Here is a 55953-nt window from a genome sequence, read left to right as displayed (position 1 = left end):
ACCAGCATCGTGGTCAACCGGCGTACCGGCAAAGTGTCCTATGTGGCCGGTGGCCTGCGTACGCCGAACGGCATCGGTTGGGGCCCGGACGGCGAACTCTTCGCCACCGACAACCAGGGCGGCTGGCTGCCCTCGTCGAAGCTCGTCCACATCAAGCAGGACCGCTTCTTCAACCACTACACCAACCAGGACGGCCCGTTCGACGCCAACCCGGTCACCAAGCCAGTGCTGTGGCTGCCGCAGAACGACATCGCCAACTCGCCGAGCACGCCGGTGCTGCTGAAGAACGGGCCGTTCCGCGGGCAGCTGCTCATCGGTGACGTGACGTACGGCGGGTTGCAGCGGGCGTACTTGGAAAAGGTGGCTGGCGAGTACCAAGGCGCCGTCTTCCGGCACACGCAAGGGCTGGAGGCCGGTGTCAACCGGGTCACCATCGGCCCTGACGGCGCCGTCTACGTCGGTGGTCTGGGCGCCGAAGGCAACTGGGGCCAGGCCGGAAAGCTGCGCCACGGGCTGCAGAAGCTGACGCCGAGCGGTGCCAACGCGTTCGACATGAAGTCGATGAGCGCCACCCGGAACGGCTTCACGATCGAGTACACCCAGCCGCTGTCCACCGCCACCATCCAGAACATCGCGCAGAGCTACCGGATCGCGCAGTGGCGGTACGCGGCGACCCCCGCGTACGGCGGGCCGAAGGTCGACGAGGAGACCCTGAAGGTCACCGCGGCCAAGGTCTCCGCGGACCGCAAGACCGTCACGCTGACGGTCGACGGTCTCCAGCGCGACCGCGTCGTGTACCTGCGCTCACCGCGCCCGTTCGCCGCCGCGAACGGCGAGGAGCTGTGGAGCACCGAGGCTTGGTACACCCTCAACAACATCCCCGGGCCGCAGCCGGACCAGATTTTCTACGAGGCCGAGGAGGGCAACCGCGAGGGCAGCGCCCGGCTCGCGACCGACCACCGCGGCTACTCCGGGGTCGGCTTCGTCGCCGGTTACGGCGCGCTGAATGCCTCCACCACCGTCCACGTCGACGTTTCACAAGCCGGCGAGTACGAGGTCGGGCTCCGCTACAGCAACGGACCCAACCCGTTCCAGGGCAACAAGACGGTCAGCATCCACGTCAACGGCCGCAAGGTACGGCAGACCGTCCTGCCGACCACGGTCACCTGGGACGAGTGGGCGACCAAGACCGAACGGCTCACGCTGCGCCGCGGCGTCAACGCGATCCAGTACCGGGTGGACGCCACCGACACCGGCCACGTCAACCTCGACCTCGTCACCGTACGCCGGCCGGGTCAGCGGATCGTCCTCTTCGACGGCGCCGACCTCACAGAGTGGCAGCACACCGACGGCCGCACCGCCAGCTGGGCCAGGATCGCCGGCGGCGCGATGGAGGTCCGCAACGGCGACCTGCGCACCAAGCAGGCGTTCGGCGACTTCCGGCTACACGTCGAGTTCAAGGTGCCGCTGCTCCCGCCCGACGTCACCGGCCAGAACCGCGGCAACAGCGGCGTCTACCTCCAGGAGCGGTACGAGATCCAGGTTCTCGACTCGTACGGCGACCCGACACGGGACAACAACGAGGCCGGCGCGATTTACCAGCAGAAGGCACCCGACGTCAACGCCGCGACACCGCCGGAGACCTGGCAAACGTACGACATCGAATACCGCGCCGCCCGCTACGACACCGCCGGCAACAAGATCGAGAACGCCCGGGTGAGCGTGGTCTGGAACGGCGTACGCGTCCACGACAACGTCGCCATCACCGGGCCGACCGGCGGAAACATCCCCGAAGGACCAGCGACCGGATCCATCCGCCTCCAGGACCACCAGAACCCTGTCCAGTACCGCAACATCTGGGTCCAACCGCTGAGCTGACCGCCATGGGCGGGGCCGGCATCCACATCGGTGCGGATGCCGGCCCCGGCACCTGACGTCCTGACAGCCGGCTCAGGATTTCTGCAGCGGCCGGAACGCGGCCCGCACCTCGGTGGAGAAGAGTTCCGGCTCCTCCCAGGCGGGGAAGTGGCCGCCGCTGCCGACCTCGTTGAAGTACATGAGGTTGGGGTAGACCGTCTCCACCCAGCTGCGCGGGGCAGCCCAGATCTCGCCGGGGAACGTCGTGAAGCCGACCGGAACCGAGACCGCCGGCGGAGCCTGGCCGGCCGCTCGGGCTATGGCCCGTCCGAATTCCCAGTACCACCGGGCGGCCGAGGCGCCGGTGCCGGTCAGCCAGTACAGCGTGATGTTGTCGAGGAGGTTGTCCCGGGTGAGGTTGCCGGCGGGCTCGCCGTCGACGAACGCGCGGGAGATCTTGTAGTAGCTGTCCGTGTCGTGGTCGAGCATCCAGGCCGCCAGCCCGACTGGTGAATCCAGTAGCGAGTAGCCGATTGTCTGCGGCCGGGTGGACTGTTCCAGGAAGTAGCCGAAGCCGTCCGTCGTGAACGCGTTGAGCGCGTCAAGCGCCGCGCGTTCCTGCTGGGAGTTCGCCGGCAGTTGGTCCTTGAGACCGATCGCTCCGGCGAGCAGGTTGATGTGGATGCCGACCAGCCCTTCGGGTGCTTGGCGGCCCATCGCGTCCGTGACGGAGGCGCCCACGTCGCCGCCTTGGGCGACGTAGCGGGTGTAGTCGAGGCGGTCCATCAGCTGCGCCCACGCGCGTGCGATGCGGCCGGAGTCCCAGCCGAGCTCGGTCGGCTCGCCCGAGAAACCGTAGCCGGGCAAGGACGGCAGCACCAGGTGGAATGCGTCCTCGGGAGTGCCGCCGTGCGCGGTCGGGTCGGTGAGCGGGCCGACGACCCCGAGCAGCTCGGCGACCGAGCCTGGCCAGCCGTGCGTCATGACCAGCGGCAGGGCGTTCTCGTGCTGCGACCGCACGTGGATGAAGTGGATCTCGACTCCGTCGATGCCGGTCGTGTACTGCGGAAGGGCGTTCAGCTTCGCCTCGAACGCGCGCCAGTCGTGTTTGGTCGTCCAGTAGCGGGCCAGCTGCTGGACCGTCGCCAGCTGCACGCCCTGGGAGCGATCGGTGACCAGCTCTCGGGTGGGCCAGCGCGTGGCCGCGATCCGGCTACGCATCTCGGCGATCGCTTCTTCCGGCATGTCGAGCCGGAAGGGACGGATTTCGTGGTCGTTGGACATGTGCACCACCTGCCGGGTCGGGTCGACCGGCGCCCGGGGGCGCCGGCAGGGGCACCACCCAGTCTCGCACCGACCCGGCGACGGGCGGGCCGAAAACCGCCGACTCAGCCTTGACGAGTCCTTGACGCCCGGCCGTCATGTTTGGTCGTAGAGGGCACTCACCCGGCAAGGAGGATTGATGAGGACAAAGACCTGGACACGGGCGGGAGTGTGTGCGGCATCCACCGCGCTGCTCCTGGCCGCGACCACGGCACCGGCCAGCGCGGCGGGAATCGCTACCGGGCAGACCTTGGGCGTCGGCGACAGCCGGTGCACCGACCATGTCCAGTCGGACAACGGGGCGAGGCTGACCGGATTCTTCGCCAACGGCACCGGTGAATGGACGGTGCTGCGGTCCAGCGCCGTGGGTGGTCCGGAGACCGTCGTCTTCAGGGCCCCGCGGGTGCGCGGAGCGGGGCACAGACGCCCATCGACAAGACCATCGCACCCACCACGTCCGGCACCTTTTTCTACCGGGCGTGCGTGCTCGCCAACAAGATCATGAAGGTCAGCGTCTTCAGCGTCACCCACTACCAGATCTTGCTCACCTCGACCAGTTCCAACGCGGTGACCGATATCGGCCCGGAGACGGCGGCGCTGTCGCTGAACGCCTCGGCCTGCGGCGACCGTACCCCGTGTCATCCGGCGACACGATTCGGCTGGTGGGCACCGGAAGCGGCCGGACCGGCTGGATCATCTCCGTGACCGGTTCCACCAACAACTACGAGGGAAACTGGGCGGTCCTGTACACCGCCACCGACGGTGGCATCGATCAAACCTTCGTCCTGGATCCGGAGATCACCGAAGTGACCGCCTGCGCGGGCGGCGGCGTCACCACGGACAGGGACACGGTGTCGTTCGAACTGTCCATCGTCAGCTAACCGTTCGACCCAGACAGTGGCAGGCGTCCACTCTGGACACCTGCCACTGGTTCACCGGCTTGAGGTCAGGTTCAGGATCAAGTTCTGAGCTACCGCGATGTCCGTCGCGGTCCGTGCCGTCGCTCCCGCGGCCTCACCCTGCGTGGTCCACAATCGACCCCGGCGGACGGTGCCCACGGGTTCGCGTCGCGGGGCCGCATAGATCTTGGTGACTTGTTGTTGCTGGGACGACGATAAGTCACCAAGATCTACGCGTGCTGCCGTGCAAATGCGGCATATCGGCCGGCACCCACCCGACCGGCCTCACCCTCACCGCGAGACGTCTCTGGTCGCGATGTGATCGTGGCGAGCAATTGCCCCTCCAGGGGCAAAGATTCGCCACGGACGGCCCCGAGCGGCCACGCGTCGCCGGGCGGCGCAACGAGGGCGGGTGTAGCGATCACCGCGGCGACGCGGATCCCGCGCAGCGCGGGCTCAGAGCGGGCTCGGAGCGGACCGCGACCATCCCCACCCCGTCGATCAAGGACCTTCGCGCGGATCAAGGGCAAACGGCCGTGGGTTGGAGGCGGCTCCAGGCGGCCCACCGTCTCCCCGGGCGTCGCCCGGCCGTTGTCCTTGCGTCTTGTGCCGCGGAGCTGGCAGCGCTGGTCGGGGGTTTCGGCGAGCGCTTGCGAGCCGCCGACCTGCGCGGTGCCCGCGGGAGCATGCGGCCCGCAGGTGACGCGGACCGGGGCATATCTGCCTGGACAAACCCAAGACCCCGCCTTTACCCCAAACGTTTCACCTCAGCATCCGTCCGCCCAGCTCCGTACCGGGTGTCCGCCCTCCGTACTCCCCCGCCGGCGCTTTGCGTACCGCTCACGGATGTGTGCCCCGTCCGGTCTTTCCTACCGTTTTCGTTGTCAGGTCCGCACTAATAGAGGGGCAACACGATGACGGACACCACGACGACGAGGATCTTCCGGCGGAATCCACACGCCAATCCGGAGGGATCCGCTTTCCTCCTGACGCTGCTCGAACGGTACGTGGACAACGTGCCCGAGCGCACCCGACCGGAGCTTCAACTCGCCCGTGAGATCGACGCCCGTCCAGACGGACGGCGGACGGCCGAGGAAGCGGTCCGGAACTGGCGCGCGTTGCCGATGGAGACGAAGGTCGCGGCCATCGGCGCGGCCGCGGCCGCCGCTGACAACTCGCTCCGGATGACCGAGGAGGCGCTGGCCGCCCGCGCGGCCCAGGCGTTCCGCCCGCGCGGCGTGCACGACCCGAACGGGTTCACGGCTCGGGCCGCGACGATCGGCCGCACCCCGGTGGGTGCGCGGCCGTTCACGATGCCCGAAAGTGAGGCTCCTCGTCCGGGCGACACCAAGGCGTCGACGGACTCCATCACCGGCAAGACCGAGGTGTCACCGGACCCCGGCGGCGCGGGGACGCTGCTGGGTCGTTCGCCGGCCACGATGACGCTGGGCCCGGACCGCACGCCGGCCACGCGTACCGCGGAGAAGCCCGCCGCGGCGGCGCCCGCCGGCGCGGCGCCGATCTACACCGTCAGCTACGTCGGCCTGTACTGCGCCGAGGAGAGCACCTGGGACGGCGGCAGCAACAGTGACGAGCCGTACGTCAACTTCAACATGTACGACGACAGCAACCACTCGTGGGCCAAGCGCACCGCGGTCTACAGTGACGTCGACCGCAAGGAGATCCGGGGGCCCAACCCGAACCCGTTGGTTGTCTTCGGTCCGGCGTACCTCCCGACCGAACGCACGTACATCTCGGCCCTGGTCACCGAGCACGACTTCGGCAACCCGGAGAAGATCAAGCAGATGTGGCACGACGCGGCCACCATCGGCCAGTGCGTGGCCAAGTTCTACGGTGTCGACGTCGACCAGGCGGTGGTCGACAGCGCCGCGAACCTGCTGGACGCGCTCTTCAACATGGGCGACGACATCATCGGGTGGGACACCGGGATCCTGTGGCCGGAAGGCTTCGAGTGGTACCTCAGCTTCCCGCTGAACTACTACAAGGGGATCTGGTACGACTTCTTCCTCTTCCACACCGACAACGACTCCGAGTTCTACACCTTCTACCGCATCGACCGCTACTGATCCGGCCGGGAGGCCCTGCGCCGTCACCGGCGCAGGGCCTCCCGCAACTGCCGCCGCGACCGGACCGGCAACTTGCGGTACACGCGGGCCAGGTGACTCTCCACGGTGCGAACCGACAGGACGAGCCGTTCGGCGATCTCGCGGTCGGTCAGGCCGCTGGCGGCGAGGCCCGCGATCTCGCTCTCTCGCGCCGTGAGGGACCCCGTGCCGGTCGCAGCCCGTACCGCGCGGACGGGGTTCCCCATCGCCTCCGCCGCCCGCACCACGCCCAGCGCATGCCGGGGCATGTTCAGCCGCTCCAGGCGGTCCACGTGCTCGATCAGCGACGTACCGTCGTCCGGATCCGACGCCACGGCGAGCGTCGCCTGGGCGGCGGCGACCAGCCGTGGCGCGTCGACGTGCTCGACCGCGGCCCGCAGGCGGGCGGCGACCTCGGCCGCCCCCGCGGGGCCCCGGATGCCGGCCTCGTGGACCAGATACCCGACCTCCACCAGCCAGCACCCCGCGCGTCGGGCGGCGGCGCCGGCCTCGGCCATGAGGTCGATCGCCCGTCGCCGTTCGCCGCGCGCCGCCGCGATGCCCGCCGCCGCCCACGGCGACAGCCCGGGCACGATGGCCATGGCGTCTGGCGGGGTCGAACGCAACACGTCCTCGGCCTCGTCGACGCGGCCCGCCTCCGCCAGGCACAGGACCAGCCACGTCGCCGCCTCGGACCGGAACAGCCCTTCGCCGCCCGCCTGCTGCACCAGGGCCACTCGCAGGCATTTGATCGCTCCCGGGAGGTCGCCGGCCACCCGGCGGGCGTAGCCGTCGAACAGCGGCCAGGCGGTCGGCTCCAGCCCGGCCAGGTCACGGTCCGAAGGGGTTGGCCAGCGGCCGGACTGGGGGTGGGTGGCAGGCACGTCCGGCGCGGGGGTGCGCCAGATCTGTGCCAGTCCCACCGCCGCGAGCGCCATCCCCCGCACGTATGGCAGGCCGGCCGGATCCTCCACGCAGGCGGCGGCGACCTCGCCGGCGGCGCGCAGCGCGTCCGCCGTCCGGCCGACGAGCGACAGCGCCGCCGCGCGGGCCAGGCCGGCTCGCAGCAGCGCCCGCCGCCCGGCGGTGCCGTCGGCGAGTACGGAGTCGGCGGCCTCCAGCGCCGCCGACGTCTGGCCGCCGAACAGATGGACGAGGGCTTTCAACGAACCGATGTCCGCCCGAGCGGCGGGATCGTGGGTACTCGCCAGAAGCCTCGTCAACTCGTCCTGGCCACCGGCCGGATCGCGTTCGGCCCATACCCGGTGACCGGCGAGCGCGATGGCGATCTGCGTCTCGTCGTCGACGCTGGAGGCATCCGCCGCGGCCTTCTCCAGGACCGCCCGCGCCTCGTCCGGCCGTCCCAGCTCGACCAGGGCCGACGCGCTGGCCACGCACGCCAGCGCCGACGGCTGGCGGCGGGCCGCTTCCTCAGACAGTCGCAAGGACAGGGCCGGATCGGAGTGCAGGACCAGGTCCGCGGCGTCGAGCAGGTGACCACCGTCGATCGCCGTGCCGGCGTCGAGCTGCCACAGCGCGGTGAGGACGACCTCCCCGGGATGGACCGGCTCGGACGGCCGGGCCGCCAGCAGGGCCGCGGCGACCCGCCGCCGCCGAGCCGGGGATAGCCGCCGGCGCACCGCCGCACCGAGCATGGGATGGGCGAAACGCAGCGACAGCCGGCCGGCCTGGCCACCGTCGGCGGCCTCGGCCCGCAGCAGCCCGCGGTCTTCGAGCCGCACCACCACATCGGGCGCGACGATGCGTTCCAGCACCTCCACGGCCAGCGGTGCGCCCAGCGCGACGGCGCTGAGCGCGTCGCGGGCCGCCGCGTCGAGGTGATTCAACTGGCGGTCCAGCAGCTCCGCCAGCGTGGGCGGCACCACCAGCGGCGCCTGCCACCACCAGAGCCCGGACCGCTCCCGCAGCGCCCGGTCGAGCAGCCCGGCCCGAACCAGCTCGGTCAGGTAGAACGCGTTGCCCCTCGTCCACTGATGCAGCATCTGCGCGGTGGGGGCCGCCACGTCGCCACCGACCAGCGCCGCGACGAGCCGCCCGGTGTCCGCATCGTCGAACGGGTCCAAGTCGACGCGGTCGAGGTAACCGTCCTTCCACAGCGTCCGGACCGCATCGGGCTGTGCTGCCCCGGCACATATCGTCAGCACCAGCTGAGCCTCGCCGGCCAGTCCCAGCAGGACCGCTGCCGACGGCCCGTCGAGCAGATGAGCGTCGTCGACGACGAGGACCAGGCGCCGGCTCCCCGCACGCGCCCGCAGCGCCTCCCGGACAGCCGGAAGGACGACGGTGACGTCGGCGCACGACGACGCGGGCATGAGCGCGGCGAGCGCAGCGAACGGCACCTGCCGACCGGCATCCGTGGCGGTCAGCCACACCACACACGTCCGGCGCGGATCGAGGCGAGCGGCCAGCTCGCGAGCCACCGACGTCTTGCCAACTCCCTCATGCCCGACCAGAGCCACCCCAACGCCCCTGGCCAGGGCAGATAAGGCGAGGTTCAGCTCGGACACCCGGCCGACCAACCCAGCACGCGGCGGCAGAAAGGTCATCACGCCCCCCAATCGATAACCCTGGCAACGGTCACACGAGGCACTCGCCGATGTCGCCGATACGTCGAGGACCGGACAGGCGAGCCGCGACGCGGCATGCTTACCTGGTGATCGATCACGTGGTACTCGGCGTTGGTGACATCGCCACCAGTCGCGCTTTCTACGAGCAAGCCCTCGCCCCGCTCGGCGTCGAGGTCGTTCTCGACCTACCGGGCTACATCGGGTTCGGCGACGGCGGCAGGCCGTGGTTCTTCGTGGCGACCCGTACGCCAACCGAGCGCGTCCACGTTGCGTTCTCCACCCAGAGCCGGGCTGTGGTGGACGAGTTTCATGCGGCGGCCCTGGCCGCCGGCGGGCAGGACAACGGCGCGCCCGGGCCACGCCCGATCTATCACTCGCACTACTACGGTGCGTTCGTCTACGACCCGGACGGCAACAACATCGAGGCGGTCTGCCACCAGCCAGTCAGCGGGGCGGAGTAGTAACGCCAGTCGTCAAGATCGCATCTTGAGCACGCGGCCACTTGTGCGGCCCTGGTATGGCTGGGATCGTAAGGAACCATGACAGCGCAGGTGGTCCATCACGAGCGACTTGCCTGGGACGCAGCGCGAGCCTTCATATGTGCCACCGAATCCGACCAGGTCTTCGGCTGGCTGCGCGAGCAGGTGGAGCGCCACTTCGATCGGCGGCTGGCCGAGGCGCTATATGAGTCACGGCACCGGTTGTGGGCCAGGCACCGGTTGGACGTCGTCGATGTCGAGCGTGGACGCTGGCGGGCGAAGCTGGAAGACCTCGTGATCGCCGACCGCTCGCGGGCTCTGCCGTTGCAGCAACTGATCGCCGAGACCTCCGCCCGGCTTGCCCAAGCCACAGACATCCGGGCCCACGGTCAGCCGCGCCGAGCCGACGGCCCGCACACCATCGACCTCGACCGTCCTTCCGACCGGCTCTGGTAGGTTAGGCTAACCTAACCAGAATTGGTCGGAAGGACAGTGACATGGCGAGGACTCAACGGCAAGGTCCGAGTCAGCACGTGCTCGCGGTGGAGACAACCGAATGGCTGACACCGCATCTGGTACGGGTAGTCGCCTCGGGTGAGTCGCTCGCCGACTTCTCCGACAACGGATACACGGACGCGTACGTCAAGTTGCTGTTCGTGGACCCCGAGCTCGGCGTAGAGCCACCGTACGATCTCGCCGCCCTGCGTGCCGCCCAGCCGTCACACCTGCAGCCCGTCCTGCGCACCTACACGCTCCGCTGGGTGGATAGCGCCGCGCGACGCCTGGCGATCGACTTCGTCACGCACGGCGACACCGGCGTCGCCGCTGTCTGGGCCATGAAGGCCGCGCCCGGAGACCGGCTCGTGGTGTCGGGACCCGGCGGGGCGTACGCGCCAGACCCGGCGGTCGGCTGGCATGTGTTCGCCGGAGACCTGTCCGCGCTGCCCGCGATCGCCGCCTCCCTGGACGCTTTGCCCGGGCACGCGAACGGTGTCGCACACATCGAGATCTCGGATCCGGCCGACATCCTCGACCTGAAGTGTCCCGAGCAGGTGGCGCTGAACTGGTTGGTCAACACCGACCACGGCGACACCGCCTTCCTGGCCCGCGCGGTGGCAAACGGGCACTGGCCCTCGGCCCCCGCCACACCGGGCGCGGTGCAGGTCTTCGCCCACGGCGAGCGCGAGTCCGTCAAGGCCGTCCGCAAGGTGCTGCACGCCAGGGGCATCCCACGCGAGGCCATCTCGATCTCCGGCTACTGGGCCCGTGGCCGGACCGAAGACGCGTTCCAAGCCGAAAAGCGTGAGCCCATCGGCCGCATCGACTGAAGCGACGACATCGCCGGCACTTCGGCCAGGAGGCTCAGTCAGTTCAGTCAGTGCGGTCAAGTTTTGTGTGGAGTTGGTGGGCGTCGGGGTGTTGGAGTTCGGTGAGGATGGTGAGGGCTTGGTGCCAGATGGTTTGGGCGGTGTGGTGGTTTCCGGTGGCGTGGTGGGTGTCGCCGAGGTGGGTAAGGGCGTCGGCTTCGTTGTACCGGTCGCCGATCTTCCGGTACAGGTCGACGGCGTGTTGGCCGCAGGTGATGGCCCGCTCGTAGTTGCCGAGGTGGTGGTGGGCGTATCCGAGGCTGTCCCAGGTGCCGGCCTCCTCGACCAGGTGGTCGCCGCAGTTCTGCAGGAGCGTCAAGGCGTGTTCACAGTGGATGAGGGTTTGGTGGTGGTCGCCGAGTTGGGCGTGGTACCAGCCGACCGAGTTGAGGGCGTTGGCCTGTCCGGTCTGGTTGCCGGTGGCCCGGTAGAGGTCGAGGGCTTGACGGGCGTGGTCCAGTGCCTGCCGGCGGCGGTGTTGACGGGCGTGTAGCCAGGCGATGCCCAAAAGGGTGTGTGCCTGGCTGGTGTGGTCGTGAAGCTCGGTGAACAGGTCCAGGGCCTGATCGAAGTGGATATGCGCATCGTGGTACTGGCCGAGCCGGGCGTGAGCGTTGGCCAGGCTGCGGTGGATGTGCGCTTGTCCAGAACGCTCTGCCTGGCGGCGGGCAGCGTCCAGGGCATGGCGGTGGGTAGTGACCCAGGCACGCCAGTGCCCCTGCCGATAGAAGAACTCGTCAAGCGTCAGCGCCAGCTGCCACGTATGGGCCTCGAACCCGACCTTTCCAGCATGAGCGATCGCCGCGACCAGGACAGCATGCTCGGCAGTGAACCAGGCCAACGCTTGTCCATGGTTGGCGAGGCTCTCCGCGATGACACCCGGCTGGGGCGGGCTCACCGGGACAGGCTCACGGTGCGGACGCATCAAATGGTGGGCCGCGTGCGCGGTGTGCAGATAGTGGTCCAACAACCGATGCGTCGCGGTACGCCGTTCGGTGTCACCGTCGTGCAGATGAGCCAACTCCGCGGCGTACAACCGGAGCAGGTCATGGAAGGTGAACCGGCCCGGGATGTGTTCGGTAACCAGGTGCGCTCGGGCCAGTTCGGCTACCAGCGGGCGTACCTGTTCGGGTGGTGTGCCGGCGAGGCTCGCGGCGGCGGGTGGCGCGATGTCCGGGCCGGGGTGCAGGCCGAGGAGCCGGAACAGCCGCGCCGCGCCGGGCGTGAGCGTCTGGTAGGACCAGGAGAAGACGGTGCGTACCTGGGTGGCGTGGTCGCCACCGTCGAACGCGTCCAGGTCGGCTCCGGGGCTGTGTGGTTCGCTGGTCAGCGCCGCCAGGGCGAAGCCGGGATGGGACGCCGCGCGTGCCGCCACGATGGCGAGCGCGAGCGGGAGCCGCGCACATCGGTCGATGATGTCCTCCACCGCGTCGGGTTCGGCGGCGACCCGTGCCGCACCGAGACGGCGGATCAGCAGTTCGCGTGCCTCATCCGTGGACAGCAGGTCCAACGGCAACGGGTTGGCGCCTTCGATGGCGACCAGGCTGGTGAGCTGGTTGCGGCTGGCTATCACGACGGTGCAGCCCGGCTCGCCCGGTAGCAGCGGTCGTACCTGATCCGGATCGCGGACGTTGTCCAACACGATCAACAACCGTCGACCGGCGAGGATGCCGCGGTACAAATCAACCTGATCCTGCAGAGTCGCCGGGATCTGCGCCGCAGGCACCCGCAACATCTGCAACAGAACCGGCAACGCCTCCGCCGGCTCGGTCGGCGGCCCGACCGGGTCGAAACCACGAAGGTTCAGGTACACCTGCCCGTCAGGGAAGCGACCACGGACCCGCCGCGCCCAATGCACCGCCAGCGTTGTCTTACCTACCCCGGCGGTGCCGGACAGGACGAGGATGGTCGGCACGGTGGCGCCTGGTTCGGTCATGTCGAGAAGCGCGTCGAGCCGGGCGAGCTGCACGTGACGGCCGGTGAACCCGGACGTATCCAGCGGCAGGGACATGGGGCTCGTCAAGGGGAGTGGTGCTTCGTAGCGCAGTGTTTCGTGGTGTAGCCGCTCTATGTCGGGTCCGGGCTCGACGCCGAGCTCGTCGGCGAGTCTTTTCCGTAAGTCCCGAAACGCTTCCAGGGCGTCGCCGCGCCGGCCCGTGGCGGTGAGCGATTGCATCAGCATCGCGACCAGCGATTCCCGGAGTGGGTGTCGGGCGACCAATGTGTACAGTTCGGCCGCAGCGTCGTATTGGCGGCCCAGCGACATCTCCAGGGTCAGGCACTCCTGTAGGACGGCCAGCCGGCGGTCCTGCATCGCCCGAGCCGCGGCTTCTGCGCGGCGGCCGCGAATTCCGGCCAGGGGTTCGCCCCGCCACAGCGACAGTGCCTGCCGGAGTCCGGCAGCGGCGGTGTCCGGTCGTGTCGCCGCGTCTTGGCGGGCCGAGGCGACCAGCCGATCGAAGGTGTGCGCGTCGATGCTGTCGTAGTCTGCTTGGAGCAGGTAGCCGGCGCGTTGGGTCGAGATGAGGCTCGCGCAGGCGCCCTCGTCGAGGAGGATCTGCCGGAGCCGGCTGACCAGGTCCTGGATCTGATGTCGGGCGGTCGCCGGCGGGTTCGGCCACACGGCGTCCACGAGGTGTTCGATGGTGACGGCATGGCCGGCGTTGAGCAGCAGCGCCACCAGGGTTCGCTCCATCCGTGGCCCGCCCAGGGGCACCCGGCGACCGCCTGCACGTACTTCGAGGGGGCCGAGGATGCCGAACCAGATCGATGTCACCGCCCACCGCCCTGCTCCGTTGCCCGAGAGTGTAGATCGATGTGATCCGCCAAGAACAGGTTGAGAACGGATCGAGAACGGCGGTGCCTAGCTTGCGACGATGAGGACGTGTCTGATTCTGAATGCGTCGATCGGTGGTGGCCACACATCCACCGCCACGGCTCTTGCCGGGCTGCTTCGTGGTGCAGGGGTTGAGGTGGTGGTGGCCGATCCGCTGTCTACCACCGGCCTGGCCGGGTTGCCTGGCTTGTATGCCCGGCTGGCGCGGTCGCGGTTTCCGGTGCTGTGGGCGGTGTATTACTACGTGCGCCGGTTGGCGCCGGTACGCAAGCTGAATGGCCGGCTCCTGCGCCGGCACCTGCTGCCCGCGCTCGCCTCGCTGGGAATCGCGAACTTCGACATCGTGATAGTCACGCACCACATGTACTGCCACTGTCTGAAGGCGCTACGCAGTTATGGCCGGCCGGTCGTCGTGCTGGTTACCGACCTGTTCGGTGGGCCGGCCCAGTGGTTCGAGCCGGGCGCCGACCGGTACGTGGTGCCGTCTGTCCACATGCGAGCCGCGGCGCTGCGGCGCGGGCGCGGCGCCGGGGAGGTGATCGTGCGGCGGTTGCCGACCCGGACGAACGAGCGCCTGCGCAAGCCGCTGGCGGGCGTCGAGGTCATCGGGTACGTCGACGACCTGCCCGCCCGGCTGGCGGAGTACGACGTCGTGGTCACCAAACCGGGCTCGGTGACCATCCAGGAGTTGGTGGATGGTGGGGTGCCGTTCGTGCTGCTGCGCGGCATCCCCGGCATCGAGCGCGGCAACGCCCGCGCCGTTTCGCGGATCCTCGGCCTGCCCGTGGTGCGCACGGCCCGGGGTGCCCGCCGGGTCGTCGCCCGGGCGGCACCGCCCGACGCGCTCGACCTCGAGATGCCAGGCGAACGGGTGTCGCTGGACGACCTCACCCGCTGCTGGCCCAGGATGCTCCGCGACCTGGATGACCGCGAAGGGCAGCGGCATCTCGAAGCGGCCGGCGCCGGCGGGACCGGCCTTGACCCGGTCGGTGGCCTGCAGGCCGCCGCCGCCCAGCGACTCGTACGCCAGCCGGATCGCGTGGCCGCGACGGTTGTTCAGACCCACCAGGTGCGGCAGATGGTCGGGGCGGGCCGCCACGAAGGCGAGGATCGAGACCAGGGCCTGTCCATGCCAGACGGTCCACATTCGACGCTCGGCCGGGAGCGGCGCCGGCCAGGTGACGCTCGCCGTCCGGACCACCGACAGGGCGTACAGCCGGAGCAGGCGCCAATGCACGGCCTGCCGGACACCCTCGACCCACATCACATGTCGGACGGTACAGGCATCTGGGCTGAGGGTCCCCACGTCAGGCCGAACGCTTCCGTGGGCGCCAACGCCTCCCCGCGCGAGTACTCCCGGTCAAACTCCGCCTCGCCCAAGGAGAGGGCGGCGAGGGACCGGGCCTTCGACAGCTCCACCGCGTCGTCCGGATCGGGTACCTGGCCGATGGTGGCGTAGGCGCTGTCGGTGAACCCGACCATCCGCGCGGCACGGCGGGGATCGCCCTCGGCCGAAGCCAGCGCGGCGGCGGCGATTCCCAGATACGGGACGAAGGAGCGGTAGCCCTGCCGGAACACCCGTTCGCGGCCGGCCGCGAACAGCTCGCGGGCGCGATCGAGGTTGCCGAGGTGCAACTCGGTGAACGCCAGGTTGTGGTACTCGGAGTTCACCGTCTCCGCCTGCCCGAGGGACTCGTTCAGCTCGATGCTGGCCAGATAGAGGTCGCGGGCCCTGGCATAGTCACCGGAGATCCGCGCCGCCGCGGCGAGAACGTGCCGCGGACGCTCCTCCAGCCGCCGGTCGCCGGAAAGCACGGCCACGTCAAGCGCCATCCGGGCCAGAACCTCCGCCCGAGGCAGGTCGTCGCCGCGGAGGGCGACACGCGCCATCGCGTACAGCCCTTCGACCTCGCCGGCCGGCTCACCGGCCTTGCGGGCCCGCTCCACCTCCGCCTCCGCTATGCGCAGCACGCCGGCGTTGTCGCCGCGCCGGAACGTGGCGCGTACCTCGTCCTCGAAGCTCATCCCGCCATCCTCCCCACCGGCCCGCCCAAGAACCAGGCCAGGAATAGTATGACCATGCGTTCCATCCACGATCTGGAGCCGCAACTAGCGGCGAACCGTCGATATTGGACCGGTTGGGCCGGTGTGGGCGGCGCCGACGAGCCGGACGCCGACGTGCCGATCTACCGCACCGATATCCCGCACTCTCTCCTCAACGGCGTTCTCCGGATCCGCAACCAGTCGCTGGACCAGGCCGTCGAGACGGCGAAGCAGCGGCTCGCCGGCTCGGTCTGGCGATGGTGGGTCGGCGCCGACAGTGACGCCGGCACCGCCGACGGGCTGCTCGCCCTCGGCGCCACCCAGTTCGCCGATCTGCCGATCATGGCGGTGGACGTCACCAAGCTGGCCCCTTCGACAACCCGGCCGAGCTGAAGATCCAGCCGATCGCCGGCCGCGCCGAGATGACCGAGTACGTCGACGCGTACGCCGGACCGCTCGGCATCGAAGGCGACCTCAGCCGGGTCGTGGACCGGGAGATGGGCTTCGCCTACCCGGACGTGACCCGTCTCGCCGGCATCGTCGACGGCCGGATGGTCGGCACCTGCACACTGTCGCTCGGCACCGACGTGGCCGCGCTCTACTGCATCGCCACCGACCCCGGTTTCCGCCGGCGCGGCATAGCCACCGCCCTCACCCTCGACGCTCTGCGCATCGCCCGCTTGACCGGACGGCGCATCGCCACCCTCCAGTCGAGCAGCGAGGGCGCGCTGGTGTACCGCCGCATCGGGTTCGAGACCGTCGGCCGGTACCAGCGCTTCGCGTTCCCCGCTTGACAGGGTCGGGCCGCCGGGTCGGGTCCGGCGGCCCCGCTGGGAAGGCGGCGTTGTCGTTTGTCCGGGCAGATGTGCCCCGGCCCGCGTCACCTGCGGACCGCACGCTCCCGCGGGCACCGCGCAGGTCGGCGGCTCGCAAGCGCTCGCCGAAACCCCCGACCAGCGCTGCCAGCCCCGCCGCACAAGACCCAAGGACAACAGCCGAGCCCCGCCCGGGGACGGTGGTATGCGCCGCCGTCTTCGCTCCGCTTCCGTTCCAGAGACTAGCTTTACGCCCCATACCTGAGAGGCATATTTATGACTGTGAGGTATGGGGCCCAGAAACCAGCCTGCCCTGTGACGGCGTCACGGGCTGTGAGGTCCATCTATTAGATCTTTCCGTGGTCCCACCCCATCGCCGCGCAGGCATCGCAATCACGAGCTACCGCGGCTGGGAAAGGCGCTCCGCGAGGGTCTGGCGCAGATCGTCGGGCAGTCCGGGGATCTGGACCAGCTCGGGCAGTAGCGCCGGCTCGGTCAGGTACGCCCGAAACGCCTGGGCGATCGTCACCCCGTGCGCAGGACGGTCCTCCACGGTCACCGGATCGCCGGCCCACACCTCGCCCTGCTCCAGCACCCGCAGGTACGCGCCCGGACGGTTCGCCCTGGCGAAGGTCTTCACCCACCGCGGCTCGCCCATCTTGCGCTGGAACGTGACGCACGGGATGCGGCCGAACGTCGGCTGGAGGACCAACCGTGGACCGATGCGCCACCGCTCGCCAATGACGGCGCCGTTGACGTCGATCCCCTCGGTCGTGAGGTTCTCGCCGAAGAGTCCGTTGGCCAGCCGGCGACTCAGCCGCGCCTGCCACCAGTCGTAGTCCTCCCGCGCGTACGCGTAGACGGCCTGATCGTCGCCGCCGTGGTGGTCGATGTCGAAGATCTGGTCACCGACCAGGCCGCTGCCCAGCCCGGTCGTCTTGGGCCCCGGCGCGCGCACGGTCACCAGATGATCAACCGGCTGCTTGTTGATGCCTGTGACACCGACGCCCTTGGCCGGGTTGGGCTCCGGCACCGCCAGGTTGACCGAAACAATCCTGCCCACGCCCGGCAACCTAACCGCCCTGAACACAGCACGCCACGCAATTTCCCCGCCCGGCATGGACCAAGCGCGCGCTTGGTCGCTTGGAAAAGTGATATCACTTTGATAGTGTCGAGACATCATCGCGGTGAAGGAGCCTCACATGACGGAACACCTCGACCTGCCCACCCCACGGGTACGCGAGCGCATCGCCCGGGGCGTCTCGGGCTGGCCGGTCCTCGCCCTGTCCATCCTGGTGATCCTCCTTAGCGTCATCACCTTCATCATCGGCGTGCAGCAGGACGACTCCACAGCCGTGGTGAGCCTCATCGTCCTCAGCCTCCTGTTTGGACTGGCCGCCCTGATCGCCTCGGCTGGTCTGACCCCCGTCGCACCCGGCGAAGCCCGCGTCCTTCAGCTCCTCGGCCGCTACACCGGAACCGTCCGCACCGACGGACTCCGCTGGGTCAACCCGCTCACCGCCAGGCGCAAGGTCTCCACCCGCATCCGCAACCACGAGACCGACGTACTCAAGGTCAACGATGCCGACGGCAACCCCATCGAGATCGCCGCGGTCGTCGTCTGGCAGGTCGAGGACACCGCCCGCGCCGTCTTCGAGGTCGACGACTTCATCGAGTTCGTCGCCATCCAGACCGAGACCGCCGTACGGCACATCGCCAACAGCTACTCCTACGACTCGCACGACACCGCCCAGATGTCCCTGCGCGACAACGCCGACGAGATCACCGCCCGGCTGTCGGAAGAGATCGGTGTGCGTGTCGCCGCCGCCGGAGTGAAGATCATCGAATCCCGGTTGACCCGCCTCGCCTACTCACCCGAGATCGCCCACGCCATGCTCCGCAGGCAGCAGGCGAACGCCATTGTCGCGGCCCGTACCCGCATCGTCGACGGCGCGGTGGGCATGGTGGAAATGGCACTGGTCCGCCTCGCCGAGAACCACGTCGTCGACCTCGACGAGGAACGTAAGGCCGCGATGGTCAGCAACCTGCTGGTGGTCCTGTGCGGCGACCGGGACGCCCAGCCCGTGGTCAACGCGGGCACCCTCTACTCCTAGGCACATGGCTACCGAGCGAAAGAAGCTCCTCTTCCGGCTCGATCCCGCCGTGCACGACGCACTCGCGCGCTGGGCCGCAGACGAACTTCGCAGCACAAACGCCCAGATCGAGTACCTGCTGCGCAAGGCCCTCGCCGACGCCGGCCGCCTGCCCGGCGGAGTCGGCCGGATGCGCGGACCCGGCAGACCCCCACCACACCCGGTCCGGAAGAAGAGTGACATGGAAGTACCCGACAGCCTCCCCCAGCGCATCTTCCTGCTGGCCTACAACCCCGACAAAGGCAAGGTCGGCATGGGCACCAACCTCGGCGCCATGCTCCGCGCCGCTGCCCTCGCCGACCTCTACCTCAACGGCAAACTCACCGACGAACGTGGGCGCGCCGCCATCAAGGTCCGGCACCCCTGCCACGATCCCGTCCTCGAAGCGCTCCTCGAAGAGATCGCCGGCTCCAAGCCACGCAAATGGCAGTCCTGGGTCGACCGCCGTCAGCGCGCCGCCGTCCGCGCGGTACGCCAGCAGCTCGGTGACGGCGGCTGGGCCCGCCTCCAACCCCACCGAATCCTCGGGCTGTTCCCCACGACCAAGGTGACCATCCGCGACCCCCGCGTCCGCAAGGAACTCCTCGGCCGGGTCAACGGCGCCCTGAAGAAACCCATTGGCAGAACCGACCCCGCCGACGCCGCACTCGTGGCCATCGTTGCCGCCGGAAACCTCAATCTCGTCCTCGACCGTAGGACCAAACGCGCCAACAAACGTCGCATCCGGGAACTCACCGAGCTCAGCGGACCGATCGGCCCCGCCCTGCGCAAATCGATCCGGGACGCTGCCAGCGCGGGCGCGGCCGGTTAGCTGTCTGGTCGGCGGGCCCGCCACAGTGCCGCCGCCGCGCCCACGAGCAGCAGCGCGACCCCGATGAACGCCTCGGTGCCGCCGTGGGGTGCGACGTGCCCGGCGTGGGCCAGCAGGGTCGCCGTCATCGCAGGTCGAAGGTGGTTGCGACGGCTGGGGCCTCGGCGAGGTGGATGGTATGGGTGGTCGCGATGTGCAGCCAGGCGTTGCCGGTCCGCAGCGTCGTGACGGCCTTCGCAAGACCCCAGAACGCGACCTGCATGAACCATGCGAGGGACAACGCGGCCCGCGCGGGCGAATCCCACGCGAGGAACGCCTCGGTGATGTTGAGGGCGCCGTACGCGAGGGCGGACAGGACCGATCCGGTCACCCACGACCGGGCCAGGACCGACAGCCGCGGGGTCAGCAGTGACTGGGTTGTGATCATGATGGGCAGGAACGACCCGAGGGTGAACAGCACGAGGGTCAGCGCGTGCCCGGTGACGGAGGTCGAGTAGTACTCCGGGGTGGCGACGAAGAGGATCGGCGGGAGCCCGACGAGGATGAAGAACGGCACCCATACTTTCGGCCGGTCGAACCGCAGCAGCATGCTGTCCGGGCGGTAGCCCAGCCGGTAACGGAAGAACCAGTACGGCAGCACCGCGAGGGTTACGAAGTTGAAGATCGCCCAGGTGAGGGTGGTCGCCGGGGTCTGCTGGTCCCAGACGGCCTGCGCGCCGGGGGCGAGCCCGACGAACGCGATGTGCGTGCGGATGTCGAACACGCTGCCGACCGCCAGGACCGCCGCCATCCAGGCCAGCAGGCCGGCGGTCTCCTTGCCGGGGTTGCGGAAGTCGGGGGCGTTGCGGTGGTCGAGCGGTGCGCGGCGCCGCGCGAGGAGGAACAGGAACGCCATGCCGACTATGCCGCCGGCGATGCCGGAGAAGTACCCGCTCGGCTCTTGGTCGCTGAGCGGCAGCACGGACCGGTCGGTCGTGAAGATGTAGACGGTGCCGGCCGCCCAGGCGGCGAGGAACAGCAGCAGCCAGCGGTTGGTGAACAGGTCGCGGACGGCGGTCGGTGCCGTCGTCGGTGCGGCGGTGGTCGTCATGGCGGGACTCCCGAGAAGGTCGGACAGAATAGAGAACGGTGCTCTCGTTAAGAGCATCGTTCTCTGTTCTCGACCTGTCAAGAACAGTGTTCTCGTTTTGTGGGATCATGGCGGGATGACGACCGCCTCCACCGGCCTGCGGGCCCGCCGCCGACAGGAGCTGCTCGCCGCCATCCGCACCGCTGCCCTCGGCGAACTGCGCCGCTCCGGCGCCGCCGGCCTGTCCCTGCGCGCCGTCGCCCGCGACGTCGGGATCGCCGTTTCCGCCCTCTACCGCTACTTCCCGAGCCGCGACGAGCTGCTGACCGACCTCATCGTCGCCGCGTTCGACGAGCACGCCGACGCCGTCGAAGCCGGCGGCGCGCACGATGACGTCGGGGAGGCGCTGCGTGGGGTCTGGCACGCGTACCGGGCCTGGGCGGTGGCCCACCCAGCCGAGTTCGGGCTCGCCTACGGCACACCCGTCCCCGGCTACGTCGCGCCGCCGGAAGACACCGTGCGCGCCGGCAGCCGCATCGGCCGGTTCGCCCTCGGACTGCTCGCCCGCGCCTACGCCGAAGGCCGCCTCGACCCCGACACGCTGCACCGGCGCGCCGCCCGCCTGTCACCGGGCACCGCCGAACAGCTCGAGACCTGGTCCAACCGACATGGACAGCAGGTGCCGACGGAGGTCCTCGCCGTCTGGCTCGACCTGTTCGTGCGCCTGCACGGTCTGGTGTCCATGGAGGTGTTCGGCCTGCTGCGCCCGATCACCCCGGACACCGCCCCTACACCGCCGAAGTCGTCGACACCGAGCTCGCCGCTCTGCTCGGACCCCGGCCTTAGGTCAGGAGCGTGCGGGCGGCCTCAGCGATTCCACCGGGGACATGCCGTAACGATCGAGCAGGTAGCCGGCGGAACCGGTGGGTGCGAACTCGGGTACGCCCAGGATCTTCATCCGTACCGGGTGGTGCTGCACGACGGCCTCGGCCACCGCGCCGCCGAGCGCGCCGGCCGCGGTGGCCTCCTCGGCGGTGACGATGCCCGGGTCTCCCCGGCAGCGGCGACGACCGCGTCGACGTCGAGGGGTTTGACGGTGGGCATGGAGATCACCCGGGCGCTGATCCCGTCCGCGGCCAGTTGCTCGGCGGCGACCAGCGCCCGCCAGAGGACGGTGCCGTTGCTGATGATTGTCACGTCGTCGCCGGCGCGTACGGTGATCGCCTTGCCGGGCTGGAAGGTGTAGTCGTCGGCGTAGATCTGCGGCACGCTCATCCGGCTGACCCGGATGAACACCGGACCCTCGGTGGCCGCCGCCCACCGCATGGCCGCGGCGGTCTCGATCGGATCGGCGGGCACGACAACCACGATGTTGTCGATGGCGCGCAGCCAGGCGATGTCCTCAATGGAGTGGTGGGTGGGGCCGAGCTCCCCGTACGCCATGCCGGGGCTCATGCCGCACAGCTTCACGTTGCGGTCGGAGTAGGCGACGTCCGCCTTGATCTGCTCCATGGCCCGCGCGGTGAGAAAGCAGGAGGCCGCGGAGACGAACGGGATGCGGCCGCCGTTGGCCAGGCCGGCGGCGACGCCGACCATGTCCTGTTCGGCGATGCCTACGTTGATCAACCGGTCGGGAAAGGCTTTCTTGAACGCCTCGAGCTTGCTGGACCCGACGGAGTCGTTGACCACTCCGACGATCCGGTGGTCGGCGCCGGCGAGTTCGACCAGGGTGTCGACGTAGGCGTTGCGGCAGTCGAAGCGCGGCCGGTCGGACAGCGAGTGCTCCGCCGCCGAGAGGGTCCGAGTCATGCAGTTGCTCCCAGTTCGTTCAGCGCCCGTTGCAGTTCGTCCGGGTTGGGCACGCGGTGGTGCCACACCGCGTTGTTGCTCATGAAGGAGATCGGGTGGCCTTTGTGGGTGTGGGCGATGACGAAGGTCGGTTTGCCCGGACGGAACGGGATCGACGAGAGCACGTCGAGTAGCTCGCCGTGGTCGTGCCCGTTGACTTCGACGACCGCGAAGCCGAACGCCGCGGCCTTCTGGTCCAGTGCCTCCAGGTCGTTGGTCTCGCGGACGGTCGCGCCCTGCTGAAGCCGGTTGCGGTCGACGATGACGGTGAGCCGGTCGAGTTCGTGGTGGGAGGCCGCCATCATCGCCTCCCAGTTGCTGCCTTCCTGCAGTTCGCCGTCGCCGACCAGCACGTACGTCCGGCGCCGCGAGACGTCCAGCTTGGCGGACAGGGCATGCCCGACCGCGATCGGCAGGCCGTGCCCCAGTGGGCCGGTGCTGGCCTCGACGCCGGGGACCTTGCGCCGGTTGGGGTGTCCGTTGAGCGCCGACAGCGGTTTGAGGAACGTGGCGAGCTCCGCGACGGGAAGGAACCCGAAGGCGGCGAGGGTCGTGTAGAGGATGCCGGCCACGTGCCCCTTGGAGAGGATGAAGCGGTCCCGTTCCGGGTCGTCCACAGTGTCTGGTGTGACGTTGAGAACCGCACCGTACAAGGTGGCGAGGATGTCGATGGCGGACAGGTCACCGCCGATGTGGCCGGCGCCCGCGTAGTGCACGAGCTTCAGGTCCTGGATGCGGATCTGCCGCGCCGCCTCGGCGATGTGCACGACCTGGTCGGCCCGGCTGGCAAGCGGGCTCAGCCGGCCGAAGACGGGCAGCGTGACGTGTTCGGCGGCCAGCGCGGTCACGCGTCCACCTCCGCGTCGTCCACCATGGACGTCAGCAGGGCTCGCTGTACCAGGCGCCGCGCGGCGAGGGCATCGTGGTCGGCCTGGGCGGCCGCGAGCGCCTTTTCGTCCAATGTGTCCAGCGCCCGGTGGAGCGCCTTGAGGAAGCGGATCGCGTCCTTCGCGGCGGTCACGCTGTCTTCCCGGAACGGGAACTGGTCGAGCTGCCACACGCCGTCCCAGTTGTTGCGGCGCAGGGTGTGGAAGAACTCGAACGTCTCCACCAGGTGCACCGAGCCGACCACCATGTCGTCGTCCCAGCCGCGGAAGTTGTCGTTGACGTCGATGGCGAACAGCCGGCCGGCGTCGATACACAGTTGGGCGGCGTCGGCAGGGGTTTCCTGCCCGTACAGCGAATGGCCGAAGTCGAGCAGGACGCCGAGGTTGTCCACCCCGACCTGCTGGATCGCCAGCAGGGTGCGGGCGGCGTTGGGGAAGATGATCCGGTTGCGGGGTTCGCGTGGCTTGTACTCGATGACGAACCGGATGTCGGGGTGGGCCGAGGTGAGCTCGCGGAGCCCGGCGATGGCGCTCTGCCAGATGTCCCGGTAGTTGACCTGGAACGGGTAGTCCCAGCCGTCCTGGCCGAACCAGAGTTTGACGTAGTCGCAGCCGAGCTGCTTGGCCAGTTCGGTGGCGTCGTTGAGCAGCCGCAGCGCGTGCGCCCGTACGGCCGGGTCGGGGTTGGTGATGGAGCCCTTGACGAAGTCGCGGTTGTAGATCTCCGGGGTGATCGCCACGGCGCGCAGCCCGTTGCGTTCCAGCGCCGCCCGGACGTCGTCGAGCGTGCCGTCGAAGCCGGCGAACGGCCAGTTGAGGTCGACGACGGCCAGGTCGCCGACGGCGCCGGCGCGGTCGATCTGTTCGAGGAGGCCGACGGGCGGCCCGTAGCCTTCGGTGGCATAGCGGTCCTTGTAGGTGGCGAAGTGCCAGATGCCAGCGCCGAAGACCGGCGGGTTACTCATGATTCGGACTCCATTCTGGTACGGGTCGGGCGGGTCAGCCTTTGGTGGCGCCGGCGGTGAGGCCGCCGACGATCCACCGTTGCAGTACGACGTAGGCGAGCAGGATCGGCACGACGGCGATGAGGATGCCGGCGGCCAGACCCGTGTTGTTGTTGGCGAACTGGCCCTGGAAGTTGAGCAGTCCGACCGGGATGGTCTTGTTGGCGTCGGAGTTGAGGACGATGAGGGCGAAGAGGAACTCGTTCCACGTGGCGACGGCGTCGAGGATCGCGACGGTGACGAGAGCCGGTAGCGACAGCGGCAGGATGAGGGTCCAGAAGATCCGCCACGCACCGGCTCCATCGATCTTCGCGGCTTCGATCAGCTCGTCGGGCAACTGCCGGAAGAACGACTGCAACACCAGCACCTCGAACGGGATGCCGAAGGCCAGGTACGGCCCGACGAGCCCGAGCAGGCTGTCGGTGGCGCCCATGCCGCGCAGCATGATGAACACCGGCACGATCGTGATGTAGATCGGGATCGTCAGGCCGAGAAAGACGCCGAACATGATGGTGCGGCGGAAGCGGATCCGCAGCTTCGCCAGCGCGTACGCCAGCATGGCGGAGAGCAGGACGCCGACCGGCACCTTCAGCGCCAGCAGGATCGCGCTGTTGCGGTACGTCGTGGCGAAGTTGCCGACCCGCCACGCCTCGCTGAAGTTGGCCCAGGTGAAGTGCTCGGGCCAGGCCAGCGGCCCGGTGCCGATGAAGTCGGACAGCGGCCGGAGGCTGGTGACGACCAGCAGGGCCAGCGGCGAGATCCAGACGAGCGCGCCGGCGGCCAGCACGACGGTGGTGCCGATTCCCCCTTTGCGGAGCCCGCTCACGAGTCGCGCTCCTTGGTTTGGGACAGCACGTACGGGATGCCGGCGGCGACGGCCACGAGGGTGATGACGACGGCGATCGCGGTGCCGTAGCCGGCGTGGTAGTACTGGAAGACGTTGAAGTACATCCACGTCCCCATGACCTGCGTCGCTGTGCCCGGCCCGCCGTAGGTGGTGGCGTAGATGAGGTCGAAGACCTTGAACGAGTCGATCAGCGACAGCGCCAGCACGATGTAGTGGGCCGGCCGCAGGTTGGGCATGGTGATGTGCCAGAACCGCTGCGACCGGGTGGCCCCGTCCGCGGTGGCGGCCTCGTACTGCTCCCGCGGGATCGCCTGCAGGGCGGCCAGGTAGAGCAGCATGGGAAACCCGGTGCGCAGCCAGATCGCCGGCACCATCACCGCGGCCAGCGCGGTCGAGTTCTGCCCGAGCCACGGCTGCGTCAGGCCGTCGAGGCCGATGGCGCGCAGCGCGGCGTTGACGGCCCCGTAGTCCGGGTTGTAGAGCCAGCCCCAGATCGAGGCGATCGACACCAGCGGCAGCACGCCCGGCGTGTAGAACAGCATCCGCAGCAGCGGCTTGCCGCGGGCCTTGCCGTTCAACAGGACCGCGAGGGTCAGGCCGAGGACCATCGGGACGGTGATGGTCACCACTGTCCAAATGAGATTGTTGAGCGCCGCCCGGGTGACCACGGGATCCTCGGCCATGGCGCGGTAGTTCTCCAGCCCGACCACGTGGTAGCCGGCGCTCAGGCCGTCCCAGTCGGTCAGGCTGAAGAACAGCGACGAGAGCGAGGGGTACACCAGGAAGGCGATGTAGACGGCCAGCCCTGGGAGCGCGAAGACCCACGGCGTGAGCCCGCCGTACTTCTTCTTTTTCCGGACGGCAAGGGAGGCCGTTGCGGTCGCCATCGCGGGACTACTTGGTCTTCGCCCACGCGGAGACGATGTCCTGCATCCGCTTCGCCGCGTCGGCCGGCGCCAGCTTGCCCTGCAGCAGGTCGCTCTGCACGCTGAAGTACTGGTCCGATTGCTGCTTCGGGAACGCCTGGTCCTGGATCGTGTAGAACGGGCTCTGCTTGGCGATCTCCGTCCACTGGTACGACAGGGGCAGCTTGGCCTTGTCCGGCTCGGCGCCGGCGACCGTGGAACCGGTGTTTCCCAACGCCTTCTGGGTGTCCGGCTGCACCAGGTGGTCGAGCAGGGCGGCGGCCTTGTCCTTGTTGCCGCTCTTCGCGTTGATCATGTAGCCCTCGACGAACCCGGAGTGGCGCAGCGGGGTGTGGCCGGTGGGCAGCTGGAACGTGCCGAACTCCGCCGACGGCTTGTTGGCGGTCTGGATCGCGACGGCCTCGGTCCACTGACCGGTGATGGTGTACGCGGTCTTGCCCTGCACGTACATCGGCTCGACGTCGGCCGGGTCGAGGCCGAGCGCACCGTCCGGCAGCCACTTCTTGTCCTGCCACTTCTTGAAGTTGGCGAAGGCCGTCACCACCTCCGGACGGTCCCAGCTCTCCGCGCCGGAGAGCAGCTTGTCGTGCAGCTCGGGCCCGGCGGACTGCTCCAGCAGGTACTCGAAGAGCCGCATGATGTCCCAGCCGTACTTGCCGGCCACGCCGCAGGGTGTGACGCCGGCCGCGACCAGCTTGTCGTTCGCCTCTTCGAGCTCGGCGTACGACGTCGGCACGCTCACGCCGGCCTTGGCGAAGGCGGCCTTGTTGTACCAGACGCCGACGCCCGCGACGAAGAACGGCAGGCCGCTCTTGACGCCGTCGAACGTCATACCGGCGATGGCGTTCTGGTTTATCTTGCTGTCCCAGCTGTACTTGGCGTAGTACGGCGCGAGGTCGGCGGCCTGCTTCGCCTTGGCGTACGGGGCGCCGATCTGGCCGCCCCAGATGCGCCAGATGTCCGGGCCGGCGCCGCCGAGCAGCTCGGTGCGCAGCTTGTCCGGGTACACGGCCGCGCCGGAGCCGGGCAGGCTGTCGACGGTCGTGGTGGTGCCGTTCTGCTGGTCGAACTTGGCCACCTGCTCCTTGAGCAGACCGATCGTGGCGTTGTCTTCGTAGGTGAACACGCGCAGCTTGTTCGATCCGCCGCTGGAGCCACTGCCGGAGTCGTCGTCGGAGACACCGGTGCAGGCGCTCAGACCGGCCGCGCTGAGGACCAGGCCGGTCATGCCGAGGATGCCTCGGCGGGTGTACGTCGTTCCGGTCATTGCCGTCTCCTTCGTCTGCTTCGTGGGGGACGTTCGGAGGGGTTGCGGAATGCGGGCGTGGTCAGGGCCGGCCGCGCCCGAAGCGGCGGATCTTGGCGAACATGTCCTCGATGAGGAACCGGACGTCGACGGATTCGGTGACGCGGATCGGGTGCCCGGTGCCGGGCACGTGGTGCCCTTCGCGCCCGAAGCGCGGTGCGGGCCTGACCCGGAAGGTGCCGCCGTTGGGGTACAGCATCAGCGAGACGGCCGGTGAGTCGCCGAGGGAGCGGGACTCGATGGGTTCGGGGTGATAGGTCGCGTTCCATTCGACCAACTGGCGGATCAGGTAGTCGGCGAGCGCGCTGGTGCCGCCGATCCTCTCCGCCAGCTCGGCGTAGCCGACGGAGACCTGCGCGTACACGTTGCTGGGCACCTGCCACAGCGTGATGCCCGAGCTGAACACGACGTTGGCGGCGTCGATGTCGTTGCTGAGGTTGAACTCGACGCCGGGGTACGTCTGGACGCCGTAGCCGACGCCACCGATCCAGATGACCACGACGGGCCGCTGGACGATGTCCGGGTCGAGCAGGATCGCCGCCGCCATGTCGGTCAGCGGCCCGAGGAAGGCGACGTAGAGCGGGTCCTGCGGCGAGGCGAGCTTGCTTTCCGCCAGGATCAGCCGTGCCCCGGGGCTGTCCTGGGGGGTCCGCTCGTCGGGGATCGCGGTCGCCGCGCCGTTGGCCACGGTGACCTTTCCCCGCAGGTCCATGAGGTCGAGCAGGCGGTCGATCTCCTCCCGGGACTCCTCCATGCTGCGGGTGGTGCGGCGGGTCCCGAAGTGCGCGGCGATCAGGCCGCGCACGTCCAGCGACGAAGACAGCAACGCGTGCACGATGGCGAACTGGTCGTCCGCCTCGTTCTTGGCGTCGGTGTCGATGATCACGCGGCGTCGCCGTGTCGGCTGCATTGACGCTCCCAGTGGGGGTGGACTCGTCGGCTTCCCAGCGCATAATCTATCGGTAACGCAATTCTAGTCAACCCCTCGTTCCGACCCGGTCACTTAAGATCGCCGAGAAGGAGGCGCTGTGGGCGCAGCCGCGAAAGACCAGGTCATCCTCGCGATCGACCAAGGGACGACCAACACGAAGGCGCTACTTGTACGCGCGGACGGTCGGGTGGTCGGCACCGGCGCGGCGCCCGTCGGCGTCTCCTCGCCGCGGCCCGGCTGGGTCGAGCAGGACCCGGAGCGGATCTGGGTGAGCGTGGTGGAGGCGGTGACCGCCTGCCGGCGCGGAGCGCCCGACGCCGACCTCGCCGGCATCGCGCTGTCCACCCAGCGCGAGTCCGTCGTGGGCTGGCGGGCCAGCACGGGCGGCGCGCTCGGGCCGGTGATCGGCTGGCAGGACCGGCGCACCGCGGGATGGTGCGCGGACGGCGTCGACGCGCAGGCCCGGCACCTGGTCCGCGCCCGCACCGGGCTGCGGGTCGACCCGATGTTCTCCGCCCCGAAGATGCGGTGGCTGCTCGATCATCGACCCGCCGGCGTCCCGATCGAGGACGTCCGGTTGGGCACGATCGACTCGTGGCTGCTCTGGCGCCTGACCGGTGGCGCGGCACACCTGTGCGAGGCGGGCAACGCCTCGCGCACCCTGCTGTACGACATCGCCAGCCTGGACTGGGACGGCGATCTCCTCGACATCTTCGGCGTGCCCCGCGGCGCGCTCCCCCGGGCGGTCGCCTCCGACGCCCGCTTCGGCGCGGTCGCGGGCGTCCCCGCCGTGCCGGACGGCACCCCGATCCTGGCCGTCCTGGCCGACTCGCACGCCGCCCTGTACGGGCACGGGTGCACCACCGCCGGCACGGCCAAGGCGACCTACGGCACCGGTTCCTCGGTGATGGCCCCGCTCGACGCGCTGTCGACCACCGAGTCGTCCGTGCCGACCACCCTGGCCTGGGTGGCCGGCGGCTCGCCCACGTACGCCTTGGAAGGCAACATCCTGTCCTCCGGCGCCGCCCTCGCCTGGGCGGCGGACATCCTCACCGGCGGCAGCGTCGCCGACCTCGTCGACCTGGCCGAGACGGTGCCGGACAGCGCCGGAGTCACGCTGGTGCCCGCCTTCGCCGGCCTCGGCGCCCCGCACTGGGACCGGCAGACCCAAGCACTGCTGTCCGGCATGGGGGAAGGAACGCAGCGCGCCCACATAGCCCGCGCCGCGGTCGACTGCGTCGCGCACCAGATCTGCGACATCGTCGACGTGATCGAGGACCGGGCCGGGCGGCTGCGGGTGTTCCGGGCCGATGGCGGCGCGACCGCCTCCGCCCTGGTCGTCCAGACGCAGGCCGACATGCTGGGCCGGGAGGTACGAGTCGGCGAGGTCGCGGAGGTGTCCGCGCTCGGTGCCGCCCGCCTCGCCTGGGCCAGCCTCGGCCGGAGCGACTCGTGGCCGTCCCACGACGGCGGCGCCAGCTACCACCCCAAGCTGGACGAAACCGACCGGCGCAGCCGGCGGAGCCGCTGGGCCGGCGAGGTGAGCCGCACCAGGTACCGCCCGGCATGACGAACGGGTGTGCGCAATTTTATTCGCTGGATGGCAGGATGGATCCGCGGAAAGCGGTTGTCACCTGTTGTCAGGAGAGCTCCACATGGCATCAGCGGCTCGGGGCGTGACCCCGACTGCGACAGACGGGCAGATCCGGCTCATCACCAAAGTCGCGCGGATGTACCACGAGCGCGGCATCCGCCAGGTCGAGATCGCCGAGACCCTGCATCTCTCTCAGACCAGGGTCTCCCGCCTCCTTAAGCGCGCCGCCGAGTTGGGCATCGTTCGCACCGTGGTAGCCGTCGCCCCGGTCTGCACACCGACCTCGAGGAAGCCCTGGAAACCACGTACGGGCTGGCCGAGGCGGTCGTCGTCGACGTGCAGGGCAGCCACCTGGACATCGCCACCGGCCTCGGCTCGGCCGGCGCCTCGTACCTCGAAACCACGCTGACCGGCGGCGAACGCGTCGGCATCTCCAGCTGGAGCCAGACACTGCTCGCCGCCGTCGACCGCATGCACCCGTTCCGCCTGCCCGGCGCCGAGAGCGTGATCCAGCTCGTCGGCGGACTCGGCGACCCCTCGGCACAGACCCAGGGCAACCGCCTGCTCACCGAAATGGCCCGGCTCGTCGGCGCCACACCCATGTTCGTACCGGCGCCCGGCCTGGTGGGCAAGAAGAGCATCCGGGACAGCCTGCTCAGCGACCCCGCCATGGAATCGGTGGCCGCCGCGTGGAGCCGCCTCACCATGGCCCTCGTCGGCATCGGCAGCCTGCCACCATCGCCGCTGCTCCGGGCCAGCGGCAACGCCGTCGACCCGGCCGAGCAGGACAAGCTCCTCGCCGCCGGCGCGGTCGGCGACGTGTGCCAGCGGTACTTCGACGCCACCGGCACCCTCGTACACAGCGACCTCGACGACCGCGTCGTGGGCATCGACGCCGAGACGCTGCGCCGGATCCCGCGCCGGATCGGCATCGCGGGCGGCGAGAGCAAACACGCCGCCATCCACGCGGCCCTCACCGGCGCATGGGTCAACGTCCTGCTGACCGACACCGGCACCGCGGAGGCGCTCGTGCGCTGACCGCTCGCAGCGGTCCGCCGCCGCCGCAACCTTGTGGTGACGCCAGGCGTAACCATCTCAGGGGCACGGGAGGGGCGGGGCCGAGATGCGGGACGCGTACAGCTTCGACGAGTTCTACCGCAGCACGTCGACGCGCTTGATGCGGTACGGGTATGCGATCGTCGGCGACCTCGCCGAGGCGCAGGACCTGGTTCAGGAGGCGTACACGCGGGCGTGGCAGCGGTGGCGCACCGTCGCCGACCATCCCAGCCCGGAGTCCTGGGTACGGCTGGTCGTCACCCGGCTGGCCGTGGACCGATGGCGGCGGCTGGGCCGCTGGCAGGCGGCGCTGCTGCGGTCCGGCCCGCCCGAACCGGTCCGGCCACCCAACGAGGACACCGTCCTCGTCGTCGCCGCGCTGCGCCGCCTGCCCGCTGCCCAGCGACAGGCGCTGGCCCTGCACTACCTGTTCGACCTACCGATCGCCGAGATCGCCCTGGAGACCGGGGTGGCCGTCGGCACCGTGAAGTCCTGGCTGTCGCGCGGCCGGGCCGGGCTGGCCGAAGCACTCGCCGGTACACCGGCGGGCGGCGCCCGGGAGGGAGACGACGATGAATGACCTCGAGCGGGCGTACACGGCCCTGGCACAGGAGGCGGACACCGTGGCACTCACGACACCAGGCGCCCTGCGGTCCCGCGCCGACCGGCGCGGCCGGATCCGGGTCGCGACGACCCTCGCCGCCGCCGCGGCGGCGGTCGGCGTCGCGGTCGCCGGAACGCAGTGGGTCTTCCGCGCCGACGCGCCCGCGCCGATTCCCGGCACCACCCCGAGCCCCGCTCCCCGGCCACCTCGCCACCACCGCCGACACCGTCCGCTACGGCCCCCACGGCCGCACCGTCCACCACAACGACGACCCCGCCCCGCCGCACACCGCCCAAGAGCGTCCCCAACAGCGCGTTTCTGCAGATCACCGACACCAACGGCGACGTTCCCGTGGAGAACCTGGACGGCGAACCGGTCCTGCCGAAGCTGTGCGACGCCACCTTCGACAGCGACGACGCCATCGCGGTCCGCCGCACCCGCCTGATCACCTACTGGGCCGAACAGCGCCAGGACGGCCAAGTGCCGGACGGCACGTTCCGGCAGTCCATCACCGTGTACGAGCCGGACCAGGCGGCCCGCTTCCTGGACGAGCTGCGCGCGGCGGTGGCCGGCTGCCCGACCCAGGCAGAACGGCGCTACCGGCTCCTCTCCGCGCCCCGACACGGCGACGACTCTCTCGTGGTCGAAGAGACCTACCCGACCGTCGACCCCGACGGAAAACCGACCGGCGGCCGGGACGTACGACTGGTCTCGGTGGTACGCATCGGCGACGTCGTCACCATGCTCTACGAGAAAGGCTGGGAGGCCGGCTGGTCAGCCGAGCCCGACGTCGTCAACGCGTTCACGACCAAGGCGGTGACCCGCGTGGAGTCCTGGCTGAACTGACCCAGAGGCTCAGTGCGGATCTGGGCGGAGGGACGCGCGAGCGGCGTTGATGGCGTCGAGCAATTCCTCGTGGGACTCGTACTGATCGGCGCGGTCTACATCGACACCGCATTCTTGTTGCCGTGCCCGGATCACGTCCGCGTACGGGTACGAGGAGATGTGCACGGGGAAGGCGAAGGGGTCGAGGGCTCGTTCCCGGAGCACCTCGAACGGGCGGCCGCCGCCATAGCCGATGTGGAGCCAGCTGTCGTACGGGGAGCGGTCGTACACGTTGGCCGCGAACCCGTTCGTCCATTCGGTGAACAGCGTGGCCAGGCTGGGGGCGGCGCGAAGCGGGTTCCAGTCGTCAGCGTCGATCTGGTAGCGCCAGACCTCTCCCTCCCGGTCGCCGGTGAGCACGCAGGTAAAAACCAGGTGGTCGGTGAAGAACAGGGGAAGCTGGTGCCGCCAATGGAAGGGGTCGCGACCGCGAAGGACAAGTAGTTGAGCAACTCGTCCGCGTCGGTACACGGCAGCATGTACGCGCCGCTCGGCAAGACCGGCCCGTACAGCCATCGCTGGGATCGGAGCCAGATCAGTTGCTCGGCGATGTGGTCCACGTCGAAGACCCGGCGAAGTACGTCGAGCGGCAGCTCGTCGCCGCGGTCGCCATCATCGGTCCACGGCACACCCGCGGCCGTCGCCGCGGCCCGATACGCCTGCACCGCGTCACGCAGCACGGGCATGCCGTCGAGCATCACAGACCTCCATGATCGAGCCCGGCACAGGCTACCCCGCTCCCGACCACCCGGGGTGCCGGTCCTTCGCTACCTGAGGACGACGCTGCGGCACCTGAGACGGAGGCGCCCCGCTCCGCACGCCGCCACCGTCGGATCATGACAGTCTTGCTTTCCGATCCTCGGGTCGCGGCCGTGCCGGTGCACGACGCCGCCGAGCCGTTGGTACGCCTCGACGCGGACTTCGGGCCGGCGCGGGCGTGGGTTCGTCGGGGCCTGGCGGAACGGCTCGCCGCCGCTCGGGACGCCTTACCGGCCGACCTTCGGCTGCGGGTGGTGGAGGGTCACCGTCCGGTTCGGCAGCAGCGGTCCATCATCGCGGCCTATTCGACGGAGCTACGTCGCCTTCACCCGGGGCTGCCCGACGCCGAGCTGCACCGTCTGACGAGCAGGTTCGTGTCGCCGGTCGAGGTGGCTCCGCACGTCGCGGCCGCGGCGGTGGATCTGACGCTGGTGGACCCCGAGGGCGCGGAGTTGGACATGGGTACGCCGATCGACGCGACGCCCGAGCAGTCCGGCGGCGCTTGCTACTTCGCCGCGGCGGGGATCGACACGGACACCCGGGCGCGCCGGGAGCTGATGGCGAAGGTGCTGAGCGGTGCTGGCCTGGTGAACTACCCGACGGAGTGGTGGCACTGGAGCTACGGCGACCGGTACTGGGCCTTGATGACCGGCGCGCCCGCCGCGCTGTACGGCCCGGTCCTGGCGGAGCCGGCCGGATGACGGCACTCGCGCTCGCCCGGCGGGAGGCGCTTGGCGGAGCCGCGCGGCTGACGGTCGACCTGGGCGCGGTCGCGGAGAACGTCCGGCTGCTCAGGCGGCGTACCGCGGCGGGGTTGATGGCCGTGGTCAAGGCGGACGGCTTCGGCCACAGCGCCGTCGACGTCGCCCGCACGGCCGTGGCCGCCGGGGCGGGTTGGCTGGGCGTGACGAGCGTCGACGAAGCCGTCGCGCTGCGCGATGCTGGGCTGCGGGTACCCGTGCTGAGCTGGCTCAACCCGCTCGACGCCGACTTCGGCGCGGCGGTGCGCCGAGGGGTCGACCTGGCGGTCCCCAGCGGCGCCCACCTCGACGCGATCGCCGGCGCGGCCGGTCCCGCCCGCGTTCATCTGCATCTGGACACCGGCATGGCCCGCGACGGCGCCGAGCCGGAGGCGTGGCTCGACCTGTGCCGGCGGGCCCGCGCGGCCGAGCAGGACGGGCGGATCCGGGTGGTCGGGGTGATGGGACACCTCGCGTGCGCCGAGACACCGGGGCACCCGGCCAACGCGGCCGGCCGGCGCCTGTTCGAGTGGGGCGCGGCCATAGCCCGCGGCGCGGGGCTGCGGCCCGCCGTGCGCCATCTGGCCGCCTCGGCGGCGGCCCTCACCGATCCACGATCCCACTTCGATTTGGTACGCGTCGGCGCGGCGCTGGTCGGCATCGACCCGACCGGTACCACCGCTCTGCGCACCGCGCTGAGCCTGACCGCTCCCATCGTGGCCGTGCGACGCGTCCCGGCGGGGACCCCGGTCGGCTACGGGCACGCCTGGCGGACGGGGGCGGCGACCACCCTCGGCTTGGTACCCGTCGGGTACGCCGACGGCCTGCCACGCAATGCCTGGCCCCGTGCCGAGGTGCACGTCCGCGGCCGGCGACGCCGCCTCGCCGGCCGGATCTCCATGGATCAGTTCGTCGTCGATCTCGGCACCGATCCGGTGCGGCCCGGCGAGACCGCCACCGTGTTCGGCCCGGGCGACGCCGGGGAGCCGACGCTCGCGGACTGGGCCGGCTGGGCCGACACGATCCCGCACGAGCTGGTGACCCGGCTCGGCCCCCGGCTCCGCCGCCACGTCATCGCCGCCGACCACCCCGCCCCGGATGGGAACCTGCCATGAACACACCCCGTTCCCGCGTCGCCGTCATCGGCGGCGGCCAGAACTGCGAACACGAGGTTTCCCTCGCTTCCGCGGCCGCTGCCGCTGCCGCGCTCGGTCCCCACCGGTACGACGTGGTGGTCCTGACCATCGGCGTCGACGGCGGCTGGCGGGACGGGAGCGACCGGCCGATCGGTCTGGCCGCCGCTGTCGAGGTGCTGCGCGGCTGCGACGTGGCGATGCCGCTGGTGCACGGGCCACGCGGTGAGGACGGCACGCTGTCGGCCCTGCTCGACCTCGCCGGCGTGCCGTACGTCGGCTCCGGGCTGACCGCCGGCGCCGTCGCGATGGACAAGTGGGTGACCAAGCTGGTGGCGGAGGCCATCGGCATCGCGACCGCGCCGGGTGTCCTGCTCACCGCCGCGACCGCCGCCACGTACGCCTGGACCCACCCGGTCGTCGTCAAACCGGTCTCGGCCGGCTCGAGCCAAGGCGTCGCCCGGGTGGACCGGCCCGGGCAGCTGGCCACCGCGCTCGCCGCCGCGCTCGCGGTGGACCACCGGGTGCTGGTCGAGGACGTCGTCGACGGCCGGGAGGTGGATCTCGCCGTGCTGGCCCGCCCGGACGGGACCCGGATCGTCGCCCCCGCGCTGGAAGTCGTGGTCGCCGGCGGCGTTTTCGACTACGCCACGAAGTACGACGGATCGGCTGTGTTCCGGGTACCGGCTCCGCTGGACGAGGCGGACCGCAAGGCGCTCGAGCACGCCGCGCTGGCGACGTACGACGCGCTGGGGTGCCGTGGCGTCGCGCGGGTCGACTTCTTCCTCACCGCGGACGGTCCGGTCCTCAACGAGGTCAACACCACGCCCGGCTTCACCAGCCAGTCGCAGGTACCGCGGATGTTCGCCGCGGCGGGCATCGCGTACCCGGAACTGCTCGATACGCTGATCAGCGATGCACTCGCCGCCCCATCCTGACGCTGCGTGGCAGGAGTGGCTGCCGGACGCCGCGGCCGGGCTGATCGTGGCGGCTCTCGGGTTGGTCATCGCGATCCTGAACTACGGCGCGTTCGACGAATACGCCGGGGCCGTGCCGCTCGGGCTGAGCCCCTACCGTCAGGTGGCGCTGCTCGCGGTGGTCGCGATCGTCATGGGGGCGGCGATCGGTCTCAGCCGCCTCGCCCCCGGCGCCGCGCTGGCGACGGTGTGGGTGCTGGCCGGGACACATGTGCTGGTCGGCGTACCGATCCTCGCCACCGAGCTGGCGGTCGTGGTGGTGGCGTTCGGCACGGCCCGCTGGGGCAGCACGGCGATCGTCTGGCTCAGCGCGCTGTCCATCCCGGCCGGCGCGATCGTCGCCGTCCGCTTCCTCGCCAGCGACATCCGGCGGGTCCTGTCCGGCTTCATCGACCTGAGCGCCCTGGCGAACCTCGCGGAGCAGTGGCAGCCGGGTGCCATCGTCATCGGCGCGGCGCTGCTGGGTCTGCCGTGGATGGCCGGCATGGTGCTGCGCGTGGCCGCGGGAGCTCGGACGACGGCCGACCTGGCCTCGGTCGACGTCGCCCGGGCCGAGGCGGACCGGGCGCAGGCGCGGCAGATCGCCCGGCTACGCGAAGACCAAGCCCGTCTCGCCCGCGACGTACACGACGTGGTCGGCCACTCGCTCGCGGTGATCCTCGCCCAGGCCGAGTCGGGCCAGTACCTGCCCGACGGCGATCCAGCGGCCCTCAAGACGACCCTGGCCAACATCGCCGACTCGGCCCGCACCTCGCTGCAGAGCGTCCGGCACGTGCTGTCGGCCACACAGGAGGGCATCGCGGCTCCCACGCCAGGGCTGGACAGCCTCGTCGAAGGGCTGCGCACGAGCGGCCACGAGGTCGCCTCGACGGAGTCCGGCGCGCCCCAGCCGATGCCGCCCGAGCTCGAACTGACCGCGTTCCGGACGCTGCAGGAAATGGCGACAAACGCGATGAAACACGGCCGGCGTGATCGCCCCATCACCGTGGAACGCCGATGGCCGGACGGAGATTGGGAGGCCACGCTGAGGATCTCGGTGAGCAACGTCGCGGCGGCCGAGCCCGCCACCTGGCTGCCGGACTGGACCGCCGGCCAGGGCCTGACCGGCATGCGGGAACGGGTCGAGTCCGCCGGCGGCCGGCTCGACGTCGACCGGCGTGACGTCGCCGGCGAGCCAAGGTTCACCGCGACCGCGTGGATCCCCGTGCGGCGGTCACTGCCGTGACCGACCCGATCAGCGTGCTGCTCGCCGACGACCAGGAACTGTTCCGCTCGGGCGTAGCGGTCATCGTGGACGCGCAAGACGGCATGTCGGTGGTCGGCGCCGCCGGCGACGGGCTCGAGGCGGTCCGCCTCGTCGACGACCTGGCACCCGACGTCGTGCTGATGGACATCCGGATGCCGCACATGGACGGCGTCGAGGCGACCCGGCAGATCTTTCTGCCCGAGCGGGTCCGCAGGCGGGCCAAACCCGTGCGCGTGCTGGTCCTGACCACCTTCAACCTGGACGACCGGGCGGCCACCGCGATCCGCTACGGCGCGAGCGGCTTCCTCCTCAAAGACACCACCCCGGTGATGCTGCGCGACGCCATCCGCACCGTCCATTCCGGCAACGCCGTCCTCGCACCGCCCGACCTGACAGCCCTGATGGACAACCACTTCCGGGCACCCGTCCCGACGCCCGAGTCCTACCTCGCCCTCACCGACAAGGAACGGGACGTCTTCACCGCCGCCGCACGCGGCATGTCCAATGCCGAGATAGCCGCCACGGTGTACGCGAGCGAGTCCACAGTGAAGACGCACATCGGCGCGATCCTCCGCAAGCTCGGACTGCGCGACCGCGTCCAAATTGTCGTATTCGCGTACGAACACGGCCTGATGCCACCGCGCCCCGCGGTGCCGTAGAACCCTCATTACCGTGCCGGGCGTGGGTGGGCGTGCACGACGGCCAGGTTGTGTTGCAGGGCGGCGATTTCCGGGTGGTCGGGGCCGAGCACGCTGGTCTTGATCCGTAGCGCCTCGTCCAACGAGCGAAGGGCCGCCGCCGGATCGCCGCGGCGGTACCGCGCCACACCGAGACTGTGCAGGCACACGGCGACCTCGTAGTGGTCCGGGCCGAAGCGACGGACCCAGATCCGGTACGCCTGGCCGAGTTGGGTTTCGGCCTCGTCGAGGTGGCCCAAGCCGAGCAGGACCGCACCGAGTACCGCCGCGTCCGCGGCGACCTCGGTCGCGGTCGGGCCGTGCTCGCGCCGGTGCAGCATGAGGGCGGTGCGGGCCGGTGTCAGGGCGTCGGCGAACCGGCCCTCGGCGTGCGCCAACCCGGCCAGGTTGTGGTAAATGCAGGCCGTCAGGTCGGTGTGCGTGGACGTGGCGAGGGCGGCGGCGTAGCGCTCTGCTGCCTCGGCATAGCGGCCGGCGTCCTTGTACACCACGCCGAGCGCGTTGTTGACCGCGCTGAGCGGTTCCACCGGTGTGGCGTGCTCGGCAGGACCGGCGATGGCGCCACGCAACGTGGCTTCGGCGACGTCGAGCTTGCCCTGCCGGCGTTGACTGTTGGCGAGGCGGATCAACGCGTCGACCAGCGTGGCCTGGCACGGCTCAGCACGCGGCGCCGCGTCGAGCAGGCGGATGGCTCGCCCTAGGGTGGCTTCGGCATCGGCGTAGCGGGCCAGCTGAAACTCGAAGTCGGCGAGGGTGAGCAGCGCGCCGACCAACTCCACGACAGCGGCGCCGTCGAAGAGGGCGATGGCTCTGACGACCTGCTGTTGGGCGCGGCGCAGGCGCCCGGCACGCCACAGCCGCAACGCGCGCTGGTGACCTTGCCGGGCCCTGACCAGATTCCACGCTCCGCGCCAGCCGGGCGCAGCGGTCATCTCCCCCGCGCGTCCAGCGACGGCTCGGCGTGGTTGAGAGAGATGCCCGCAGAGGCTCAGGTCCCCTACCTTCGTACCGCGCGGGTCGCCGAAAAACACGCCTTAGGCTTGGCGGGTGCAGCATGACGCGATCTTTGGCCAGCATCGTTCCCGTCTCCACGCCGTCGCGTACCGGGTGCTCGGCCGCTGGAGCGACGCCGAGGATGTCGTGCAGGACGCGTGGCTGCGGTGGAGCGCTGTCGACGCCGGGCAGGTCGAGAACCCGGAGGGCTATCTGGTCCGGGTGACCACCCGGCTGGCGATCGATCGCCTGCGCAGCGCCGCGTCCCGGCGCGAGACCTACGTCGGGCCGTGGCTGCCCGAGCCCATTCTGACCACGCCCGACGTCGCCGAGGACGTGGCCCGCTCGGAGTCGGTGTCGCTGGCCATGCTGCTGGTCCTGGAGTCGTTGTCGTCCCTGGAGCGGGCGGTCTTCGTGTTGCACGAGGCGTTCGGCTACTCGTACGGCGAGATCGCCACGATTGTCGAGCGCAGCCCCGAATCGGTGCGCCAGACGGCGTCGCGCGCCCGTGAGCATGTGAGCCGCAAGCGGCGGCGCTATGACACCGATCAGGCGACCCGGCGCAAGGTGACGGAGTCGTTCATGTCGGCGAGCACCGGTGGTGATCTTGCCGCGCTGATGCAGGTGCTGGCGCCGGACGTCCGGCTGGTGTGCGACGGCGGCGGGCTGGCGCCGGCGCCGCGCAAGGCGATCGAGGGAATCGACCTGGTGGCGCGGGCGCTCGTCACCTTCGCCGGTCGCATGCCGCAGGAGCCGCGGGTGGTGGTGACCGAGGTCAACGGCGGCCCCGGCATCGTCATCTACTCCGGCGACACCCCGGCGGCGGTCATCGTGCTGCACCTCGTCGACGGGCGCGCCCGGGAGATTCACCTGATCAGCAATCCGGAGAAGCTCACCGCCGTCACTGGTTTGTGACGGCGGTCACAGCGGCTCACGGTTGGGTGCGGCCGTCTCGTCCGTGGGGCATGACTGACATCAAGCAGGTAGTTGTGATCGGCGCCGGATACACCGGCATGCTCGCGGCCCTCGGCGCGGCGAAACGTGCCAAGGGACAGGTGCACGTCACCCTCGTCAACCCGTGGGAAAGGTTCACCGAGCGGCTGCGGATGCACCAGGTCGCCACCGGCCAGCAGCTCGCCGAGCACCTCATCCCGGACATCGTGGCCGGCACCGGCATCGACTTCGTACAAGGCTGGGCGACCGGGATCGACACCGCCGCGCGCACCGTCGCGGTGTCCACCGTGGACGGCGGCAAGGTCTCAATCGGCTACGACACACTGGTGTACGCGATCGGCAGCACCACCGACACCAGCCGCGTCCCCGGCGTCGCCGAGCACGCCTTCACCCTCAACAGCCCGCAGAGCGCACAGGACATGGCCGCACACCTCGCGCACCAGGGCAACAGCGAATTCCTCGTCTGCGGCGCCGGCCTGACCGGGATCGAGGCCGCGACCGAGATCGCCGAGTCCCACCCGAACGTCCGGGTCACCCTGCTCAGCCAGGGCGAGCCGGCCGCGATGATGGGCACCAAGGCCCGCGCGTACCTGATGGCGGCATTGGATCGGCTGGGCGTGACCGTCCGGGCGGGCGTCAGCGTGACCAAGGTAATGCCGGGCGGGGTCGAACTGGAAGGTGGCGAGTTCGTCGCCGCCGACGGCTGCCTGTGGACCACCGGCGTGCGCGTGGCCCCACTGGCCACCGAGTCCCGGATCGCCACCGACGAGCACGGGCGCATCATCACCGATGCCATGCTGCGGTCGGTGTCGCACCCGGAGATCTACGCCGTCGGCGACGCGGCCGCGATCCGCCAGGCGTACGGCGTCATCCACGGCACCTGCCAGAGCGGCATTCCGACCGCGGCGCACGCCGCCGAGAACATCGCCCGCCAGTTGCAGGGCAAGCAGCTCAAGCCGTTCCGCTTCGGCTACCTCCACCAGCCGGTCAGCCTCGGGCGCAAGGACGCGGTCATCCAGTTCACCTACGGCGACGACACCCCTCGGCGCTGGTACCTCACCGGTCGGGCGGCCATCTTCTACAAGGAGACGGTCAGCAGCAGCCCGATCAAGACCTACAAGCTGGCGAAGCGGCTGGCCATCTCGTCGCGGATGCTCGCCACGACCGGCGGACGTCGCAACAAGTCGACGGCGTGACCATCAAGGCAGGATCTCGACGTACCCGTCGGATCCGTGCACGCGGATCCGCTGCCCGTCCCGGATCAGCCGGGTGGCCTGCTCCACACCCACGACGGCCGGCAAGCCGTATTCCCGGGCGATCACCGCGCCGTGGGTCATCAGGCCACCCACCTCCGTCACCAGGCCCGCGATCGCGACGAACAGGGGCGACCAGCTGGGGTCTGTGTAGGCGGTGACCAGGATGTCGCCCGCTTCGAGATCTGCCTCCGCCATGTCAAGGATGACGCGGGCCCTCCCCTCGATGGTCCCGGCGGAGACCGGCAAGCCGATCAGGGCACCAGCCGGGGCGTCGTCACGCCGGTACGCCCCGGCGACGGCCTCGCCATCCGACGTGAGCACCCGGGGTGGCGTGAGCGCCTGGTACGACCGGAACGCGTCCTTGCGCTGCTGGAGGAGGTGGTCATCCACCTGGTTGGTGCGCACGACGTCGTGGAGCTCGGAGAACGTGAGGAAGAAGATGTCCTCCTTCTCGGGGAGCACGTCGGCCCGCACGAGGCGCTCGGCCTCCGCCAGCAATGCCTGCTTGTAGACGAAGTAGCGGCTGACGATGTCGTACTTCGGGTACTCCCGGTACCCGATGAAGGTCCGGACCCGGTCGATCATCCGCTTGGTCTCGTCGGCTTTCTGCGCACCGTCCGGCAGGGCCCGCAAGCGTGACAGCACGTCCTGTTCCTTCCGCTGCGCCTCCTGCCGCCCTTGCTCGAAGCGCCGTTTGGCAGCGCCCGGCTCGAAGAGCCTGATGTTGTCGAGGATCACGGGCACGAGCGTGGTGGGGCGTTCGCGCCAACGCGGCCTCGTGATGTCGATCTCGCCGCCGCAGCGCATGCCGTACCGGTCGAGGTATGCCTCGATGGCGTCGCGCGCTTCGCTCCCGCCCGCAAGCTTCGGCAGCTCGTCCAGGAAGCCCTCGTCCTCGACGTCCTGCAGAAACGCCACCACCTGCGGATGCGGGCGGATCACGTCCGCGACGTCGAGCAGCCCCAGCCCCATCTCCGACGTGACGTTGTCGGGGGCGGACAGCGTGAGCGTGTCGGCCGCGTCCTTCTCGCCCAGCCACTCCCGCAGCCGGTCGTTGAGCCACCAGGTGGCCGCCATCCCCGCCATGATCGCCTGTGCGCTCAGCGGATCGCTGAGGACCCGCTTGTGCTCCTGGAACGCCTCCAGCAGGAAGTCGAACAGCGCCGGCCCGGTCTTCGTCCGGATGTCGCGCCGCAGGGCGGCGATGGACGCCTGGCTGCGCTCGATCAGCCCGGTGACGATGGCCGGATCGGTCTCGATCGGGGTGGATGCGCCGCCCGGTGGCGGCCCGCCGGTACCACCGTCCGGGAGCGTCGGGACGAAGTCGTCGCGGTCGAGGATGGTCTCCAGCGCGTCCCCGGTCAGCGGATCGGATTTCCCCACCATCTCCAGAAAGCCGGCGCGGCTCGCGGGCGAGGCCAGGCGCTGGGTGGCGTCGACGAACAGCCTCCCGCCGGCCTCGTGCATCCGCGCCATGGCCGTCAGCTGCCACACGGAGATGCCCAGCGGCTTCATGGGGTCGGTCATCATCTGTTGGTGGCCGACGGAGAGGTAGACGTGATTGTCCTGGTCGCCGGTCTCGGGGATGGGGAACAGCGTGGTGATCGGCCGGCTCTGAACGATCTGGAAGCCGTCATCGACCAGGCACCATTCGATGTCCTGCGGGCGGCCGAAGTGCGCTTCGATCCGCCGGCCGAGCCGCACGAGCCGGACGACCTGCGCATCCGTCAGCGCCGGCTGCCGCTGCCGCTGCGGGTCGATCGCCACCTCCTGCGTCCCGCCGGCCGGCGACGCGTGGATGGCACGCTGTTTGGCGGCAACCGCCTTGGTGACGACCTCGCCGTCTCGCACCTTGTAGACGTCCGGGTTCACCAGGCCGGAGACCAGGGCCTCGCCGAGCCCGAAGCTGGCGTCCACGGTGGCGACCTTCCGGTTGCCCGTGACGGGGTCGGCCGTGAACAGGATGCCGGCCGCCTGCGGGAAGACCATCTGCTGCACGACCACGGCCATGCGGACCTGCCGGTGGTCGAAGCCGTTGCGCAGGCGGTAGGTCACGGCCCGCTCGGTGAACAGCGACGCCCAGCACCGGCCGACGTGCTGGAGGATCGCCGCCGGACCCACGACGTTCAGGTAGGTGTCCTGCTGACCGGCGAAGGAAGCCGTCGGCAGGTCCTCGGCCGTCGCGCTGGATCGCACGGCGCAGGCGGCGTGCTCGCCGAGCCGCGCGAGCGCGCGGGTGATCGCCGTCGCCAGATCGTCAGGGATCGCGATCCCTTCGATGGTTTGGCGGATCTCCGCGCTGAGCGTGCGGATCACCTCCCGGTCATCCGGGTTCCGGCGCGACAGCCGATCGAGCCGATCGTCGATCGACGGCGCGTCCGCCATGATCCGCCGGAAGGCGTCCGTCGTCACGCAAAACCCGGCCGGCACCCGGATGCCTTCGATCCGCGACAACTCCCCCAGGTGCGCGCCCTTGCCGCCAACGACCGCGACCCGCGTCCCGTCAACCTCTTGAAGATCCAACACGTACGGCTCGATCATTGCGACACACCTTTTCCCCCGGTTGTGGCCTCGGCCGAGGATTCTGCGCCACGCCCCGGGTCTTGCCGCAAGCCCCCCAGTGCGCTATAGGTTAGAAGTGGCAAGGAGAGGATCTCCTTGCCTTTGCTATTTGCCGTCCGGCCGGCCAGTTGGTCGCCGAGGGCGTGTTCTTCAGCGTCAGCGTGCTGTTCTTCACCCGCGTCGCCGGCCTCACCCCGACCCTCGCCTGCGGGCTCTACTCGGCCGCCACCTCCGGCGGCGTCGCGGTCGTCATGTGGCGCACAGCCTCGCCGAAGTCCTCTCCGAGGCCGGTAGCTGGACGCTCGCCTTCGAGCTCGCCGACCCGGACAACGCTGGCGCCTACCAGGGCGTCAGCCAGACCGGCGCCGCGCTGGGCTCGATGCTCGCGCCGCTGGTCGTCACCGCCACCGCGATCGACCACGGCCGCGGCGGGTGGGGCGTGCTCAAGGCCGGGTAGTTAAGGGTCCTTGGGTGCTATCAAGCCGCGCCGGCTGGTCGCTTGCTGGGCAGTGGACTTGGTGGGGCAGGGCGGGATCTTGCGCCCGGACGTGTCCGACATAACCGGACCCAAGATCCCGGTGTACCCCACCAAGTCGAATGACCGGCCGCCGTCGACGCATCTTGCGCTGTACCGAGTTCTCCTAACTACCCGGCCGTGGGGGCGCCCCTACGGCCGGGTAGTTAGGGGTTCGAGGGTGCTGTCAAGCAGTGTCGGCACCGACCGCGAGGATCCCAGACCATCCATGACCGCGGCGAATAGTTGCCCCGCGGCGGGCAGTTTCTCGCCACAGTCGTTCAAGGACGCCGACCGATAGCACCAAGATCCGCTCGCGTCGTCAGCGCTTGACACGCACCGGTTCCCTTAACTTCCCGGCCTTGAGGGCGTGCTCGCCGCCCTCTTCCTGGCCGCCGGACTGTCCACCCGAGAACTCGTCCGGCGCCGCCACGGTTGACGTGGTCGCCTCGATCCCCGGCCCCATTGCCTCAGTCGAGCCGGTCGCGTAGGCGCCGGGTGTCGAGCCCGGCCAGATGGCTGAACGCCTCGTCGAGGGCGGCTGGCAGGTCCTTGCCGGTGGCCAGGGTTTGGGCGTGGGCCGCCGCGTAGCAGGCGGCGGCCAGGTTCGTGGCCAGCAGCGCGGTCGCGGGTGCGGCGCCATGACGCTGGAGTACGTCGATGCCGGCTTCGACGTAGCCGCGCTCCTTGAGGAGGGTGCGGGCGCGCAGTTCGGCGCGCTCGCCGATGAGCCGTTCGCGGACGGGCAGCCAGTGCGACCGCTCGGCGATCCGGCCGGTCAGCGCTAGCAGCCCCGCCCGGGTCACGGCCAGCGCGTCGGCCAGGCAGGTGCCCAGCGGGGCGAGGTCGGCGGCGACCCGCTCGCAGGCCGCGATCAACAGCTGGCGAAGCTCCGCGTCGTCGGCGAAGAGCACCTCTTGCTTGTCGGTGAAGTAGCGGAAGAAGGTGCTACGGCCCACCTCGGCGCGTTGGGCGATGTCGGTGACGGTGACACCGTCGAAGCCGCGCTCGGCGAACAGGGTCATAGCCGCCTCGATGATCGCCTCGCGGGTACGGCGGTGCTTGCGCTCGCGGAGCGGAAGCGGGCTCTTGTCGTCCATCGTTCGCCGAGTATAGGGTACGGAGAACCTAATGGGATCGAGTACTGGATGGGACTGAGTGCCATGACACCAAGGTCAGTCGTGGTCACCGGCGCCTCCACCGGCATCGGGCGCGCATCCGTCGCCGAGTTGGCGGGCCGCGGGTTCCACGTCTGGGCCGCGGTACGCACCGACGAAGACGAGCAGGCACTGCGACGCGACCACCCGGACGCGGTGAGCGTGCTCCGGCTCGACCTCACCGACGAGGCATCCGTACGCGCCGCCGGCGAGCAAGTGTCCGCCGCGGGCCCATTGCACGGGCTGGTCAACAACGCCGGCGCGGCACTGCCCGGCCCGCTGGAGTTCCTGCCCATCGACGTGTTCCGCCGCCAGATCGAGATCAACCTGGTCGGTCAACTACTCGTCACCCAGGTCATGCTGCCCGCCCTACGCCAGGCCCGGCACCAAGGCGACAGCGCCCGCATCGTGATGATCGGGTCGATCGGCGGGCGGGTGGCCGGCCCGATGCTGGGCCCGTACCACGCCGCGAAATTCGGCCTGGTCGGCCTGGCCGACAGCCTGCGCGCGGAGTTGGCGCCGTCCGGCATAGGCGTCGTGCTGATCGAGCCGGGCGCGGTCGCGACACCCATCTGGGGCCGCGGCACCGCGGCGGCCGACGACCTCGTCAAGACGCTCCCGCCCGAGGCCGACCGCTACGCCGACCAGATCCGAGCGGCCCGCACCAACGCCGCCAAGAGCGCCGCCCGCGGCATTGCGCCCGAGCGCGCCGCCCAGGTCGTGGCCGACGCGCTGACCGCCGCCAACCCCAAACCCCGCCGGGTCATCGGGCGCGACGCGACGGCCGCTGCCGTCATAGCCCGCCTCCTGCCGTACCGGCTGCTGTACCGCCTGACCGCCGCCCGCCAGTGACCCAGACCGTTAAGCAGACCGGGTGAGCACGACGACCGGGATCTCCCGCTCCACCATCGCCTGGTATCGGGCGTAGTTCGGGAACATTTGGGCCATCCGGTCCCACAGTTCGACGCGCTCCTCGCCCACCGCCGTACGCGCGACCGCGTCGAAGACGTCGTCTTTGACCTGGACCGTCACGCGCGAGTCGACGACCAGATTGCGGTACCACAGCGGATGCCCGACCGAGCCGCCGTTGGAGGCGACGAGCACGAAGTCGCCGTCCCGGGTTCCGTAGTAGAGCGCGGTGCGCCGCAGCTTGCCGGACCGGCGGCCCCTCGTGGTCAGCAGCAGCGCGTCGACGCCGTGGAAGTAATGCCCGGACTTGCCATTGGTGTCCACATAGGAGCTGATGTGCCGGGCGACCCAACCTACCGGGCTATCGACAACCTCGTCCGCCATGCATGCAAACCTACCTCGGCGGCCACGTCAACCCACCGGAGCGGCCCACCCGTCACGACCGGCCCTCTGCCCGTCGACGTCACCCGGTGATCGGGTGGCCCAGTCGGGCGAGTTCGATGACGATCGCGGCGATGTTCCAGGCGTCGTCGTCGCCGCGGTGATGGCGACCCTCCAGCGGCAGTCCGGCGTGCGCCAGTGCCTGGCTCATGCCCACGGCTCGGCGCAGGCCGAAGGCGGTGGCGAACCGCTCTTTGACGTTGATGTGGCGGCTGCCGAACGGGTACCCGGCACCGCCCGGAGCGCACTGGCGCTCGAACTGCCTACGGTCGTACTCGCCCCAACTGGCCCAGGTCCGAAAACGGCCGCGAAGCTCCCCGGCCACCAGCGCACAGGCCGCGGCGAACTCCTGCCCACCATCCACATCGACCTGGGTGAGCCCGGTCAACCCGGTGCAGAAGGAGCTGACCCGCGACCGGCGCGGCCGCACAAGGATGCGCCGCCGCTCGACCCGCCGCCACTGCCCGGTATCGACCACGCAGACGCCGATCTCGATGATCTCGCTCGCCTCGCCGGGCGGTGGGCGGTCGGCCCAGCACGTCGACTCGACGTCAACGACGTTGACGAACCGTCCGAACACCTCGGTCACGGAAGAGCACCTTAGCCACGGCGAGCCATCATGGCGCTCGAATACACAGACCGTCCCCGGCGCGCAACCATTCCGCCTGTCAGCCCGACCCTGTAGTTGATGGCTTGGCGCGGGATCGGGGTGGCGCGTCCGGCCAGTGGGTCTCAACGAGAATCGACGCCAGATCGTCTTGGCCGGTCAGGTCGCGTCGAGCAGCTTCCTGGAACTTGCTGATCACGTGGCGAAATAAGTCACTATCGAACGCTTCCCGTCGGTAGGTGACAGCGTCGATCTTTATCATCACTCGACGCGCCGCAGCGACCACCTCGATGCCACCAATCAGGGCGATCTTCACATAGGTCAAGTGAGCTTCGTTGCGTGCCTCCCTGCGCTCCAGGTCGTCGTCGGCAGTGTCGTCGGTGAAGTCCTGCAGGACTCGACGCGCCTTGCTCGCCAGTGTGTGGAACGTGACGTATGCCTCGACTCGATCCTGGTATAGGCGATACCGATCCTCCCGCTGCTGCTGCTCGTAGCGCATCCTCGATGCCTGGCGAGCCTGCACGAGCGTGGTCAGTACGCCAGCGCCGGCGGCCACAGCTCCGCCCACCATCGTCGAGAGCATCGACTCCCACATGTCTCCACTGTCGACGGCAACGTCAACCCGCCCTTCCGGAAGGTCGGATGCGCTGACACGCCGGCGTCACACCGCTGTATATGGGATCGGCCAGCGCAGCATGCGGGTCGGGAGGCCGATCAGGAGGTCGTCCATTCGTAGCAGGAGCCGCGCCGTGTGCAGCAGGTCGACTGCGTGGCGCTGCCGGTGGTTCAGCGATGACCGCGTGGTTGGTGTTTGGCATCGCAGGAATGTGGCGATCAAGAGGGGATCGTCGAGGAGGTATCGTGCGGCCGAGGACGCGCTGCGGATGTCTTTCAGCATGACGAATCCTGGGCCGCGCCGGTAGTGACAGGTGCCGTAGCGGTAGCGCGTGCGCCACTGTGTCAGGGTCTGCTCCGACGCGGCTTCCAGTTGAGTGGGTGGCTGCAGGTGGTGCAGGAGCGTCGGATCCAGCGCGCCGGTGATGGTTCCGTGCCATTCAACACTGATCAGGTTGGTGGCGCTGTCGCGCAGGAACGCCACGAACGACGCCGTTGATCGCGGTTCGGCGCCGAGTGCGATTGGGGCGTCGACCTTGACCTGGCTCATCGCGTCGCCTCCATTGCCGGTGGAAACGCCCTTGCCGCGGCGTGCCGCGTTGCCAACGCGACGAACGTGCCGGCGTCGAAAAAGACGAGTCCCTCGGCGCGGCAGTGGGCGAGCCAGGCGTCGCGTTGCGCCGCGCCGACCGGCCAGCCGTCTTCGGCCAGTTTTCGGCCCAGCGCGTCGGCGCTACATCCGCGGCGTAGCAATTCGTACGCCGCCCGTTGCCAGTCTCGTAGCACGTGTGTCGTACCCGGCCATCCCCGGCGACGGTCCTCAACGACGAGGGTTTCGTCGTCCCCTTCACGAGCGACCAGCGTCGAACCTGGGTATGCCAGGCCCCAGGTCTCAATCGCCTCGCGCAGCCACCGTTCAACTTCTTCACCGATGCCGCGTGGTGGCGTGTCGAACACGTACGCCAGGTCCATGAGCTCGGCAGTGGGAGGTCGTACACATGGTCGTACAGTTTCGCGGGCGTCCGTTCGGGGAAGCCGAGGGCTGGCTGCTCGAAGTAGGGGCTGAACCGTTCGAGTGCGATCCTGGTCGCCGATCCGGGCGGCTGCAGATGCACCAGCGCCGGTATCTGCGCGATGATCGCCAGGTAGTTGTCGTCGCACTCGCCGGGGAATCCATAGAGGTAGTTCCAGCTGACGGTGAGTTGGTGATCTTCGCAGTCGCGGAGCAGCCGCACGTTTGCCGTCCCGGACACGCCCTTGTCCATGAGGTTGAGGGCGTGTGAGCTGAGGCTTTCGATTCCCGGTTGGACATGCGCGACCCGAGCCTCCGCGAGTTGCCGGACCTGATCCTCTCGCAGGTTTGACTTCACCTCGTAGTGGATGCGCAGGTCCCATTCGCTGGCGGCCAAGCGTGGCAGCAGGCCGTGGAAGTAGCGCATGTCGAGGATGTTGTCGACCATGATGAGGTCGAGCAGCCGGTGTCGGCGCATGAGCGTTTGTATCTCGTGCCAGAGCTGTTCTGGACTCTTGCTGCGGAAGGTTATGAATGAGCCGTTGAGGCCGCAGAACGTGCATTGATGCTTCTCGCCCCACCAGCAGCCGCGGGCGCCTTCGAGGACGAGCTTCGGCTCCACGTACTCGCGCACCGGCGAAGCCGACAGCTGGGCCTGCCAGCTGTCGAAGTCGGGGACGGGGATCATCGCGGGTGGCACCGTCGTATGCGCCTGCTCGTTGGCCACCGACTCCCCGTCGTGCCACCAGCACACGCCGGGCAGGTCGTGGACGCCGGTGCCGGCCTCGATGCGGTCGAGCAGGCGGGGCAGGACGATTTCTCCCTCGCCGCGCACGGCGTAGTCGACGAAAGGGTGGTTGCGGTGCAAGGCATGACCCATCGGCCCGTCACAGTTGGCGCCGCCCATCACGACAAGGAGGTCCGGGCGCAGGTGCTTGAGCCTTTTGGCCAGGGCCAGGCTGGGTACGTTCTGCATGAACGTGGTGGTGAACCCGACCACCTGAGGATCGGTGGCAAGGATCTTCTTGGCCGCCAGGGCGATGAAGCCGTCCACGTGCGGGCGCATGCGTACCGCGCGGTCAATGTCGACGCGCGCCGATTCCGCGTACCGGTGCAGTTCGGCCGTTCGCCACGTCGGATCGCCGTAGAGCGAGCCGGCGAAGATCCAGTCGCCGAGGCCGTGATGCAGACCGTTGTCGGCGATGTCGGTGTAGTCGTCCGGGCTCAATGCTCCGTCGGTGACCGCGAGCAAATGTTCCGCCCAATCAAGGCAGCCGTGGTATTCGACCACGGTGTCCGCCGGCCGCGCCTCGCGTACGCGCTGGTGCAGCAGGCCAATCGCGAGCGATGGCAGCTCCAGCAGCTGCCATGGCATCGACACCAGGCACGTCCTCATCGTCGTTCCCTGATCCTCCCTTTTCCGGTCCGGGCCCGGAGCTACCGGCGACCCGGTAGCCCCGGTCCCTGTTGCCTCAGACCATCGCGCCGACCTTGTAACTGCGGGCAGTGCCGACCTTGTAGCCGCGGGCCACGCCGATCTTGTAGCTGTGGGCCGCGTCGATCTTGTAGCTGCGGACCGCGTCGACCTTGTAGTCGCGGGGCTCCTCGGCCGCTCCGCGGGAGATGCCGCGCAGTGCCGTCTTGTTCAGCGTCATCGTGTTCACCTCCTCCCTTCCTCGATCGTTGTCAGATCCGTCGACGAGCCGGCCAGCGCAGGCTCGGCGACGACCGGGGAGGCGAATGTGGGACCGCCGCGGGCCAGCAGGGGTAGCGGTGCGACGACGGCGACCGTCAGGGCACCGGCCAGCAGCACGCTGTGCGTGCCGACGAGCGCGACCACCGGGCCGGTCAGGAGGTACCCGAGCGGCCGGAACGCTCCTGACCCCAGTTCGTCCAGCGCGAACACCCGGCCGAGCAACTCGTCCGGCACGTCCTTCTGCAACGCCGTCGTCCAGAGCAGGTTGTAGATGCCCATGCCCGCACCGGCCACCGCCCAACACGCCATGACGCCGGCCAGCGGGAGGAACGCGAGCGAGACCAGCATCCCCACGATGGTGAACAGCGCGGCGGTGGCGACCACGCCCGGCCGGCGGGGTTCCAGCCGCCCCACGCACACCAAGCCGACCACCGAACCGAATCCGACGGCTGCGAGCACCGCACCGTATGCGCCGGGGCCACCCAACCGTTCGTTGGCGACCAGCGCCAGCACGACGTATGCGGGCGGGACGACCAGCGTCATGATGATCGTCGCCATGCCGATCGACGCCGCCACCCATGGACGGCTGGCCACTGCCCGAATGCCGTCGCGGAAGTCCCGTGCCGCCTGGTGCACCGCGTCCCGTACGCCGAGCACGCGGGCGCCGCCCGTCACCGTGCGCGGCTCGGCGATGAGCGCGAGGCTCACCAGCGAGAACACGAACGTCACCTCATTGATCCACAGTGTGGCCTCGGGTGACGTCCAAGCCACCAACACGCCGGCCAGCGCGGGCCCGAGCAGGCTGGCCACCTGGGTGGTGATCCGGTTGAGCGCATTTCCCGCCTGCAGCGACCGCTCAGGCAGCACCCGCGGCATGACGGCGTCGAACGCAGGCAGGAAGACACCTTCCGCGACGCCGATGGCGAACACGAAGCCGATCAGCGGCGGCGTCGGCAGGCTCCCGGCCCCCGCGGCCAACGCGGCGACCGCGACGACGCGAACCACATCTGCCCAGATCATGATCCGGGTACGCCGCCAGCGGTCGCCCAACCCACCGGCCAACACGGCACCCACCAGACGCGCGACGCTCTGCGCGCCGAGTACCACGCCCAGGCCGCCCGCACCGCCACCACGACCCAGCACCAGCATCGCCAGAGCAACGGGCATCATGGCGTTGCCGACGTTGCTCAAGGACTGACCCGCCCACAGCAACGCGAAATCCGGCCGAGCCAGAACCTGCCGATACCCTTCGCGACGGGCCAGCCCACTCATCGGGCGCACTCCCATTCCAACGCGTCACACTGCCCGGTCGTCATGCAAGCTAGGCGCCGTCGTTCTCGAACCGTTCTCAATCCGGTCTTGGCGGATCACCAGCCATCACGCAGCCCGGACACCGCCGGTGTGGCGGTGTCCGGGTCTGCGAAAGGCCACGCGTCAGGCGATGGGGTGCCAGGTGTTGGCCTTCTTGATGGTGGCGAAGTCAAGGTTGTCGAGAACCTTGAGCAGCTCCGCGTCTGCCAGCGTCTGCGACGGGTCCTCGGCCAATGCCCAGAACTCCCCGCCCGGCAGGTCCAGCTTGCACCAGTGCTGGCCCTCGTTGCAGCGGCTGGTCCGCTTCTTGGCGTCCGGCGGCGGCGTGTCCACCCAGAGCAGGCTGACCACAATGGACGGGACTTTGCGGATGCGCTGAAGGTCCACCGGGCCGGTCAGCGATTCCAGCGACCTGTCGGCCCGCCCGTACACGAAGGTCACCATGCCCGAGTGTGGGCTGGTCATCGACTGGCCCTGTACGGAGAGCAGCTCGTAGCCGGCGGGCAGGTAGCCGGTGCGGAAAGGCAACCTGGCCTTGACCGGTTCGCCGGTTCGCAGTGTGAATCGCTCGGCCATTGCGATCTGGGTCGTGGCCGGCAGGTCCTGGGGACCATAGCGGGTCACCTCCTGCGCGATCACGGCCCAGGCGTCCGGCCCGTACTGCCAGGCGAGCGCGTCGTACGGGACCTCCTCGCCGTTGATGAAGTTGCCGTTGCCGTCGATCTGGTTCGACACCATGCGGGTGAGCTGGGCCCGGTACGCCTCCCGGCCCTGCACGATCAGCTTCGTACCGGACAGGAACTTCTCGGGCCTGAAGACGCCGGGCTGGTAGACCGTCATGGCGCCGACGAATGCGATGTCCGTCTTGTCCTTGGCGTAGTTCTTGCCGTAGCGGACGATGTTCGTGGACTGGTAGGCCAGGTTGACGTCGGTCGGCGGCAGCACGTGGTAGTCACCCATCCGGTAGCCGTCGAACGTGAACGTGAACGGCTCCGACGCCTCCATCACGAACGGTCCGGGCTGGCTCGCGATCCCGACCGGCTCGGCCGCCCCGCCGCCGCCGGACAGGGCGAGGTTGCTGATCACCAACACACCCGCGGTCACCACGGCCGCGGCGGCCGTACCGATCCCGCCGGCCCGCTGGGCGAGCCTCCACCGCTTGCGCCGCCGGCCGGCGGCCACGATGTCGTCCACGTTGTACAGCGCCGGGGGCGCGTCCTGCCTGGCGATCCGTAGAAGCTCACGCATATCGGGCATCGCTGCATTCCTCCTTCAGTTCCTCGTCGAGCGCAAGGTCTTGCACCGCGAGCAGATGACGCAGGGTCGCGAGCCCTCGTGCCGTCTGGCTCTTGATCGTTCCCGTGCTCCGGCCTAGCGCCTCGGCCGCCTCCTCGACGCTGAGTTCCTGGTAGAAGCGCAGCACCAACACGGCCCGCTGCCCGATCGGCAGCTGCCGCAGCGCGTGACGGACGCGCAGGCGCTCGTTGATCGAATCGGATCCGTCGGGTTGGATCGTCTCCGGCAGCGCATGACTAGCTGACCGCTCCCGCCGCCAAGGACGTCGGACCTCGTCGATCGCGGCCCGCACCACCATCCGAATGGCGTAAGGCTCCGGCGAAGCCACCTTGTGCCACCGCACATAGAGCTTCGCCAGGCTGGTCGAAACCGCGTCCTCCGCCGCCTGCCAGTCCCCGCAGGTGAGATAGGCAAGGCCACGTAACGAATCCAGGCGTGCTGCCACGAACCGCCGGAAGTCCTCCTCGTTGGAATTCACTCGGCTGGCTCCTTCCGTTGAGGGCAAGACGGTGGGAGCGAGGTCGCACGTTGCACGCGATCGCCGAGAATCTTTTCCGGACCAGTAATCCAGTCGTCAACCGCGGGGGTCAGTGGCGTTCCCAGGTCGTGTAGTGGAACGTGAGGACAGCCACCACGCTGTCGGGCGGGCGATCCACGGTGATCATGACGCATCGACGTTCGCCGGTGGTCACACAGATGTTCGCGCCGGCCTTGACCTTGTGAAAGCCGTGGATGTTGCTGTCCCATCGGTCCGGCGGTGTGGTGGTGCAGCGGTCTGCTGACTCCTCCCCCGGTGCGTCCAGCAGAGCGAGGCTGGCCGGCTGGGCCGGCGCGACGAGCCGGTCGGCGCGCTGTGTCAGGCCGACGTCGAATCCGGGGTTCTTGTCGTTCCAGGAGCCCACGGTCCCGGTCTCAAAGTCGATCGCCTGCTCGTCGGCGAGCGTGACGTTCTCGCCACTGTTGACCTTGACCCACTCGCTGCCCTGGCCCCCGAGCGGCGGCGACGTCCGCGTCGACGTCGACGATGCGGAAAGGTCTGGGTTGGACGGCCCGCGGCCGGCCGGATCTGTCCCGGTTGGACCGGTCAGGTCCCGGACGGTGCTGACCACCGCGGCGACCACCGTGATCGCGACGACCGCGCACAGGGCAGAGACCAGGACGCGTATCGGCCAGCTACCGCGCCGTACGGCGGGCGGCACAAGATCTGCCAGCGCCGCACCGATCCCGCCTCGACCGGTGACGGACTCCGGGATGGGCGCCTGGCTCGGCGGGTCGAGCGCCTCGACCCGTGCGGCGAGGGCCGGCTCGGGTCCGTCCGGCCCGGTCGCCGCCGCGATCCGCCGGCGGGCGGCGACCCACCGTTCCACCTCCGAATCGTCGCCGCCGCAGGTCCGGACGAACGCAGCGACCAGGTCGTCACGGGGCAGGGTGTCCCGCGCCAGCGCGGCGGTCAGGGTGCTGCGCGGCAGCGCCTGGCCAGCAACTCCCGCGCTCTTCTCCAACTGCCGGTAGCCCTGGCCGGTCCACTGCTTGAGCCGCCGGAGGGCCCGCACGAACTCGGCTGCCGTCTGCGCCTCGGCCGGATCTGGCCTACCGGACGACCGCGCCGATTCGCTCACACCCAACCACCTCCCACAGACAGGCAGTGCCCATTGTGTCCGATGCCGCCCAGGGCTGGCCGCACCGGACGAGCCGTCCCGGTCCGGACCCGGTCAGTCCCGCCCGCCGGTCCGCCTTCCGCGCCACCCAACCACTGCCCTGGACTGGTCCTATCCGCCGCACCGGCGGATTGCGTGGCCACGCAACGCCCCACACATGACCGACGACCACCCGACTGGAAGGGATCACGAAGGCCATGATCAGGCAGAAGCTCACAGACGCAAGAAACTCGCTGGCCATGCTCGCCGCGCTGGGCTTGATCGGCGCCGTGCTGGCTGGTGTCACCACACTGGCCAGCGCGAGCGGCCCCAGCAACTCCCGCCCGACCGCGGGGCAGGCCGTATCAACCGTCCCCGACACGCAGCGCGGGGCCGGCGCCGTATCCCCGCCGACCACCACCACCGCGCCGGCTTTCGGGATCGCGTCCGCCAGCGGATGCACCTGGGCACCCAACGGCTACGTCTGCGGCGGCGTGCGGGGCAGCGGCCTCAAGGTGCGCGAGGCGTACGTGGTGCGCGGCAAGCGCGGCACCGATTTCATCTGCGACTACCGGGGACGGGTCACCGTCACCCACAACGGCCGGGTGATCTACAGCAAGTGGAGCAGCCGCCACCGCGGTTGCACCCCGCTACGCGCCCACTTCACGTTCCACATCAACAGGTCCTTCCCGCACAAGTCGAGGCTCTGCGACACCTTCTACGAGCGCGGCGTCCGGCAGGGCACCGTCTGCTTCACCATCAAGCGATAACCAGCCGCTAACCGGATCAGCCGGTCCGGCCAGGCCAACGCCCGGCCGGACCGGCGCATCAACCGTTCGACCCGCAGAGGGACGGGGGTGCGGCCGCGGGCGAAGACGTACAGGCGTAGCACCAGAAACCGCCCGGCTCCGGCCAGTCCGGAGGCCCCGAGGTAGACGGCCTGCTCCCAGCGCATGCTCGGCGATGGCTGCACCGCGTGCAGGACCAGGATGGCAGCCGAGGTGACCAGGTAGGCGGCCATAGCTGAGCCGGCGGACTGCAGGTGCTGCTGCCATTGCGCGCGCCGACCGGCACCGAACGTGAACCGTGCGTGGAGCTCCGTGCCAAGCAGGGTGGACGCGACGGTGATCAACGCGTTCGCGGCCACCCATGGCATGGACGTGGCCACCAACGGCACCGCGGCACTACAGGCGAGCCCGACACCACC

The 55953-nt window shown here is 69.8% G+C and carries 58 protein-coding genes and 2 pseudogenes (2 of these 60 cut by a window edge); 30 read left to right on the top strand and 30 right to left on the bottom strand.

Translation table 11 applies throughout. The features are described from left to right. On the top strand, positions 1-1878 hold the 3' portion of the coding sequence (locus tag Prum_RS34560) for a 3-keto-alpha-glucoside-1,2-lyase-like domain-containing protein (protein ID WP_246278276.1). Its footprint begins 1197 nt before the window's first position; 1878 of the gene's 3075 nt are visible here — the last part of the coding sequence; the start codon falls outside the window, past its left edge; it ends in the stop codon at positions 1876-1878. A gap of 72 nt (positions 1879-1950) precedes the next feature. Here the strand turns inward: Prum_RS34560 and Prum_RS34555 are convergent, their stop codons facing one another. Both Prum_RS34555 and Prum_RS34550 read right to left on the bottom strand, forming a co-directional pair. Further along, complete coding sequence (locus Prum_RS34555) at positions 1951-3141, bottom strand: epoxide hydrolase family protein (protein ID WP_173080429.1); 1191 nt, start codon at positions 3139-3141, stop codon at positions 1951-1953. Positions 3142-3276: 135 nt separating this feature from the next. After that, positions 3277-3513 carry a hypothetical protein gene (locus Prum_RS34550; protein ID WP_173080427.1) on the bottom strand — a complete coding sequence of 79 codons (237 nt, stop codon included), beginning with the start codon at positions 3511-3513 and terminating at the stop codon, positions 3277-3279. Between the two features lie 150 nt (positions 3514-3663). Between Prum_RS34550 and Prum_RS34545 the strand changes: the two genes are divergently transcribed. From Prum_RS34545 to Prum_RS34535, 3 genes are all read left to right on the top strand, one after another. After that, positions 3664-3885: a hypothetical protein gene (locus Prum_RS34545; RefSeq protein WP_173080425.1), complete on the top strand. Its 222-nt coding sequence runs from the start codon at positions 3664-3666 to the stop codon at positions 3883-3885. Beyond that, positions 3882-4061, top strand: a complete 180-nt coding sequence (locus Prum_RS34540; RefSeq protein ID WP_173080423.1) for a hypothetical protein — start codon at positions 3882-3884, stop codon at positions 4059-4061. Before Prum_RS34545 ends, Prum_RS34540 begins: the two co-directional genes overlap by 4 nt. Positions 4062-4993: 932 nt before the next feature. Then, entirely contained in the window at positions 4994-6166 is a 1173-nt protein-coding gene (locus Prum_RS34535; RefSeq protein ID WP_173080421.1) for a hypothetical protein, read from the top strand. Between the two features lie 23 nt (positions 6167-6189). Here Prum_RS34535 and Prum_RS34530 read toward each other — a convergent pair whose 3' ends face one another. Then, on the bottom strand, positions 6190-8751 hold the full coding sequence (locus Prum_RS34530; RefSeq protein ID WP_173080419.1) for a helix-turn-helix transcriptional regulator: 2562 nt from the start codon (positions 8749-8751) through the stop codon (positions 6190-6192). Between the two features lie 107 nt (positions 8752-8858). On the opposite strand from Prum_RS34530, the gene Prum_RS34525 reads away from it, so the two are divergent. The 3 genes from Prum_RS34525 (at position 8859) to Prum_RS34515 (ending at position 10579) form a co-directional block, all read left to right on the top strand. Then, the gene (locus tag Prum_RS34525; protein WP_173080417.1) at positions 8859-9233 is read left to right on the top strand and encodes a VOC family protein; all 375 of its coding nucleotides are present in this window, start codon (positions 8859-8861) and stop codon (positions 9231-9233) included. A gap of 78 nt (positions 9234-9311) precedes the next feature. Further along, on the top strand, positions 9312-9707 hold the full coding sequence (locus Prum_RS34520; protein ID WP_173080415.1) for a hypothetical protein: 396 nt from the start codon (positions 9312-9314) through the stop codon (positions 9705-9707). 86 nt (positions 9708-9793) lie between these two features. Continuing rightward, complete coding sequence (locus Prum_RS34515) at positions 9794-10579, top strand: siderophore-interacting protein (RefSeq protein WP_218577475.1); 786 nt, start codon at positions 9794-9796, stop codon at positions 10577-10579. A gap of 43 nt (positions 10580-10622) precedes the next feature. On the opposite strand, the gene Prum_RS34510 is transcribed toward Prum_RS34515, so the two are convergent. Next, a complete protein-coding gene (locus tag Prum_RS34510; RefSeq protein ID WP_173080411.1) occupies positions 10623-13313 on the bottom strand; it encodes an AfsR/SARP family transcriptional regulator in 2691 nt (896 codons plus the stop codon). Positions 13314-13494: 181 nt separating this feature from the next. On the opposite strand from Prum_RS34510, the pseudogene Prum_RS52340 reads away from it, so the two are divergent. Then, positions 13495-13965, top strand: a pseudogene (locus tag Prum_RS52340) (MGDG synthase family glycosyltransferase); the annotation flags it as partial. Between the two features lie 752 nt (positions 13966-14717). On the opposite strand, the gene Prum_RS34505 reads toward Prum_RS52340, so the two are convergent. Next, a complete protein-coding gene (locus tag Prum_RS34505; protein WP_173080409.1) occupies positions 14718-15479 on the bottom strand; it encodes a tetratricopeptide repeat protein in 762 nt (253 codons plus the stop codon). A 54-nt stretch (positions 15480-15533) separates the two neighbouring features. Here Prum_RS34505 and Prum_RS34500 point away from each other — a divergent pair, with 54 nt between their 5' ends. Then, positions 15534-15890, top strand: coding sequence for a hypothetical protein (locus tag Prum_RS34500; RefSeq protein WP_173080407.1), 357 nt, complete (start codon positions 15534-15536; stop codon positions 15888-15890). Between the two features lie 29 nt (positions 15891-15919). Next, positions 15920-16291, top strand: a complete 372-nt coding sequence (locus Prum_RS34495; protein ID WP_173080405.1) for a GNAT family N-acetyltransferase — start codon at positions 15920-15922, stop codon at positions 16289-16291. A 421-nt stretch (positions 16292-16712) separates the two neighbouring features. Here the strand turns inward: Prum_RS34495 and Prum_RS34490 are convergent, their stop codons facing one another. Next, positions 16713-17375 (bottom strand): MOSC domain-containing protein, encoded by a 663-nt coding sequence (locus Prum_RS34490; RefSeq protein WP_173080403.1) that lies wholly within the window; start codon positions 17373-17375, stop codon positions 16713-16715. A 139-nt stretch (positions 17376-17514) separates the two neighbouring features. On the opposite strand from Prum_RS34490, the gene Prum_RS34485 reads away from it, so the two are divergent. Together Prum_RS34485 and Prum_RS34480 are read left to right on the top strand one after the other, a co-directional pair. Further along, positions 17515-18426 carry an SPFH domain-containing protein gene (locus tag Prum_RS34485; protein ID WP_173080401.1) on the top strand — a complete coding sequence of 304 codons (912 nt, stop codon included), beginning with the start codon at positions 17515-17517 and terminating at the stop codon, positions 18424-18426. A 220-nt stretch (positions 18427-18646) separates the two neighbouring features. Continuing rightward, a complete protein-coding gene (locus tag Prum_RS34480) occupies positions 18647-19276 on the top strand; it encodes a GOLPH3/VPS74 family protein (RefSeq protein ID WP_173080399.1) in 630 nt (209 codons plus the stop codon). Here Prum_RS34480 and Prum_RS54005 read toward each other — a convergent pair. Together Prum_RS54005 and Prum_RS34475 are read right to left on the bottom strand one after the other, a co-directional pair. Further along, positions 19273-19404, bottom strand: coding sequence for a hypothetical protein (locus Prum_RS54005; protein ID WP_281369072.1), 132 nt, complete (start codon positions 19402-19404; stop codon positions 19273-19275). The genes Prum_RS34480 and Prum_RS54005 overlap by 4 nt on opposite strands. After that, positions 19401-20366 (bottom strand): hypothetical protein, encoded by a 966-nt coding sequence (locus Prum_RS34475; RefSeq protein ID WP_173080397.1) that lies wholly within the window; start codon positions 20364-20366, stop codon positions 19401-19403. The genes Prum_RS54005 and Prum_RS34475 overlap by 4 nt, the downstream gene beginning before the upstream one ends. Here Prum_RS34475 and Prum_RS52335 point away from each other — a divergent pair. Beyond that, positions 20365-21117, top strand: a pseudogene (locus Prum_RS52335) (TetR/AcrR family transcriptional regulator); the annotation flags it as partial. The gene Prum_RS34475 and the pseudogene Prum_RS52335 overlap by 2 nt on opposite strands. 182 nt (positions 21118-21299) lie before the next feature. Here the strand turns inward: Prum_RS52335 and Prum_RS52330 are convergent. The 7 genes from Prum_RS52330 to Prum_RS34435 form a co-directional block, all read right to left on the bottom strand. Continuing rightward, complete coding sequence (locus Prum_RS52330) at positions 21300-22154, bottom strand: transketolase family protein (protein ID WP_246278275.1); 855 nt, start codon at positions 22152-22154, stop codon at positions 21300-21302. Next, the gene (locus Prum_RS34460; RefSeq protein WP_218577472.1) at positions 22151-23041 is read right to left on the bottom strand and encodes a transketolase; all 891 of its coding nucleotides are present in this window, start codon (positions 23039-23041) and stop codon (positions 22151-22153) included. Before Prum_RS34460 ends, Prum_RS52330 begins: the two co-directional genes overlap by 4 nt. Further along, on the bottom strand, positions 23038-24045 hold the full coding sequence (locus tag Prum_RS34455; RefSeq protein ID WP_173080395.1) for a sugar phosphate isomerase/epimerase family protein: 1008 nt from the start codon (positions 24043-24045) through the stop codon (positions 23038-23040). The genes Prum_RS34460 and Prum_RS34455 overlap by 4 nt, the downstream gene beginning before the upstream one ends. A gap of 34 nt (positions 24046-24079) precedes the next feature. Next, entirely contained in the window at positions 24080-24910 is an 831-nt protein-coding gene (locus tag Prum_RS34450) for a carbohydrate ABC transporter permease (protein WP_173080393.1), read from the bottom strand. Then, a complete protein-coding gene (locus Prum_RS34445) occupies positions 24907-25818 on the bottom strand; it encodes a carbohydrate ABC transporter permease (protein WP_173080391.1) in 912 nt (303 codons plus the stop codon). Before Prum_RS34445 ends, Prum_RS34450 begins: the two co-directional genes overlap by 4 nt. 7 nt (positions 25819-25825) lie before the next feature. After that, positions 25826-27124 (bottom strand): ABC transporter substrate-binding protein, encoded by a 1299-nt coding sequence (locus tag Prum_RS34440; protein WP_173080389.1) that lies wholly within the window; start codon positions 27122-27124, stop codon positions 25826-25828. A 61-nt stretch (positions 27125-27185) separates the two neighbouring features. Then, positions 27186-28073, bottom strand: a complete 888-nt coding sequence (locus Prum_RS34435) for a nucleoside hydrolase (RefSeq protein WP_173080382.1) — start codon at positions 28071-28073, stop codon at positions 27186-27188. 118 nt (positions 28074-28191) lie between these two features. Here Prum_RS34435 and Prum_RS34430 point away from each other — a divergent pair, with 118 nt between their 5' ends. The 5 genes from Prum_RS34430 (at position 28192) to Prum_RS34415 (ending at position 32194) form a co-directional block, all read left to right on the top strand. Next, the gene (locus Prum_RS34430; RefSeq protein ID WP_173080380.1) at positions 28192-29664 is read left to right on the top strand and encodes an FGGY family carbohydrate kinase; all 1473 of its coding nucleotides are present in this window, start codon (positions 28192-28194) and stop codon (positions 29662-29664) included. A gap of 85 nt (positions 29665-29749) precedes the next feature. Next, on the top strand, positions 29750-30097 hold the full coding sequence (locus Prum_RS55310; RefSeq protein ID WP_218577471.1) for a winged helix-turn-helix transcriptional regulator: 348 nt from the start codon (positions 29750-29752) through the stop codon (positions 30095-30097). Further along, complete coding sequence (locus tag Prum_RS34425; protein WP_371871398.1) at positions 29983-30726, top strand: sugar-binding transcriptional regulator; 744 nt, start codon at positions 29983-29985, stop codon at positions 30724-30726. The genes Prum_RS55310 and Prum_RS34425 overlap by 115 nt, the downstream gene beginning before the upstream one ends. Positions 30727-30811: 85 nt before the next feature. Next, a complete protein-coding gene (locus Prum_RS34420) occupies positions 30812-31324 on the top strand; it encodes a SigE family RNA polymerase sigma factor (protein ID WP_173080378.1) in 513 nt (170 codons plus the stop codon). A 162-nt stretch (positions 31325-31486) separates the two neighbouring features. Next, a complete protein-coding gene (locus Prum_RS34415) occupies positions 31487-32194 on the top strand; it encodes a hypothetical protein (protein ID WP_173080376.1) in 708 nt (235 codons plus the stop codon). A gap of 9 nt (positions 32195-32203) precedes the next feature. Here Prum_RS34415 and Prum_RS52320 read toward each other — a convergent pair whose 3' ends face one another. After that, positions 32204-32593, bottom strand: a complete 390-nt coding sequence (locus tag Prum_RS52320) for a hypothetical protein (RefSeq protein ID WP_246278273.1) — start codon at positions 32591-32593, stop codon at positions 32204-32206. Between the two features lie 179 nt (positions 32594-32772). On the opposite strand from Prum_RS52320, the gene Prum_RS52315 reads away from it, so the two are divergent. The 6 genes from Prum_RS52315 to Prum_RS34385 all read left to right on the top strand — a co-directional run bounded on the left by Prum_RS52315 (position 32773) and on the right by Prum_RS34385 (position 37747). Beyond that, the gene (locus Prum_RS52315) at positions 32773-32946 is read left to right on the top strand and encodes a hypothetical protein (protein WP_246278272.1); all 174 of its coding nucleotides are present in this window, start codon (positions 32773-32775) and stop codon (positions 32944-32946) included. Positions 32947-33069: 123 nt separating this feature from the next. Then, on the top strand, positions 33070-33693 hold the full coding sequence (locus tag Prum_RS34405; protein WP_173080374.1) for a M15 family metallopeptidase: 624 nt from the start codon (positions 33070-33072) through the stop codon (positions 33691-33693). Beyond that, entirely contained in the window at positions 33690-34847 is a 1158-nt protein-coding gene (gene alr, locus Prum_RS34400; protein ID WP_173080372.1) for an alanine racemase, read from the top strand. Before Prum_RS34405 ends, alr begins: the two co-directional genes overlap by 4 nt. Next, a complete protein-coding gene (locus tag Prum_RS34395; RefSeq protein WP_173080370.1) occupies positions 34844-35803 on the top strand; it encodes a D-alanine--D-alanine ligase family protein in 960 nt (319 codons plus the stop codon). Before alr ends, Prum_RS34395 begins: the two co-directional genes overlap by 4 nt. Beyond that, positions 35781-37067, top strand: a complete 1287-nt coding sequence (locus Prum_RS34390) for a sensor histidine kinase (protein ID WP_173080368.1) — start codon at positions 35781-35783, stop codon at positions 37065-37067. Before Prum_RS34395 ends, Prum_RS34390 begins: the two co-directional genes overlap by 23 nt. After that, the gene (locus tag Prum_RS34385; RefSeq protein ID WP_173080366.1) at positions 37064-37747 is read left to right on the top strand and encodes a response regulator; all 684 of its coding nucleotides are present in this window, start codon (positions 37064-37066) and stop codon (positions 37745-37747) included. The genes Prum_RS34390 and Prum_RS34385 overlap by 4 nt, the downstream gene beginning before the upstream one ends. Positions 37748-37755: 8 nt before the next feature. On the opposite strand, the gene Prum_RS34380 is transcribed toward Prum_RS34385, so the two are convergent. Then, positions 37756-38718 carry a tetratricopeptide repeat protein gene (locus Prum_RS34380; protein ID WP_173080364.1) on the bottom strand — a complete coding sequence of 321 codons (963 nt, stop codon included), beginning with the start codon at positions 38716-38718 and terminating at the stop codon, positions 37756-37758. 115 nt (positions 38719-38833) lie between these two features. On the opposite strand from Prum_RS34380, the gene sigJ reads away from it, so the two are divergent. Together sigJ and Prum_RS34370 are read left to right on the top strand one after the other, a co-directional pair. Then, the gene (gene sigJ / locus Prum_RS34375; RefSeq protein ID WP_173080362.1) at positions 38834-39694 is read left to right on the top strand and encodes an RNA polymerase sigma factor SigJ; all 861 of its coding nucleotides are present in this window, start codon (positions 38834-38836) and stop codon (positions 39692-39694) included. A gap of 50 nt (positions 39695-39744) precedes the next feature. Next, positions 39745-40929 carry an NAD(P)/FAD-dependent oxidoreductase gene (locus Prum_RS34370; protein ID WP_173080360.1) on the top strand — a complete coding sequence of 395 codons (1185 nt, stop codon included), beginning with the start codon at positions 39745-39747 and terminating at the stop codon, positions 40927-40929. A gap of 3 nt (positions 40930-40932) precedes the next feature. On the opposite strand, the gene rph is transcribed toward Prum_RS34370, so the two are convergent. Beyond that, positions 40933-43530, bottom strand: coding sequence for a rifamycin-inactivating phosphotransferase (gene rph / locus Prum_RS34365; protein ID WP_173080358.1), 2598 nt, complete (start codon positions 43528-43530; stop codon positions 40933-40935). Positions 43531-43804: 274 nt separating this feature from the next. Between rph and Prum_RS34360 the strand changes: the two genes are divergently transcribed. Continuing rightward, on the top strand, positions 43805-44008 hold the full coding sequence (locus Prum_RS34360) for a hypothetical protein (protein ID WP_246278271.1): 204 nt from the start codon (positions 43805-43807) through the stop codon (positions 44006-44008). A 527-nt stretch (positions 44009-44535) separates the two neighbouring features. Here the strand turns inward: Prum_RS34360 and Prum_RS34355 are convergent. Next, the gene (locus Prum_RS34355) at positions 44536-45165 is read right to left on the bottom strand and encodes a TetR/AcrR family transcriptional regulator (protein WP_173080356.1); all 630 of its coding nucleotides are present in this window, start codon (positions 45163-45165) and stop codon (positions 44536-44538) included. A gap of 48 nt (positions 45166-45213) precedes the next feature. Between Prum_RS34355 and Prum_RS34350 the strand changes: the two genes are divergently transcribed. After that, positions 45214-46074, top strand: a complete 861-nt coding sequence (locus tag Prum_RS34350) for an SDR family oxidoreductase (RefSeq protein ID WP_246278270.1) — start codon at positions 45214-45216, stop codon at positions 46072-46074. A gap of 9 nt (positions 46075-46083) precedes the next feature. Here Prum_RS34350 and Prum_RS34345 read toward each other — a convergent pair whose 3' ends face one another. The 10 genes from Prum_RS34345 to Prum_RS34300 form a co-directional block, all read right to left on the bottom strand. Further along, positions 46084-46515 (bottom strand): nitroreductase family deazaflavin-dependent oxidoreductase, encoded by a 432-nt coding sequence (locus Prum_RS34345; protein WP_173080354.1) that lies wholly within the window; start codon positions 46513-46515, stop codon positions 46084-46086. Positions 46516-46594: 79 nt separating this feature from the next. Continuing rightward, entirely contained in the window at positions 46595-47161 is a 567-nt protein-coding gene (locus tag Prum_RS34340) for a 3'-5' exonuclease (protein ID WP_173080352.1), read from the bottom strand. Positions 47162-47240: 79 nt separating this feature from the next. Then, on the bottom strand, positions 47241-47774 hold the full coding sequence (locus Prum_RS34335) for a hypothetical protein (RefSeq protein ID WP_173080350.1): 534 nt from the start codon (positions 47772-47774) through the stop codon (positions 47241-47243). A 66-nt stretch (positions 47775-47840) separates the two neighbouring features. Then, a complete protein-coding gene (locus tag Prum_RS34330) occupies positions 47841-48344 on the bottom strand; it encodes a DUF5825 family protein (RefSeq protein ID WP_173080348.1) in 504 nt (167 codons plus the stop codon). Further along, positions 48235-50202, bottom strand: a complete 1968-nt coding sequence (locus tag Prum_RS34325; RefSeq protein WP_218577468.1) for a RiPP maturation radical SAM C-methyltransferase — start codon at positions 50200-50202, stop codon at positions 48235-48237. The genes Prum_RS34330 and Prum_RS34325 overlap by 110 nt, the downstream gene beginning before the upstream one ends. A gap of 76 nt (positions 50203-50278) precedes the next feature. After that, positions 50279-50461: a hypothetical protein gene (locus tag Prum_RS34320; protein WP_173080346.1), complete on the bottom strand. Its 183-nt coding sequence runs from the start codon at positions 50459-50461 to the stop codon at positions 50279-50281. A gap of 5 nt (positions 50462-50466) precedes the next feature. After that, positions 50467-51774 (bottom strand): MFS transporter, encoded by a 1308-nt coding sequence (locus Prum_RS34315; RefSeq protein ID WP_281369071.1) that lies wholly within the window; start codon positions 51772-51774, stop codon positions 50467-50469. Between the two features lie 162 nt (positions 51775-51936). Beyond that, positions 51937-53061 (bottom strand): hypothetical protein, encoded by a 1125-nt coding sequence (locus Prum_RS34310; RefSeq protein ID WP_173080342.1) that lies wholly within the window; start codon positions 53059-53061, stop codon positions 51937-51939. Continuing rightward, a complete protein-coding gene (locus tag Prum_RS34305; RefSeq protein WP_173080340.1) occupies positions 53054-53587 on the bottom strand; it encodes a SigE family RNA polymerase sigma factor in 534 nt (177 codons plus the stop codon). The genes Prum_RS34310 and Prum_RS34305 overlap by 8 nt, the downstream gene beginning before the upstream one ends. Before the next feature lie 109 nt (positions 53588-53696). Then, positions 53697-54728 (bottom strand): helix-turn-helix domain-containing protein, encoded by a 1032-nt coding sequence (locus Prum_RS34300; protein ID WP_173080338.1) that lies wholly within the window; start codon positions 54726-54728, stop codon positions 53697-53699. Between the two features lie 236 nt (positions 54729-54964). Here Prum_RS34300 and Prum_RS34295 point away from each other — a divergent pair, with 236 nt between their 5' ends. Then, entirely contained in the window at positions 54965-55516 is a 552-nt protein-coding gene (locus Prum_RS34295) for a hypothetical protein (protein ID WP_173080336.1), read from the top strand. On the opposite strand, the gene Prum_RS34290 is transcribed toward Prum_RS34295, so the two are convergent. Next, complete coding sequence (locus Prum_RS34290) at positions 55465-55914, bottom strand: GtrA domain-containing protein (RefSeq protein WP_371871397.1); 450 nt, start codon at positions 55912-55914, stop codon at positions 55465-55467. The two genes, Prum_RS34295 and Prum_RS34290, sit on opposite strands and share 52 nt — an antisense overlap. Between Prum_RS34290 and Prum_RS49905 the strand changes: the two genes are divergently transcribed. After that, positions 55871-55953, top strand: partial view of a hypothetical protein gene (locus tag Prum_RS49905; protein WP_218577466.1) — the 5' portion only. The gene runs 121 nt beyond the window's last position; only the first 83 of its 204 coding nucleotides appear in the window; the start codon lies at positions 55871-55873; the stop codon falls past the right edge of the window. The two genes, Prum_RS34290 and Prum_RS49905, sit on opposite strands and share 44 nt — an antisense overlap.

Origin of the sequence: Phytohabitans rumicis, assembly GCF_011764445.1 — a bacterium.
In the GTDB taxonomy this organism is placed as follows: domain Bacteria; phylum Actinomycetota; class Actinomycetes; order Mycobacteriales; family Micromonosporaceae; genus Phytohabitans; species Phytohabitans rumicis.
The sequence above is the reverse complement of the archived record's forward strand: the minus strand, read 5'-3'. Positions and strand labels throughout refer to the sequence as shown.

Coding starts and splice junctions, on each gene's coding strand:
- Prum_RS34405 (WP_173080374.1), top strand. CDS start 33,070: ATGACAGTCTTGCTTTCCGATCCTCGGGTCGCGGCCGTGCCGGTGCAC.
- Prum_RS34510 (WP_173080411.1), bottom strand. CDS start 13,313: ATGGAGCGAACCCTGGTGGCGCTGCTGCTCAACGCCGGCCATGCCGTC.
- Prum_RS34380 (WP_173080364.1), bottom strand. CDS start 38,718: ATGACCGCTGCGCCCGGCTGGCGCGGAGCGTGGAATCTGGTCAGGGCC.
- Prum_RS34315 (WP_281369071.1), bottom strand. CDS start 51,774: ATGAGTGGGCTGGCCCGTCGCGAAGGGTATCGGCAGGTTCTGGCTCGG.
- Prum_RS34350 (WP_246278270.1), top strand. CDS start 45,214: ATGGGACTGAGTGCCATGACACCAAGGTCAGTCGTGGTCACCGGCGCC.
- Prum_RS34475 (WP_173080397.1), bottom strand. CDS start 20,366: ATGACGACCACCGCCGCACCGACGACGGCACCGACCGCCGTCCGCGAC.
- Prum_RS34335 (WP_173080350.1), bottom strand. CDS start 47,774: ATGTGGGAGTCGATGCTCTCGACGATGGTGGGCGGAGCTGTGGCCGCC.
- Prum_RS34310 (WP_173080342.1), bottom strand. CDS start 53,061: ATGCGTGAGCTTCTACGGATCGCCAGGCAGGACGCGCCCCCGGCGCTG.
- Prum_RS34455 (WP_173080395.1), bottom strand. CDS start 24,045: ATGAGTAACCCGCCGGTCTTCGGCGCTGGCATCTGGCACTTCGCCACC.
- Prum_RS34435 (WP_173080382.1), bottom strand. CDS start 28,073: ATGCAGCCGACACGGCGACGCCGCGTGATCATCGACACCGACGCCAAG.
- Prum_RS52330 (WP_246278275.1), bottom strand. CDS start 22,154: ATGACTCGGACCCTCTCGGCGGCGGAGCACTCGCTGTCCGACCGGCCG.
- Prum_RS34445 (WP_173080391.1), bottom strand. CDS start 25,818: ATGGCGACCGCAACGGCCTCCCTTGCCGTCCGGAAAAAGAAGAAGTAC.
- Prum_RS34480 (WP_173080399.1), top strand. CDS start 18,647: ATGGAAGTACCCGACAGCCTCCCCCAGCGCATCTTCCTGCTGGCCTAC.
- Prum_RS34345 (WP_173080354.1), bottom strand. CDS start 46,515: ATGGCGGACGAGGTTGTCGATAGCCCGGTAGGTTGGGTCGCCCGGCAC.
- Prum_RS34325 (WP_218577468.1), bottom strand. CDS start 50,202: ATGAGGACGTGCCTGGTGTCGATGCCATGGCAGCTGCTGGAGCTGCCA.
- Prum_RS34505 (WP_173080409.1), bottom strand. CDS start 15,479: ATGAGCTTCGAGGACGAGGTACGCGCCACGTTCCGGCGCGGCGACAAC.
- Prum_RS34485 (WP_173080401.1), top strand. CDS start 17,515: ATGACGGAACACCTCGACCTGCCCACCCCACGGGTACGCGAGCGCATC.
- Prum_RS34420 (WP_173080378.1), top strand. CDS start 30,812: ATGCGGGACGCGTACAGCTTCGACGAGTTCTACCGCAGCACGTCGACG.
- Prum_RS34495 (WP_173080405.1), top strand. CDS start 15,920: ATGACCGAGTACGTCGACGCGTACGCCGGACCGCTCGGCATCGAAGGC.
- Prum_RS34535 (WP_173080421.1), top strand. CDS start 4,994: ATGACGGACACCACGACGACGAGGATCTTCCGGCGGAATCCACACGCC.
- Prum_RS34370 (WP_173080360.1), top strand. CDS start 39,745: ATGACTGACATCAAGCAGGTAGTTGTGATCGGCGCCGGATACACCGGC.
- Prum_RS34295 (WP_173080336.1), top strand. CDS start 54,965: ATGATCAGGCAGAAGCTCACAGACGCAAGAAACTCGCTGGCCATGCTC.
- Prum_RS34355 (WP_173080356.1), bottom strand. CDS start 45,165: ATGGACGACAAGAGCCCGCTTCCGCTCCGCGAGCGCAAGCACCGCCGT.
- Prum_RS34390 (WP_173080368.1), top strand. CDS start 35,781: ATGCACTCGCCGCCCCATCCTGACGCTGCGTGGCAGGAGTGGCTGCCG.
- Prum_RS34330 (WP_173080348.1), bottom strand. CDS start 48,344: ATGAGCCAGGTCAAGGTCGACGCCCCAATCGCACTCGGCGCCGAACCG.
- Prum_RS34320 (WP_173080346.1), bottom strand. CDS start 50,461: ATGACGCTGAACAAGACGGCACTGCGCGGCATCTCCCGCGGAGCGGCC.
- Prum_RS54005 (WP_281369072.1), bottom strand. CDS start 19,404: ATGACGGCGACCCTGCTGGCCCACGCCGGGCACGTCGCACCCCACGGC.
- Prum_RS34500 (WP_173080407.1), top strand. CDS start 15,534: ATGCGTTCCATCCACGATCTGGAGCCGCAACTAGCGGCGAACCGTCGA.
- Prum_RS55310 (WP_218577471.1), top strand. CDS start 29,750: ATGGCATCAGCGGCTCGGGGCGTGACCCCGACTGCGACAGACGGGCAG.
- Prum_RS34440 (WP_173080389.1), bottom strand. CDS start 27,124: ATGACCGGAACGACGTACACCCGCCGAGGCATCCTCGGCATGACCGGC.
- Prum_RS34530 (WP_173080419.1), bottom strand. CDS start 8,751: ATGACCTTTCTGCCGCCGCGTGCTGGGTTGGTCGGCCGGGTGTCCGAG.
- rph (WP_173080358.1), bottom strand. CDS start 43,530: ATGATCGAGCCGTACGTGTTGGATCTTCAAGAGGTTGACGGGACGCGG.
- Prum_RS34555 (WP_173080429.1), bottom strand. CDS start 3,141: ATGTCCAACGACCACGAAATCCGTCCCTTCCGGCTCGACATGCCGGAA.
- Prum_RS34395 (WP_173080370.1), top strand. CDS start 34,844: ATGAACACACCCCGTTCCCGCGTCGCCGTCATCGGCGGCGGCCAGAAC.
- Prum_RS34520 (WP_173080415.1), top strand. CDS start 9,312: ATGACAGCGCAGGTGGTCCATCACGAGCGACTTGCCTGGGACGCAGCG.
- alr (WP_173080372.1), top strand. CDS start 33,690: ATGACGGCACTCGCGCTCGCCCGGCGGGAGGCGCTTGGCGGAGCCGCG.